The sequence below is a fragment of the Wolbachia endosymbiont (group A) of Cydia amplana genome, assembly GCF_964028495.1.
Lineage (GTDB): Bacteria > Pseudomonadota > Alphaproteobacteria > Rickettsiales > Anaplasmataceae > Wolbachia > Wolbachia pipientis.
Genome location: NZ_OZ034792.1, coordinates 978,221 through 1,035,891, shown reverse-complemented (window position 1 = coordinate 1,035,891; position 57,671 = coordinate 978,221). Strand labels below are relative to the sequence as shown.

Sequence of the window (57,671 nt, the reverse complement as noted above, 5' to 3'; positions counted from 1 at the left end):
TATAAGTTCTCGGTTACTATAACATCAAAATTCTCCGGTTCTGTTGCAACACGCGCCATTCCAATATCAACTATATAATGTTCTGCCTTTATATCTGGGTATTCCTTTGCAATGCGATCAAACGCGGCATGGAAAGTTCCGTCAGTCATTTTCATGATGTTATCTTTAGTCAGGCAAGTTACTTTTTTTCTGTTGTGTTTTTTTGCATATTCAAAAGCGTACCTGCATATCTTCTCTGAGCCAGATCTAGTAATAATTTTAGTGCATTGGTAAGAGTCACCAGTGAGCCTATGCTCTATTCCGGTGTAAACGTCCTCTTCATTTTCACGTATCACTACGATATCAAACTTATCGAATTTATTTTCTATAACAGGATGATATGAAATGCATGGTCTGATATTTGCATACAACCCTAGATTTTTTCTGAGTGCAACGTTTAAGCTTTTGTGCCCTTTACCTTGAGGAGTTGTTGTCGGAGATTTTAATAATATTTTTGTCCTTTCAATTGATTCCCAACCACTTGGAGAAATTCCGTGAGACCATTCTTTACTGTAAACACGCTCCCCTATTTCAATAATATCTATTGAGATTTCCGCTTCTGCTTCGCGCAATATCGACAGCACCGCTTCCATGATTTCTGGTCCGATACCGTCGCCATATGCAACTGTGATTAGTGTTGACATAACTTCCCTAGTTATAAATGATTTAATATTAATTTAAATAATAGAGTGGCACAAGTAGCTAATATTACCCAAGTTAGTATATTTACGGTTATTTAATAACGTATTTTTATATCATATGATGATATTATGAAATATAGGTGGGGTTATGAATACTGAAATAAATGTTAAAGTAAATTATGTAGGATTTACAAGGCGTATTGTAGCAGAAATACTTGACCTCATCATATTTTCCCCTCATTTTATCTTCGGTTTTATCTATGGTGTATTCATCGTATCATTACAAGATCAAGATAAAGATAAAGACTCTTTTCAGGAACTTGCACAACTAGCAACAGAAATACCATTTATAGTTTCTACAGTGGTCGCAACATTAGTACTAACAATATCCAAAATATTAATGGTAACAAAACTTGGTGGTACCCCAGGAAAACTATTGTGTGGTATGCATATTAAAGATGCTAATACATTTACAAATGTTACCCTTATGCAAGCAACAATAAGATGTATTTCTAAGGGAAGCATCTGGATTATTTTTCGCTTTTTGCTTCATCTGCATTATCATGGTTATACTTTTCTATATCTTTTAATTGTGCTAATTTTATTTTTGTTTGCAGTATTTGATCAACGCAAACAGACTTTTTACGATAAAATTGCAAAAACAGTAGTGATAGACTATAAATCTAGTTGATATTTTTCTTTATAGGTAGTACATGGATAAAAAAGTAAACTACTCAACGATGACAAGACGTACTCTAGCATTTATAGTTGATTGTATTTTATTTATCGCAATACCATTTGGTTTAATGGCGGTGGGTTTCTCACTTACACACGCAATACAAGGGATCATGGGTGCAATAATTGTAATCACCACGATTGTATTTTCTTTATTTTTAATGATACCATGTATATTTCATATATTCATGCTAGTAAAATTTGGCGGCACTCCAGGACACTTGTTATTTAGCATGCGTGTAAAAGACAAAGATACATTTGAGTCAATCACTACAATGCAAGCAATGAAAAGGACTATAGCTCTTTTTATAATTTATTGCATATCACTTTGTAATCCCATTTTATTCTTAGCTATACTAATCTTAGTTTTAGTATGTGCAGTAGGTGATGAACATAAACAAGCTTTTCACGACAAAATTGCAAACACGGTAGTGATAGATTATAAACCTAGTTGATATTTTCCTTTAGCTGTCTGCCACCAAGGGTGTCATTCCAGTGTCACGCGCTAACTTAAGGTAAATTGCCAACTTAACTATAAATATATTTTAGTAAATCCAAATTATTTTAGCTATAAGAGCGTTTTACTTTTTGCTCAGCATATCCATCATAACTGGCTTACTTTTAGTGATTCATGGAGTTAAAAAAGTCAGCATTGCTCTTTGTTAAAAGTAGTTTGTCACGTAAAAATTCCATTGCTTCAACGGGTCCCATAGGATTGAGTATCCTACGCACCACCCATATTTTATTTAGTATAGCCTTATCAACTAATAGCTCTTCCTTCCTTGTTCCGGATTTTGTAATATCAATAGCTGGAAATATACGTTTATCAGAAAGTTTTCTATCAAGTATGATCTCAGCATTTCCTGTACCTTTAAACTCTTCAAAAATAACTTCATCCATTTTTGAACCAGTCTCTATAAGAGCTGTGGCGATTATAGTTAAAGAACCCCCATTCTCAATATTACGAGCTGCTCCAAAAAAGCGTTTTGGTCTCTGCAGTGCGTTTGAATCTACACCACCAGTTAGAACTTTCCCAGACGAAGGAATAACCGCATTATAAGCACGTGCAAGTCTAGTAATATTGTCAAGTAGAATTACCACATCTTTTTTATGCTCAACCATTCTTTTAGCTTTTTCTATTACTATTTCAGCAAGCTGTACGTGACGGTAAGCAGGCTCATCGAACGTAGAACTTACTACCTCACCTTTTACAGAACGTATCATATCTGTTACTTCTTCAGGTCTTTCATCTATAAGTAACACTATTAATTCTACTTCAGGGTGATTTATAGCTATAGAGTTAGCCATTTGCTGAAGCAATACAGTTTTTCCTGTGCGAGGTGGAGCAACTACTAACGCTCTTTGCCCTTTTCCAAGAGGAGCTACTATATCTATAGCACGCATGCTTAAGCCTTTTTTATCATCACCATTATTACACTCAAGTACTATGCTTTCCTCAGGATAAAGAGGAAGCAAATTATCAAAATGGACGTACTTTCTTAATTCACTTACTTCAGTAGAGTTTATACTTTGAACCTTAGTTAAAGTAAAATATCTCTCTTTATCACCAGGTGGCCTTATTTCTCCATATGCCATATCTCCTGTACGTAAATTAAACTTCTTTATTTGCCCGTTAGAAATATAAACATCATCGGTACTTGGGGCATAATTTGCACTTGCTGAACGTAAGAAACCAAAACCATCAGGCAATATTTCCACTATTCCACTCCCTGTGGTTATGCCTCCTTCTTCACTCATTTTTTTCATTAAGCTGAATATTATTTCCTGCTTTAGCATTCTACCATTGCTTTTACCGTTAGTTGAAATTTTTCTTTCTTCAGCTAACTCTAACAATTCTTCTGCTGTTTTCTCTTTTAATTCGCTCAGATCTAATGTTTTTCTGTTTTTCTCAGTACCTTCATTGACCATCTGTTTTACTGTATCGTTATTGTAAATTTGCTCACTTTTTTCAGGTTGAGCTGTAACCTTTCCTTTTGCCAAAACATCTTCATTGATTGTTGTCATAATCCTCCAAAAATTTTAATTGATGCTTACTAACCTAAAATGTGACTATAAGATAATAAATTAGGCTGAGTTAGTTTCAGTGCGTATTAAGCTTAATTATCATTAAACCCCGTACTTTACTTACATTATACTAATAAACACTAGCAAGTCAAGTTAATTTAATGTTAACAAAGCACAAAAATTTGAGGATTTTCAATAGCTATTCTTTATATTTTTTTAACCTTTCTTGCTTCTCCTCTTCTACTTTTGCTTTTTCCACTTCTGCTTCTAAATTTTCTTGACTACATAAGCCGAGTAGTACAGGATCTTGGGGTTTTATATTTTGCATGTTATGATGAGATCCATCTCTTACCTGCTCAACTGTGTAATTTGTTGTACTAATTAATTTAGCTATAACGTTATTGTCCAAGATAGGAAATTTTTTTACTAAATAATAAATCGCATCAGGTTTATCTCTACGTCTTGCCGTAGAGGCAAAGCCAAGAATGCTACCAATCGCTTTACTCCTTTTTTTTATATTTTTTATAATCAAATTTGGTACACGATTTGGATTTTTTTTGCAATCATCGATTTCTTTTTCAGTAATTATTCCAGAAATAATAGGGTTATATTTTTCTACTCCTATTTCCTCATCAGCTATGTCTTGTACTTCTTCAAGGGCCAATCTGCAACATTGTGCTATTTGATTAAAAGTTAAACCAGTGTTGTCTACTAACCAAGCAGCTATTTGCACTAGAAACTGTTTATTTCTATCGTTATTGCCCTTAGAAGATTCCATTGACATCAAAAAAGCATCTCCCATTTAAAGTATCCCTTACTGTTATACAGAGCTAAAATATAAACTATTAAAACTAAAAAAGCATTAATTTTGTCATTCAATAACTTTTTGTTTGTCATTTCCCACCTCTTAAGTTAATTAAATGCGCTTACCTTTAAGCATATTTCAAACAAAATATTTCCCCTTCCTAAGGTATAGTATAACTCAGTTAAACATATGTTCCTATTTAAGATTAGAGAGTTAAATTTTAAGTTAATATATTGTAATATTATATATATTAGCTAATAAAGCAACAGGTTTACAAGCATTAAATTATCACTATTCTATAATTAATCATTAATTAACTGGGTTTAAAATGAATGTTAAAAATTTTTTCACTAAAGTAACCGTTGTCCTTTTAGCTTGCTTGTTAATCTTCATGGGAATTGGCAACCTTTTATCAGGTGATGATGAAAAAGAAGAGGTAGCTAGGGTTGGAAAAGAAGTTATAATGTCAGATGAGTATAAATCACTATATCAAAATTATGAAAAGCAAATTTCTGGATCTGATGCGAGTAGAGAACAAGTAAAAAAGCTGAAATATGATTTGCTTAACGCACTTATAGAGCAAAAACTATTGTTTAACCTAACTAGTGAGCTGGGGTTGACAGTTGGAGAAGAATCTATAAAAAACCATATTAAAAACACCAAATACTTTCAAAATGATAAAGGTGAATTTGACAAAAATAAATTCTATGAAACGCTAAATGACCTGCATATGACAGAGAAAGAGTATATAGCAAAGCTAGAGAAAGTCCTGCCTGCAATGATGTTCATGACTTCATTATTTAAAGATAATTATCCAGTAACTTTTGGCGAGAAAATTGATGAGCAGATATACAAAAGTCGCTACCAAACTAGAGTAGTTGATATTGTTAAAATAACTGAAGATGCAGTTACAAACATTCCTGAACCAGATGATCAAGCCTTACTTGATTTGTACGAAAGAAATAAATCCCATTTTTATTATCCTGAGTATCGAACTGCGCAATATATTTCCCTAGGCCAAAAGTATTTTGAAGATCAAATCAAGATCTCAGATGAAGAAGTTGATGGTATAATAGAACAACAAGAACTTAAAAATCAAAGAGATATATTCAATGCAATATTTTCTACCAAAGAAGAAGCTGAGACAGCAAGAAGAGCATTTGAGGAGGGTAAAATAAGCTTTGAACAGATAGTAGAAGAGTTTGGCAAAGCAAAACTTGAGGAAACTAGAGTAAATAATATAACTAAGGATTTTTTACCAGAAGACGTGAGAGAGAAGGTATTTGCTCTTAAAGTAGGTGAAGTAAGTGAAGTTTTAGCAAGCAGTTTTGGTTGGCACATAGTAAAAGTGGAAAGTGCGCATCAAATCTCTGATGAAGACTTAGTTGATTTAAAAAAAGACATAAAGTCAGTTCTAACTAACCAAAAGTCTTTTGAAAGAGTCAATGATTTCATAAACCAAGTGAACTATAAGATATACAATGGTTCAGAAATTGAAGAAATATTGAGTGAATATAATTTACCTATACAAACTATTGGTCCAGTAGATGCGAGTGGAAAAGATCAAAGCGGTAATAACGTAGGAGATTCTGGTGATTTGATTTCTTTCATTTTTTCGCGAGAAAAGGATCAGAAAGGTTATTTTAAGGGCGTTGGGGACGCCGTTGTTAGTGTAAAAATCGTCGATATCTTTCCACCCAAATTGCAAAGTTTTGAAGAAGGCAAGGCATTAGCGGTAGAGCTTTGGCGTAGTGAGTTTATAAAAGAAAGAATGTTTAAATTCGGGCAAGAGGTTGCAGTTCAACTAAGAGAAAAAACAGATTTGGAAGAAATTCAAGGTGTGGAATTAGTTAAAGGTCAGCAGATGCACCGCAATAAAGTGGATCAACAAAACTACCCCTTTTCTTTTGTAGAAGAGATTTTCAATATGAAAACAACTGGTTCAGTGACAGATCCTATTCAATACAATAATGAAATTATAATAGGTGTTCTAAAAGAAATGCATTCATCAAATGGCAAATTAAACACGCTTGACACCGGAAAACGTGTGATGATATCGCTAAAAGAGCAATTAATTAGCTATCTGGAATCAAAGTATAAAGTCGAAGTTAATCACGCTATACTTGATGATATATAATCAAAAATCTTATAAGCTGCTTCAAACGCATCCAGTGCCCAGACACACAACTGTACGAACATTGCGATTTGAGAGCAATCTTCACTAGAAAGGATGTCATCCCAGTGCCCAGACACTGGGATCCAGGAATTTTATTAAGTTGGTAAGCATAAAAGTAGCCGTTTTATGTTAAAATACAACGTTTTAATGATTAAAAAAAGGCTGGATTCCAGTGTCAAGCACTGGAATGACACCATTTGCTGTGCAATTTACCTTCAAAAATGAATGTTCGTATAGCTGTGCGCCCGGCACTGCCCTACATTATTGGTAATTATATTATAAGGTGCAAAAGTTGTATAATTCATTTGACTTAAAACGGCTCATTGTATAAAATTGTGGCTAATATATGAATAAAGGTTAACATGGCAGTTAAAATAAGGTTGGCGAGGTTTGGCGCAAAGAAACGCCCTTTTTATAGGATAGTTGTAGCTGATTCACGAGCACCAAGAGATGGGCGTTTTATTGAGAAAATAGGACAATATGATCCAATGTTACCAAAAGACAATAAAAATCGTGTTGTGGTGAAAGCTGATAGATTAAAACATTGGCTAAGTGTAGGCGCGCAGGCAACTGAAAGAGTACTGTGGTTTATCAAAAAAGGCATAGTAACTTTAGAAACAGAACCAAAGAAAACAGAAAAGAAGAAAGTAGAGAACGAGAAAGCACAAGGGCAAGAGGCATAAGTCTCTTAAAATGCTAAATACTGATTTAACAAACAGCGATAAATTAGACGATATTGTATCTTCTGATTTGTCAGCTATGAATGACTTTGTCTTCAAAAATGTCAATGATGAAGATGCTAAGCTTGCTACTGATATTATATCTCATCTTGTTAGGTCAGGTGGAAAAAAAATAAGGCCTAAACTAGTTTTTATTATATGTAAAATGCTAAACTATTCTGGGGAGAATAGGATCAACGTTGCTGCATCGGTAGAGTTTATACACAATGCTACTTTACTTCATGATGATGTGCTCGATGAAAGTGAGGCACGCCATGGAGTTAAAACAGCGAATAAGATTTGGGGAAATAAATCAAGCATTTTAGTTGGTGATCTATTGTTGACTCTAGCATTTAGATGGCTTATAGAGTGTGGAAATTTAAATATTCTCTCTATTTTATCTAAAGCATCGCATTTACTTGTGAAGGGTGAAATAAAGCAGATGACAGCACGTTTTGACCCCCACACAGTCAGGGAAAATTATTTTGATATCATTGGAGAAAAGACAGCATCTTTATTTTCTGCATGCTGTGAAGCTGCATCAACAGTATCTGGTGCAACAAATGACGAAACAGAGAGGCTAAAGAATTTTGGTTTTAATTTTGGTATGGCATTTCAAATAGTTGATGATATGCTCGATTATACTGCTAATCAAGGCACTTCTGGAAAGCAAGTCGGAAAAGACTTTTTCGAAGGTAAAGTCACCTTACCTGCTATTATAGCATACGAAAAGGGCAGTCCAGCAGAGCAAAAATTCTGGGAAAAATGCTTTTCTTCAGCTAGACACAATTTTGACCAAGCATTACACTATATTAATCACCATAATGCCATTCAGCTTTCTATGGAAAAAGCTAGACACTACATTAATATGGCACAAAATGATATTAGTACTTTTTCTGATTCTTTTTATAAAACTACTTTAATTGACTTTTTAAATGCGAGCATAGAAAGACGAATGTAGCTGGCGCTTGATATTTTCGAATTAATTGCTATATATTTATTAGATTCTTAAGGGTAATAATATGTCAGATAGCAGTAAAGAGAAAAAGAAGAAGTTTGCTGATATGGTAAGTAGGCAGAAAGGTGACGACCAACAAAGTGATAACCATAAGCAGACTGATGATTTAAATGAAGATCTCAATACATTAAAAGAACGTGCAGCTCAGCTTGAAGATCATTTACGCCGTGCTGTTGCAGATAATGAAAACGTCAAACGTATAATGCAAAAGCAAATTAGCGATGCAAGTGACTACGCAGTCACAAAACTTGCACGTGATATGATCGACTCGTGCGACAATTTAAAAAGAGTAATGGAAATTTTGAAAGACGGTGATCCTGTTCATGAGGGGATTAAAGTAGCTTATCAAAAAATTATAAATGATCTAAAAAAACATGGAATAGAGGAAGTAGATCCACTTGGTGAGCTTTTTGATAGTAATTTACACCAAGCTGTTGTGGAAAGAGAAGACAATGAAAAAAAGCCTGGCACCATTGTAGAAGTACTACAAACTGGTTATACTATCAAAAATAGGTTGCTCCGTCCTGCAATGGTTATTCTTTCTAAGAAATCTGCTGATTGTGGAAGCGATTAGCATGAGGTAAATGTATAATGACAAGTATTGTCTTTTCAGGTATCCAGCCAAGTGGCGCACTACATTTAGGTAATTATCTTGGTGCAATCAAACAGTGGATAGACTTACAGGATAAATACAAATCTCTTTTTTGTATTGTCGACCTACACGCAATCACAGCAAATAAGCTTCCCGCAAGTGAATTAAAAAGTAATATTTTCAAAACAGCAGCAGCTTATATTGCATGCGGAATAGATACAGAAAAGTCCATTATTTTTAGTCAGTCCACAGTTAGTGGTCATGCAGAACTGGGCTGGCTGCTTGGATGCTATACACCAATTGGTTGGCTTAATCGCATGACTCAATTTAAAGATAAAGCTGGCAGCGATAAACAAAAAGCCTCTCTTGGATTATATAGTTATCCAGTACTTATGGCTGCAGATATATTGTTGTATCAAACTAAATACGTTCCTGTTGGTGATGATCAAAAACAGCATTTGGAGCTTGCACGTGATATTGCATCAGCTTTTAACAATCATTATAAGCTGGATTATTTCATCGTACCTGAAATCTTAACTTTGGATTGCACATCAAGGATAATGAGCTTAAGGGATGGCACAAGCAAGATGAGTAAATCTGATCCTTCAGAACATTCGTGCATTAACCTTGATGATACGGATGACTTAATTGTCAAAAAAATAGAAAAAGCAAAAACAGATTCAATTCTAGGCTTTGCTACTTTAAAGTGCCGACCAGAAATAAGCAATTTGATAAACATTTATTCAGTGCTTAGTAATGTAAATGCAGAAAAAGTATGTGAAGAAGTGAACAAACATGACATGAAGCACTTCAAAAAAGAGTTAGCTGATTTAATTATCAGTGTTATATCACCCATACGTGAGAAAATGAATGATCTTTTAAAAGACCAATTCCATTTACATGAAATATTAAAAAAAGGCACAAAGAAAGCAGCAGAAATTGCAACCCATAATATAAAAGAAATCAAGGATATTATTGGATTTGCTCAATATCTGTAAGGTTCCAAAGTGTGATGGTGCGAACCGTCATACCGCCGCGGTATCTCAGCCGCTAACACGTAGCGGGATGACGGTTTTTCAAATTGTCGGTAAATCTAAGTCAGTTTAGCTATAGGCAGCAATTTTCTGTATTTATTTTAAGTTGAAGAAAGCTCAAATGAAAAATCGTGTTTTGCTAAAAATCACAGAATGCAGTCTGGTTACAAAATTCTCTAATGGTCTTAAATAAAACTTCCAGTGAATGATTGTCAGACATATTGTGCTCTGCTGATTTTATTAAGTGTACTTCAACATCGGTTGACTTAATTTTTTCAGCTAAATTCAATGAAGTTTGATAAGGAACATCTTTATCATTAATGCTATGCAGCAAGCGCACAGGACAGTTTATATCTATTGTCTTTTTGTTTAAAAGAAGGTTCTTTCTGCCATCTTCGATCAAATTTTTAGTTATTTTGTATGTACAATGCTCTGAAGTAAAATCTATTACACCTTTAGAATCTAGTTCTTCTTTTTGCTTGCCTGACAATTGCTTGAATATCAAATCTTCAGTAAAATCGGGAGCAGACGATATACCAATTAGTGCTGCAATTTTTTCTGGAAATTGAAGGGCAGTGAGCAACATCAGCCATCCTCCCATACTTGAACCTATAATTATTTGTTTATCGCTAGTTAATTCACTCATTACTTTAGCACAATTTTTTTGCCAATCACTTATCGTGTAATCAATAAAATTACCACTTGAATGACCGTGACCAAAATAATCAAATAGCACAAGTGCTACGTCATTTTCTTGGCAAAATTTGTAAATAGCAGTTGCTTTAGTTCCATCCATATTGGATGCAAATCCACCGAAAAAAACTACAGAAGCTTTCTTTCCTTGTAGCTTTCGATATGCTATGTGACCATTATTTCCATCAAACAATTTACAATAATCCATACTACTTTGGCAAAGCAACCGGGCTATCACTCAATTGATGCAAATAACTAACTAGATCTGCAATTTCTTGTGGATTGGAAATACCTGCAAATGCCATACGTGTACCTTTTATATAGGCTTTTGGGTTCTTTAAAAAGGCAAATAGCTCCTCATACCCCCATTTTCCACCTCTGTCAAGCACTGCTTTTGAGTAATTGAATGAGTTACCAAGATGGGCCTTTTTATTTCCAACTATGTTCCATAAGTTTGGTCCTACTTTATTCATTCCACCTTTCTCAAAACTATGGCAGGCTATACATTTTTTTGCTGCTGATTTACCTTTCTCAAAGCTAGCATTCTGCATGAGCGCTCCAATATCAAGCGCCACTTGCTCGATTTTTTGCTGGAACTCATTGCTGCCAGCAGCTACTATCGTTTGGTGTTCAATCTTATATTCTTCTGGACTGTAAAGCATATCAACTACATTACTAACTATCATAATGATTAGCCCAGAAAGTAAAATCGATGCTGCAATCTTATTAAGCTCCATAGTTAATTTTTATTAAGTAATGTTACTTAAATTATGCGGATATTTTCGCAAATAGCAACCAATTACCTTGAAGCTCGCTAAAGATGAGAGTCTCTATAGCTGACCCAAGAAAGGTTTTCTTACGTCCATACCGCCGCGAACCGTCATACCGCGATTCATTCGCGGTATCTCAGCCGCTAACAAGAGATCCCGCTAACACGTAGCGGGATAACGATTGTCAGGGTGTAATCCCAGTGTCCCTATGATGTCATCCCAGTGCCCAGACACTGGGATCCAGGAAAAAGAATGGTGTCATGAAAGTAGCCTCCTGTCATCCCAGTGCCTTGACTACTTGGATCCAGAAAACTTAACTTTAAATAAGTGGCTGCATAATAAAGACTAGATTCCAGTATCAGCTACTTGCATGACACTATTTGTTGTAAACTCACTTTTACTCTATGGTTATCTTTTTATACTACCTTGTCTACCTTATTTTACCGCTTTCCTAAACGGATACAACTTGGAGCTATTTTGCCTTTTTTCTATGCAAGAAGTCTATTGTATAGCTATTGCCGGTTGTATATTACTTATAGTTTATCTATTCAAATTTTGACTTTATTTTTCATAATTAATTATTGACACTGTTGATAATCTAGTTATTATTAATATTCTAGTGGTTAATGAGGTAAAAAATGTCTACATCTAACCTTAAAATTTCGATTGCTGCTTTATCATTATGTGTATCTGCCGTTGCAATTTATATACATCTCCCTTATGTTATTGCAGCAGTTTCTGGTTCTGGTGCCATTGCAGCAGTTCCTTTAGCAATCTTTGCTGTTTCTGTGGTTGTTGCATTGGCTTCAGTAGCATATCTTATTAAACTTGCCGTTTCTAGAGATGATAATAAGAAAGAAGCAGGTCTTAATGGACAGGAATTTGGCCATACTGCATCTCAAGAACCACAAAAATCTGCGTGTAAAAATTGTAATAATCTGGACAGTGAACTAATTAGAAAAGGATTGTCTGTTAAGCAAGATAGTGGATCACAGACGGAAGTGAGAAGTTCGGAACATGTTCCGAACCTTACTCCTCAACAACCTCCGCTAACACTTGGTACAGCAATTCCTCAAAATAATAATGCACCTCCGCCACCACCTCCACCTCCAAGTTCAAATGGAACTTCTTCATCAAAGAATGCTAGTAGTCCTAGTGATCCTGACGTTAAACCTGACATGAGCGCTGTATTTAATAAAATAACACAACAAAAACCAAATCTCATGAGCAAGGAAGAGCGTGATAAGAAGTTAAAGGAACAGGCAGCAAAGAAGTCAAGCAATAAAGGAGGTGGGCAACAAGAAAAAAATGAAGATCTTATGGCTGATTTGAGTAAAGCACTTCAGAAACGAAGGGCAGGCGTTAATGGAAAGCAAGGGAGCGACGTACAACAGCCAAGTCACCTGGGCAGGGCATTCAGTAAAGTGTTAGCTATGATCCCACCACCACGGAGTCGTAGTAGTAGTGTATCAAGTGATAGTAGTAATGTATCTGATGATGAAAATTGGGAGACAGACCCAGAACCTATTGAGCAGGCATCTTCAGGCTCCCAATCGCTCCATAGAGAAAGAAGCGGGAGTCTTGACAGTGGTATAGGATCTGGTTCTGAACCCACATCTCCGTCACATTCGGGAGTGTTAAATAAACCATACGCGTCAAGTTAAGGAAAAGTGTAAGTAAAGTTGATAGAGTGAAGGAAAATAATAAGGTATAAATTCTCTTGGATATATGAATGAGAGAACTTACAATGGACAGAATAGCTTGCTTATCAAAAGACCTCAATGAATTCTTTAATGAAAAAGCAGACGAAATATCAATTACAGTAGGTTTTATAAAAAGAAAGAGAAAACTTAATGGCTCATCATTCATAAAAGCTATGGTTTTTGGTAACATAGGAGTTGATGATTGCAGCATAGAAACAATGTGCCAATTGCTAAATGAAGACTCGATAGAAATTACAAAACAGGGTTTAGATTTTAGGTTTAGTGAAGAAGCAGTTGAGTTCATGAAAAAAATGTATAACGAAGCTTTGTGTTTATTTAAAAAAAGTCTACAGATTGATTGCAAAATTTTACAGCAATTTGGAAGCGTTAAATTATTGGATAGCAGCTACATTAGCCTGCCCAGTAGCATGGAAGATATGTACAAAGGATATGGCAGTAGCTATAGAGATTGTGAGAATAATACCAAATCAGGAATAAAGCTACAGTTAGTCTTTGATTACCTGAATCAAGCGCTAGATAAGTTAAATTTTATGGAAGGAATAAGGTCGGATCAAGGTTATAGGGATTATCTGAACGGTTTATCAGCCAATGATTTGCTAATATTTGACTTGGGCTACTTTGTGCCTAGTTCTTTTAAACAGATTGATGAAGCAGGTGCATATTTTGTTAGTCGTTATAAGTCTGATACCAATATATATGATATAGAAACAAATCAAAAAATAGAGCTATTGGAGTATTTGGAAGGTCAATTATCTTCAGAAAAAGAAGTATTATTAGGAAAGGAAGTAAAAATTAAGGTAAGAATTATATGTCAAAAGCTAACTGAAGAACAGTCTATGGCTAGAAGAAGAAAGGCTAATAAATTAGCAAAGTCACATGGATATACATCTTCTCAAAAGAATCAAAAGTTATTAGATTGGTCAATATTTATAACTAATGTTCCAGAGAGTAAAATTAATGCTGAACAAATATTGACGGTTTATAGAGTAAGATGGCAAATCGAATTACTATTTAAACTATATAAAAGTCATATCAATCTTGATAAACTAAAAGGAAAGACAAATCCATTTAGAGTATTGTGCGAGCTATACGCAAAATTATGTGCTATTCTCGTATTTCACGGAATGATTGGCTGTGTAAAACTAAAAAAGAACACGGAGCTCAGTTTAACAAAGGCATTTATTGAATTGAAAAGGCGGGTTAGAGAGCTCTTTTTGATATTAAACAATATTGTCAATAATTTAAAAATTTTTCTAAAAAAGCTTACTATAATCTGGTCAAAGTTTTCTTTGAAAGACAGATATAGGAAGACCAGGGTATCTACTTTAAGCTCTCTACATTCCTTAACTTGACGCGTATGGTTTATTTAACACTCCCTCACATTCTGCGCCAAAGGCAGATAAACCACTGATATCGCCTAAGCCTGTTAATTTAAAAACGAAACCTGAAGCTCTTCCTGCAACAACAGTGACTAATGAAGCAGGAAAGCTACCAGCTTCTTCTGTTAAGGACCGTTGTAAAATGTTTGGTGGAGCGGCTACTAAATTTGAGAGGGGATCGGTATTAGTACGTTAAGGAAAGCACCACACACTTCCCTTCTTTTTCAAAATAAGTTTACCTATAGATCTGATTGTATTAAGATTGTTTAATACAATCAGATCTATTATATGCGTTTATCCAAGTATTACTTACCAACTCTAAAGGAAAAGCCTGCTCATGCTAAAATTATCTCCCATCAATATTCTTTACGTGCAGGTTTAATAAAGCAGATAGCATCTGGCATTTATTCCTGGTTACCACTTGGTCTCTTAGTGCTTAAAAATATTGAAGACATTATCAGAGATGAAATGAACAAATCCGGTGCTATTGAAGTGTTGATGCCTTGTGTCCAACCAGCAAATCTTTGGCGAGAATCAGGGCGTTACGATGATTACGGTAAGGAAATGTTACGTATAAGGGATAGGCATGAGGAAGACATGCTTTTTGGTCCAACGCACGAGGAGGTGGCAACTGATCTAATTAGAGATATGGTAAAAAGTTACAAAGATTTGCCACTTTGTTTATACCAAATTCAATGGAAGTTTCGTGATGAGGTAAGACCACGTTATGGCGTTATGAGGGGCAGGGAATTTTTGATGAAGGATGCATATAGCTTCGATGTAGATTACGAAGGTGCACTGAATTCATATAATTTGATGTACAAAACTTACATAAAAATCTTCAAACGCATGGGACTTACCCCAATTGGAGTTCGAGCTGATACGGGGCCAATTGGAGGAAATTTGAGCCACGAGTTTCATATATTGGCAAACACTGGTGAAAGCACTTTATATTACGACAACAAATTTTCTGAGTTGCTAGAAAGCGAAGATGTTGAAAGTTTGAAGAGTATATACGCAGTTGCAGATGATATGCATGATCCTGAGACTTGCCCTATATCACAAGAGCAGTTAAATGTTAGTAAAGGTATTGAAATAGGGCATATTTTTTATTTTGGCGACAAATACTCAAAGCCTATGAAGGCAAGTGTTACTTCTCAAGATGGAAAAAATGTCAATATACATATGGGTTCGTATGGCATTGGAGTTTCAAGGCTTGTCGGTGCAATAATAGAAGCTTTTCATGATGATAAAGGAATTATCTGGCCAGAATCGGTGGCTCCTTTCAGAATTGGTTTAATCAATTTACAAACGAAAGTAACGGAGGCTGCAGATAAAATATACAAAGCTTTGAAGAGCGATGAAGTGCTTTACGATGACACGGAAGGAAGTGTAGGAGTAAAATTTTCTAGAATGGATCTGATAGGCTTGCCGTGGCAAATAATTGTCGGAAAAAAGGCAATAGATGAAAAGATAGTTGAAGTAAAAAATAGAGCAACTGGAGAGGTAAAGGAAATGCAGATTGAGGAAGCAATAAATCACTTTAGCACAAAATGATACACGGTATCGGCACTGACATAGTATATATACCAAGAGTATCGAGGATATTACAAAAATACGGGGAAAAATTTCTCAATAGAATCTACACTGAGAAAGAAATAGAGCTAAGTAGAAAGTATAATAGTCAAGAAATGCGAGCAAGGTATTTCGCTAAGCGTTTTGCGGCAAAGGAGGCTTTTGTTAAAGCACGAGGTAGTGGTCAGGGTATTATAATGAAAGATATAGAAATATACAATGATGTAAGAGGCAAGCCATATCTTACCGTTAGCAAGGATTTTATCTCCAAAATTCATCTTTCTCTGAGTGACGATGGAGATTACGCTACTGCATTTGTTGTAATTTGCGTCTAGCAGATATTGTTTCAATTTATGCAGTTGACTTTATGCTATCTATATAGCTAAACCGACTTACAACAATTTGAAAAACCGTCATTCCGCTACTAGTTAGCGGAATCTATGCTGAGATACCGCGGCGGTATGACGGTTCGCGGTGGCATGACGATAAGCTCGTCATCCCGCTACTAGTTAGCGGATGAGATACCGCGAATGAATCGCGGTATGACGTAACGACAAATTCGTCATCCCGCTACGTGTTAGCGGGATCTAGAGATACCGCGGCAGTATAGCTATAGCATATGCAACAACTAAAAAAACATAGCAGTTTTTCTATGATTTTAGTATAATTCTAGCTTTACCTAAACAAAAAATTTAATGGACTATATCTTAATGTATCTTTCCTTACCATTTTCAATTACTGAGAATTATTTATTAATTACTGCGTTGATTCCACTTTTAAGTGCGTTAGTTATTTTTTTTACTGGTAAATGGCCCGGAGTGAACAATAGTATTACTGTCACTTCTTCTGTACTTCTGTTTACGTATACGTGTCTGTGCACTTTATATTGGGTGTATGGTGATCATTCTCAATTTATCCTCATGGATTTTGGTAATAATTTGCACATTAGTTTAAAGCTAGAGTCTACCGGAGTAATATTCAGTTTATTAATATCGTTTTTATGGGTGCTGACCAGTATATATGCAATATGTTATATGCAGAATAACTATGCTGATAGCAATCACTCAAGTTTTCTATGCTTTTTTTCAATATCAATTAGCTGTGCAATGTTTATTGCTTTTTCTGGAGATTTGCTCACTACATTTGTCTTTTATGAGCTTCTAACTATTAGTACATACCCTCTGGTTACTTACAACTCAACAAATGAATCAATGATTGCAGGGCGCTATTACTTTGGCGTGCTATTTTTCTCTTCTTTGGTATTGTTTTTTCCTGCAATAGGCCTTTTATATAATGAATTTCATACTTTAGACTTTGTAAGTGGTGGAATATTCAAATTTGATACTTCACTCATCACTTTCATTGCAGTGTGTTTTGCTATGCTGATTTACGGAATAGGAAAAGCTGCATTAATGCCAATGCATTTTTGGTTACCAAAAGCAATGGTTGCACCAACTCCTGTAAGCGCACTACTGCATGCTGTTGCTGTTGTGAAATCCGGAGTTTTCATCATCATAAAAGTTATATTATACACTTTCGGTATCGGTAACATGCAACGTTTTGCGCAGCAAAGTTGGTTTGCTGGAGGGTGGCTTCCGTACGCTGCTGGATTTACTATTATTACTGCATCATTGATTGCATTAAAGCAAAAAGAATTAAAAAAATTGCTTGCTTACTCTACCATCTCTCAATTGTCGTATATTATATTATTCGCTTCAATTTTTAGTGAGCTCAGCATGAGGGTTGCAATTTTCCAATTAGTTTGCCACGCATTTGCAAAAATCACTTTGTTTTTCGTTGCAGGAGCAATAATAACAAGAGCAGGTGAGAAGTATATAGATAAGATTTACGGTATAGGACGCAGTATGCCAATTAGCATGACAGCATTTGCTATAGGTGCGTTGTCTATGATAGGGGTGCCGCCTGCTCCGACTTTTTGGGGTAAATTTCTCATTTTTCAAGCTGTTTTCAACTCTGGCAATGTAATACTTTCTGTGTTTGTAACTCTAGTGTTAATTGTTAGTACTATACTCAACGCTCTGTACTTTTTACCGATAATTTACAACGCCTTTTTCTTAAAACCTTCTCAGAATTACTTTATTAAAAAAACACCAATTCTTCTAGTTTTACCTCCAGTTATTACTGCTACATGCACTTTGGTTATTTTTTTTAGCTACCAAGTAATATTTTAAAATCTGTATTTATAACCATTAACAATAAATTTAAATGGTATTATACCAGCCAGAGTTGCTTTTATATTCGACAAAGTGAAGCTAATCTCCACAGTATCCTCCTTATTTTGCTCGGTTGTAAAAACTACAGTAGCATTTCCAGCAAATGTAACTAGGTCCTTGGTCGATCGGTCAATAGATAATGTTATTACGTTTATGTTGGTAATTTTTCTTTTGGATGAAACAGCTTCATTATTCGTTTTTTCCTGAAAGCCTTGATGGATTTTATGTATAGAATTGTTTCTTATAAAATTTTCTTGGTACTTCGGTTCAACGGTCTTAATGGACTCGTATACTTCAATGTATTTACTTATTAAGTACCTCGCTGTGGAAGTGTATTCATCTTCCTTTTTACTGAAACTAAGCTTATGCATTGCAGAGAACTCATCTTCTGTGTGGTTCATATACTTCACAAAATTTAAATCTTTTTTAACAGGAAATAACAGGTATATGTTTAATGTTAATAAACATAAGCATACTAGGAGAAGCGATACTATTAATGCCATCCAAGATCTTTCTACTACACAAAACAGATACCTATGGCAGTACCATTCGACTGCTTTACTGAAATAACTTTTGTTTTTTACTGATTCAAGCAATTTATCTTCCATAACACAATACTACCAGACCTAATCGGATCATTATAATAACAATAAGCTTAGATACTCTAAAAAAAACTTTAAAATATGTCTAAATTTTCCCAAATAGGATGAATGATTATATCACCTTGTTCTGCAATGAGGTAGAATTTATCGATTTTGCTCACATCTATATTTATCATTTTTACACTGAAATTTTCAGGATCATAAGTATTACTTTCTACACTTTTGTGATAATTATAATAATGTAATTTATTTTGATCATCAAAATAACCAAATTCATCAGCAAAGGTTCCCACTTTTCTACCTTTACCACTTTTGACTAGCTCAAATAGATCAATTACATGGTTTTGGGATCCAGGCTCAATAGGCCCTTCTGCAGCAAAAAATTTAGGTGCATGACCAACGTATTCCTTAAATTTTAGATTATGAGTCTTTTTTACACTACCAAAATCCACAAACTTATATTCATCTGAAACGCCAGAATATTGTGGATCATACTTTTTATATTCAAAAAACTCATTACCTAAAAAATTACAAAACGTTAATTTATAATTATCATGATCGGATTTTACGACTTTAAGGTAATGAAAATCTCTAGGAATCCTTACTTCCTCTTCCGTGATATGATTACGTACAACAAACTCACCATTTAGCATATGATAGCCAATTTTTGGCAAAGTGGCTATATTGATTGCCTTGTTTAGCTTAAAATTTGCCTCATAGATGCCACTTAATAACTCCTTTCCTTTTTCTAAGGTGACGTCCTGGTCTAAAGCTATATTCTTGATTGAACTCAATTCTTTCTGCATATTCAGTATAGCTTTCGTCAAAACTTCTATTGATTGCCATACAGTTAATTTATTATCAGTCAAATTATATACTTCAAGTATTAAATTAACAGGATTTTATCATGAATTTATGTTAAAAGTATTATACTTTGTAAACTTATGTCATGATATTAACTACATTAGCTAAAACATGCTTTTTATCTAAGTGGAGTTGCTTAGCAACAACAAAAAGTTCATCTATTTTTTTCCACTGACTTAGCAGAATTTCAACATCATTTACCTCTCTCTTTATGCTTTCTAAAATGAAGGCCTGAATTATATATGATGCTAGTTCTAGTTCGATTTCGCTATTAATTACTTTATTAATCATATTGGGATTCTTTAAATCATGAAGAAATTTATAAAAGCACTTGTATGCTTCATAAGCATCACTACTTATTGCATTTATTATCATTCCTGGCATTCCAGGAAATAAAGTAATGATTTCATCAAATATTTGATCATCAAATTTACATTGAGATGAAACAACTTGCTTTGTTTCATCATAAGTTAATGGGAGTAAATTCAGCTGAAAGCACCTACACAAGATAGTGGTTTGTATATCATATGGCTTATGGCTAATTATAAATATCTTAGAATTTTTTGGCGGCTCTTCTAATATTTTCAATATTGCGTTTTTAGCGTTATTAGTCATTGCCTCTAAGCTATCTATTATAGCTATTTTGTGTTCTGATTGAATGGGACTTAAGTGTAGAAAGTTTTTCATTTCTCTGACTTTTTCTATTCCGATAGTATCACCTTCAACAATGTGTAAGTCCAATGCTACTTCATTATAGCTTTTTATGAGTAACCAATTGGAGAAGGATTTTGCAAGTGTTGCTTTTCCTATACCTTTTTTACCACAGATCAGCCAAGACTGAACAGATAAGTTGTTCATTAATTTTTTTTTGGCCTGGTTGTGACCTATTACTTTTTTCATTCTTTCTCCTATAGATCTTAGTTTGAAAATGCATTGTTTACTGTTTGTAATAAAATTGCACCTTCCCTTAAAACCTTAATCTTATCTTCGGTTAAGTCAATAATAGTAGATTCTATACCAGAAACTAATTCGTCATCTTCAATCACTGCAGATAAATGTTGCTTAATGGATTGTGGTATATCGTCTGCCTTACATACACTTTTTTCTCCTGAAATATTTATACTAGTTGCAACTATTGGAACTTTCAGTTTGTTTAGTATTGAAATTGCAATAGGATGCTCAGGAATTCTGATACCTATACTATCTTTAAAGAATTCGTTTGGCAATATGTTGTTGTTTTTAAGTGGTAAAATATAGGTAATTGGTCCAGGAGAAAAGTGGTTTATTAAATCAATATATCTTTCCTTTACCTTTGCTATTTTTGTCAAATTGTAAATATCACTAACAAATATAGACAGTGGTTTATTTTGAGAGCGTTTCTTTATCTGATATATTTTTCCTATAGATTCATTATCTAGTGCATTACAAGCAAGAGCATACACTGTTTCTGTTGGAAAACACACTAATAAATTGTTCTGTATTGCATTTATTATTTTAGATACCATATAGCTAAAAACTTATTCATAACAACTAGATCAGTTTTGTTGCACTGTATCTTATATAGTAACTGCTAGTTTTTGTAAACGTAATGCAACGCAGCTTACCATTTGTTATGCAGATTTGCTACAACCCAAACTCTTCATTGACTTTATCAATTATTGCCTGTGGTGGATCCTCTCCCCATCCTGAATACAAAATCTCTCCATAGTCTGCAACATCTATAGAGCCAGTTCTGCTTTTTGCTAGAAACATTTCTCTTTTCTCTTTATCAACTAACACATAATGCCACGCTGATTTTCCACGATCTTTACCACGGACTAAGTATACAAGATCTGACCTACTTCTTTTTGTTGCATCAGCAAAAGATCTTTCATTGACAGTTCTGCTTTTACTTTTTATGCCGCCACTTTCAGAAAAAGCTTCCTTGGATTCGGTTTTTTTGCCTGCTAATTCAGAAATTTTTCCTTTTTCCCCTAATGCCCGTTCTTTGGTGTTTTGAGACGAATACTTACTGGAAAAACCTTCCCCTGTACCGCCAGGAGTCCTGTTTGTGAAACGCTTAGTAAATGAATTATTGTCGTTGTTTTCTGCCATAAAAATCTCCAAACTTTAGATTGTAGAATCCAAACTTTTACTACACTTTATCATATGTTAATTAAATTAATATAAATGAAAAATAATATAGTAATTATTACAGGAATTACGGCCTCAGGTAAATCAGAATTATGCGATAACCTGATAGAAAAATATGGAAATATTAGTATAATAAATTGTGATTCAAAGCAGGTATATGAAGAAATTCCCATAATTACTGCTCAACCACCAAAGCAAGAAGTATTTTATAAACTATATGGTTATGTTTCAGCAAAAGAAAATTATTCCGTGGGTCTATGGTTAGAAGATTTAGAAAAAGAAGTTAATCACGCATTAGAAAATGCTCAAATACCTATCATCACTGGAGGAAGCGGGCTTTACATCAGCAGTTTAATCAAAGGCTTATCATCAATGCCACAAATAAGTCAGAAAGTGAGAAAAAACGTAAGTGAGCTCAGGAAAAATTTAAGTAAAGAGGAGTTTTACAAATTAGCGCTAAGCAAAGATCCAAGGATTCAAGGTAAAGTGTTCATGAATGACTCGCACCGCCTTTCAAGGGCACTTGAAGTTATCACTGAAACTGGCAAGTCAATTTTTGTATGGCAAGAGAATAGACAGCCTCCTTTATTCAATAATTTTAAGATATATACAATTCTGCCTAAACGTGAAGATGTATACCGAAAAATAAATTCTCGTTTCATTACAATGATTGAAAATGGAGCAATTGATGAAGTAAAAAAGCTACTTAGCATGAACCTAGCCCCACATTTGCCAGCTATGAAAGCACACGGAGTGCCAGAAATTATAAAGTACTTGAAAGGTGAGATTACTTTAGACGAAGCGATACAAATTGCTCAAACAAACACAAGACACTACGCGAAACGTCAGTATACCTGGTTTAAAAAACAATTTCTAAATGCTGAAGTGATTGATTGTGCAAACAAGCTCAAGATATTTTAATTCAGGCCGTGCTCATTACTACGAATAGGGGGTTCCATATTTTCCAGATGGTCGCTTACTTCTAGTGGATCGCCTAAACCATGCTCTATTTTTATTTTAAAAAATCCAAGCCTCTCGCACAATTTCTGAAAGTATTCTTTTATAATGTCAAATAAGCTTTTATCACCTATATTATAGTCCTTCAGTCTCTCAGGAACAGTAAGTGACAAGTTACCATTTGTGTATGTTACATTTTTATCATCTTGAGACTTAAGCGTGAATTCTAGTGAGCTGGATAGATCACACACCTTGTCACCGAATGTACCGTCACTCCTTTGGAAAAATATTGGTAATGTCATATCAGATTTAACACTCACATTATTTTGGCTAACACAGTCAATACTTATCACTTTTTCAGGTCTTTCTATTATGAATGAATGCTGGCTAAGTGCACCTTGAAACTCTATATGTACACCAGCTTCATATCCTGCTTGATTACAATTGATAACTAATTCTTCCAAGATAGAGTCACTTGGAACTTCTGCCTTAGCGTATTTGAACATCTCCTTAAAAACTTTTCTTGCAAATGGGCGGTAGTCTTCATTTTTACCTTCACTTTTTGGCAGTAAACTATCATGTTCTTTGTATAGCTCGGCAATCAAATCTCTACTTATACTTTTGCCGTTAATAACAAAATCCTTTCTCTGAAAATCTAAGAACGCTGTATTACCAGAATTCGCTTCAGCATTGTCTTTACCAGCTCTTAACTTGCTAAAACCAAACTTTTCTGCTTGAGCTCTTAATGTAACTACTGGATTTTCCTTTTCTTCTGATATAGAGCTACTCATTATGAATACCTTGATATAGACTGCTGATAGTATAATAATACATAAAAATGATTAATAAGTTAATAAAATACCTACTATAAGCCCTATGATAGCAAATATAGTTAGGGGTAACTTAGGCTTACCGATGATTTTAAAAACAACAAATTCGTCATTCCGTTACGTGTTAGCGGCTGAGATACCGCGAATGAATCGCGGTATAACGTTAGAGAGCTGTGCTAGCTATAGTGCATACCTGACCATAAGGTGACAAGATTTTAAAAAGGCTCTATAACAGTTTTACACATGTATGAATCTCAATGAGCAATCAGATTTTTCTAAATAGCAGGCTGGAGAATATACCTAAGTTCCATTCCGCAATATTGCCTAAACTTTGTGGTGGGGACAAGGTGGTGGATCTGCTGTTTTATAAGCCACTTAGTTATGTGGATAGAAGCAAGTTACTATCTGATGCTCGAGTTGGAGAATTTACAACTTTCATTGCAAAAGTTTATGAGCATCAGTCGCCCACTTTTAGAGGTAGACCATATAAAATAGTCGTTGAAAGTGAGAGTCAGTATATATTCATAGTCTTTTTTAATTACTCAGTTAAGTATTTATATAAACTATTTCCAATTGGAGCGAATGTGATCATCAGTGGCAAACTCGAAAAATTTGCTGAACATTGGCAAATTACTCATCCAGATTACGTGTCGCTTGACATCAACCAATTTAAAAAAATAGCTTGCATAGAGCCAGTTTACCAATTATGCCGTGGCATTACCAATAAGCGCATTGGGAACATAATAAGCTCTAATCTAAAGGAATTGCCTGATTTACCAGAGTGGATAGATGATACATTAATCAAGCAAAAAAAATGGTTAAGTTGGAGGGAAAGCATCATAAAGTTGCACAGACCAAGCTCATTGGTGGAAGCTGAGGTTTGTAGAAAAAGGCTTGCTTATGATGAATTGTTTGCGTATCAGCTAGCGCTGAAACTTGCAAGAAAAAATCATGTGAAAGAAAGGGGAAGAGAATTTATAATATTGAGTAAATACAAAGAGCAAGTTTTAAATGAATTGTCGTTTCAATTAACAAATGATCAAACTCGTGCAATAGATGAGATCTCAGAGAGACAAAAATCCAAGTATCGCATGATAAGCTTGCTGCAAGGTGATGTTGGTAGTGGCAAAACCGTAGTTGCACTTTTTGCAATGATAAATGTGGTAGAAAACAACATGCAGGCAGCTCTAATGGCACCGACTACTATCTTGGCGGAGCAACATTATAATTGGATTGAGGAAGTTTTATCCTGTACCGATATAAAAGTTGCGCTGCTTACTGGTAAAACTTCGCGCAAGGAAAGAAAGATTATCATGAACGAACTTGCAAGTGGTGTTTTAAATATAGTGATTGGCACTCATGCACTATTTCAAGCTAACGTTACATTTAAAAATTTAGGGCTTGCAGTCATAGACGAGCAACAGCGATTTGGAGTGATGCAGAGAAATCGCTTGGTAGGAAAAGGAGAAAATGCCGATATACTTTTCGTTACTGCAACTCCCATTCCAAGAACTTTGCAGCAAGCTATGTATGGTGACGTTGAATGTTCAATTTTGAAAGAAAAACCAAAATCCAGATTGCCAATAAAAACTGTAACTATGAACATTAGTAGGGTGCCAGATGTTATTGAAAAGCTAAAAGGTGCTATAAACAGGGGCGAAAAAGCATATTGGATTTGTCCATATATAGAAGAAAACGAAGAGACCAATATTGCTGCAGCAGAGATGCGTTTTCAGGAATTACAAAAAACATTTCTTGATAAAGTCGGGATAATACACGGAAAATTGACTCAGGAGCAGAAAGATCAAGTTATGTTTTCCTTCAAAAGGAATGAATTTTCTCTGCTTGTTGCAACCACTGTGATAGAAGTTGGTATAGATGTGCCAGATGCAACCATCATGATTATAGAAAATGCAGAGCAATTTGGGTTATCACAATTGCATCAGTTAAGAGGCAGAGTAGGGCGAGGAAACAAGCCATCTTTTTGTGTATTATTATACGATAATTTAAGTAAAAGCTCATCTTCAAAGTTAAAGATCATGTGTGAGTCACAAGATGGATTTTACATTGCTGAAAGGGATATGATGCTAAGAGGCAGTGGAGATATTTTAGGCACAAAACAATCAGGATGTATGGAATTTAAATTTGCTGATTTATATCAGGACAAAGAGCTGCTCAATCTCGCGTATAATAACGCAAAAGGCGCAATGGCTGATTTTGAATTACTGCTTGATATATTTGAATATAGGAGTAGATTACATTTTTCAAAATTTCAGTAGAAAAACCAGGTAGCCCGCAGAAACAAAAAAACTTCCTTGACAAACCTCGCCAGCCCCCTTATCATGAAACTGAAGCTATTGTATTTGCTTTCGCCAATCTGCAGATTAAAAGGTAAGGATTACTTAATGTATCGGCGTCTTATGTTCAATTTTTTGCAGTATATAGATACTGTATGTCTTTACAAAACTTCATCTACATCTAGATTTTTATCTAAATAAGCTGAACGCGCTTATAAAGCGTTACAAGACATCAAAAAATGCCAATACTCGACAGAGATAGTAAAAGACTAGCTAACTTGGGGATTCTTTGTCTTTTTTTCTGCTTAGTAAATTTCTTAAACATTTGCAGCGTAAGTTAGTTGCAATTAAAAGCGGCTGAATCTCGCTTGTCAAGCGTTTAAAACATAAAAAACGCCAATATTTTAAAGCGGATAATAACCACGGGGCTTCTTTTGCCTTTTTTTTATTTGGTAAATTTCTTAATGTTTATGGCTAAACGACAACCGTCATCCCGCTGCTTGTTAGCTGATGAGATACCGCGGCGGTATGACGGTGTAATGATGGTTAAGTAATTCGTTATCCCGCTGCTTGTTAGCGGGATCTCTTGTTAGCGGCTGAGATACCGCGAATGAATCGCGGTATGACGGTGTAATGACGGTTAAGTAATTCGTTATCCCGCTGCTTGTTAGCGGAATCTGCTGTGGCGACATAAACTCAAATCATTTCAAATTTCAATCCAAAGAGGTATCATTATGTCAAACAACTTCAATTTTAAAGAATTTTTTAACCACTATGAAACAAATAGTACGTCAGATGATATACAAAGGTATTATTTGCTGTGGAAATCAGTAATAGCGCAGGCAATGATTGATGCAGCAAGTCACTGCAAAAAAACAGAAAGCTTGGTAGAAAAACGTAAGGCAATTTCTTGGTTATCAGACTTTAGTCAAGATTTTGTGCACACATGTATATTGGCTGATTGTGATCCGGTATACGTAAAAAATAAAATACAGCCAACCTTAAAAAGCCTTACTAGATAAAGCCTTTTTATATACTTAATGAGGTTTACTCCTTTTACCGAAAAAAATATAATTCAATCTCCTATCTATAGTTGCCTCTATATCTTTGATTAATAGCTGCTTTATCATGTTTACTTTTCGCTTTGCATCTTGAGCTTGACGCTCATTGTTACCACTGTTATTGCTGTAATTATTCTTATCACTATAACTACTGCCACTTGGTTTGCTACTGTTACTGAACTCACTACCCTTTTTTCTTCTTGTGTTGAGTATCTGTATTATCTTTTCCTTTAAAAAGGACTTCCAGCCTGTGCCAAGTAATAATTTATAGAGAAAATGCGGAGTAAGAAACGCCACTAATATTCGAATAGAAATTCCGTAACCGAGATCTTCCCTATTTTCATAATACCACTTGCAATATTGAAACAAACGGTAAAACGCATTTTTGAAAGAGCAAAATTCTACAGCATACCAAAAACCATTGCTGAGAAACATGAGCACAATGCTGAATGTGTAAAGATACATTGTGAAGAGAAACAGTTTCACAATTATATCTTTTAGACTACCTAATATATAATTCAATAATCTTAATTTATAGAAAAGTGATATCATTTCACACCCACTTCAACATGGCTGGGGTGGAAGGATTCGAACCTTCGCGTGGCGGTATCAAAAACCGCTGCCTTACCACTTGGCTACACCCCAATACTACTTACATCAATAACACTATTAGCCCAATTAGTAAAAGATTTATTTGCTTTTTCTATGGGCATCACAGCAATAGCTGGCTGATCATAAGAATGCATTGCTTCAATTTTTTCTACAATTTTATCAACTTGATCATTTTTGCTTTTCATAATTGCTACTACTTCACAACTATTACTAATTTTACCTTCCCATAAATACAGAGAATTCACTTCGGGAAATATATTTACACATACAATTAATTTCTCGTTTAACAATTCTTCAGAAATAGTTTTAGCTTCTTCAAAATTTGAAAAAGTTGTATAAATCAAAACTAAACTACTCATTAGAATCTATATAAACGCACTGCTACTATACTCTACCGAGGTTTATTCATCAAGAGAAAATAACGCCAGCGCGTACTGTATGAACATTTGTTTGCAAAGGTAGTATGTTAAGTGTTATAGCTAGTTTGCCTCAAACGTAAAGGTGTCATCCCAGTGCCCCTGTGATGTCATTCCAGTGCTTGACACTGGAATCCAGTTTTCCATATAATCTCATCGAAAACGTTGTAACCACTTTCTATGCTAGTTTGCTTGTAAACAAGCAAACTTTCCTGGATCCAAGTGGGCTTTGTTGCATCACACTTTATGAGATGGTGATTTATGGTAAATTCATGTAACTATCTCAAATTTAGCCATACCAATATCAGTGAATTTATTAAGCAAATAGCATTTGATTAGCAGTTCTTTTTCTCGATTTATCTCAGATTTATTCCTAAAACTAAATCCGAATATTTGCTTTAATCTTGAGAAAAACCCTTCAATATAAGATCTTTTCCCATAATTTACTTCTTTTTTCCATTCTTTCATGCCATCTTCACCGTATAATTTTATTAACCTAATAGCAGCATTCCTGTCAGACATATAATCTATTTCTGGATGTTCTGCCGCATTGTTTATTGGTGGAATTTTTGTCTTTATATCATATTCGTTACACAACTTATAAAACTTGTGCCTATCACATGCTCTATCTGCATATAGTGCTTTTATGGCATGCTGAAAATCAACTTCTTTTAGCAAATCACAAGCTCCATAGTGATCAGAGTAGACACCGTTACTGTATTTTACAGCTATGGCTTTTTTGTTGTTTATATTCAACATTACGTGCAATTTTCTCGTTTGCTCATAGCCACGATATTTTCTGTCAGTGCTATTTTCCTTGCTGTGACCAGGAGTGTTGTTGTATATACTAATTCCTGTACTGTCTATAGCAATTTCGATATCTTCCATATTATTTTCTGCAATCATTTATCTTAATATTAAGTTTCTTAAACCTTCTTGATGCTTGTGAATAGCTGATAACTGCCAAATCTCTTCCTATTTGTTGCAAATACCCTTTTATAAACCCGACTGTTTGTCTTAAACCAATTCTAAAGAAACTGACGATTATATGCACCAAAATCACAACTTTATCACTATAAATATAGTTGCCGCCCTGCATTTTTGGACAATTCTCGTACCAATTTTCTATGGCGTCATTGATATAACAAAAAATGCTTCCTCTTTCTTGGAGAAATTTGTTATATTCATGGCAGTTACTGACTCTCATTTTTTGTGGCATATTTTTTCTTCAACAGTTAAATGGCTATTTATAATGAATTTTGTCAGTAACTGCCAGTTCTTTTCACTTGAGCGATGCAACAAAGCCCACTGGAATCCAGTTTCACCTTGTGATGGTGTCATGAAAGTAGCTGACACTGGTTTCCATCCAAGACGGTGTCATTCCTTACTATTACCCACAAATATAAATGGACTAAAAAGTAAAATATTACAATATTAAAGTTTGCAAATATTGAGGGTGTAAAATGGCAAGTAAAAGTAGTGAATGGGCTAAAAATGAATTTGGAGATAAAAGATTAACTGACCGATTAGTAAAGATTGCTGATAGTTTGATAAGTTTACCTGAAAGCTCAATTAATGAGGCATGCGGAAGTTGGTCAGAAGCAAAAGCAGCATACCGTTTTTTTCAAAATGAGAATGTAAAAGAAAGTGATATTTTAGCTACACATATTAATAAGACGGTTGAGAGAACAAAAGCTCACAAGAGGGTTCTTGTCATTCAAGATACCAGTTACATTGTATATAATAACCATAAAAAAACAAGCGGATTAGCAAATTTGTCCAGTTATGATACTGCAAAAGGTATTATAATGCATACAGCTCTTGCCGTTAGTATAGAAGGTTTGGTACTAGGGATACTAGATCAAAAAGTTTATTCAAGACCTGAAGAAACTGAGAACCTTAAAAAAAAGAGCGATCGCATTGAAGATAAAGAAAGCGTAAAGTGGTTGGAAACTTTAAGAAAAACAAATAATATTATTGATCCAACTCAAACTGAGACTATAACTGTATGCGATAGAGAAGCAGATATATATGACTTTTTTGAGCTTGCACATAATCTTAATTCGGCAGTGCTAGTTAGAGCATGCAGAGATAGAGCAGTAAATAGAAAATCTCGATATCCTGAAAAAGGTGAGCAGAAGTTATGGGCATTTATTAAATCCTCTCATTGTGCAGGTACGGTAGAAGTTGAAGTTCCTGTAAAAGATAATAAGCCAAAAAGAACAGCACGTTTGGAAGTTAGATTTGGAAAGTTTATGATGAATCCATCTAAGAATAATATTAGGCATAAGACGGAAGAACTACCTAAATTACCACTTTATGCAGTTTATGTTGTTGAGAAAACTCCCCTTCCCTTAAAAAAACCGCTAGAATGGATGCTATTAACGAATCTTTCAGTTAATACTTTCGATGAAGCTGTTGAAAAAATTAGTTGGTATTGCCTTAGATGGAAAATAGAGATATTACATAAAATTTTAAATTCGGTCTCAAAGTTGAAGAATGTAGGCTTGGAATAGCAGAAAGACTAATGAGATATCTAACAGTTATGAGTATTATTGCTTGGAGGATCTTCTTTATTACATCAATTGCAAGAGCTAACCCAACATTACCATGTACTACCTTATTAGCTGAAGAAGAATGGAAAGTTTTATACGTTAAAATACACAGAAAACCATGTCCAAGTGTAGTTCCCAACATAAAAGAAGCTGTTTCATGAACTTGGAGGCCATTTAGCAAGAAAAAATGACCCAAAACCAGGACCAATTACTCTTTGGAAAGGATATAAACGTCTCTTTGATTTAGCAGAAGGATGGCGACTTGCTCACGAACCTCATATTTGTGGGTAATAGTAAGTTGTTAGGGGGATCTGGAGATACCGCGGCGGTATGACGTAGGGAAATCTTACTTATTATAGCTATAGTTCTACATGAATTACAAAAGTAATATTTACTAGATCTTAATATTTTAGATCTATATTTTAATAAATAATGAGCTGTAATTAGTATGAATAATCCATTTAAAAGTGAGAACTATAAAAAAAATCTCGATTCTCTGATCAAAGCTGTAAAGCTAGGAAATGCAGAGAAACAATATAACAAAACGTTAAGGGATTTATCTCATGCATTAGAAGGTTTTACAGGTGAGGCAAAAGGTATAGCTGAGTTTGTTATATATACTGACTTGAACAATTATGTAGAACAGCCATTAGGTCTTTTTAAAACATTAATGAATAGAATTTTGGGAAAAAATTTTCCAACCAAGAACAGTAGTATAAGTAATTTTGTAAATGATGAGTTGTCAAGTTTCACTTTAGAAACAGCAGCTAAGTATACAAGAATTTTAAAAAAAATTGATCTCTTGGAACAATTAGAAAAAGATTTCAGAAAAAATAATATTTTAAAAGATTCTTTAAATTTAGAACAAAGTGAAAAGAGTCAAGGAAAAGATAGATCACACGAAGTGAGTTTGGAAGGTAGAAAGCAAAAGGAAGGTACTTTTGAGCTGCGAAAAGAAGAACAGCCGAAAGAAAAATTAGGTGGTAATCGCATGAGGCAAATAAAGCGACCAACAACAGCACCTCCGGCTGCTCCAGATTCGAGGAAGGTACGCTTTAAATCAGAAATATCCTCAGATGGAGAAAGCAAGGCAAAGTCTACATCTTCTTTACTAAAAGGAGCTAATAGTTTTAGTATGCCTGATGCTAAGGAAAATCCTTCTGAGGATTCAGGCTATGAAAGTTCATTAGATCAGGGGTCTGAATATGAAGACATATCAAATTATCAAGAGAAAAAGCAAAAGGAAAATCCTTTATATGAGCAGAGAGAAGATTCAGGCTATGGAAGTTCATTAAATGAAGAGTCTGTATACAAAGAGATATCAAATTATCAAGAGAAGAAGAGTAAAATTTTAATAGAAAATTCGCAGAGTTCAAAATCGCCCAAAGAAGAGCCAATTTATGCAACAGTTCCTAAAGAACATATAGAAGCAAAAAGAGAACGTAAGCAGAAACAACAACCTCAATCCCTCGTACCACCAAAACCACCGCAAGTGCCAAAAAAAATGTTTACTACTGGTCAAGAAGTTAGACAAGAATCGAAAGTGGTAATCAAAGATAAACCTGCAGTACCGCCAAAGCCTAAAAATCTAAGCCGTGCTAATCAAAAAGTAAGCACAGAGCCAAAAGTAGTAGGAGTAATTCTTAAAAAATCAGCTGAAAGAGTACCACTAGAATCTGAAAATCAAGACAATAGGAAATCAGCACAAAAAGCTGCTGGTAAGGCGATACCAAAAGTAGCAGCAGCTACTATGAAAGGAGGAGCTAATCGCGAGATGGGCAGTAAAGTAAAGGCATTAAAAGAAAAATTTGAGCAAAATCAAGCAAAAGGAAATGCTAATGTACAGCTTGCTGAAAGCAAAACCACTCCAGCAGCACAAGCGGATATCGGTGTGAAGAAAAAACAATCTCATTCATTTCTAACAGAGAATAAAAGATCTGCAACGAAACACGTAACAGCAAAATCTGATCCAAAATCTCATATCAGCAAAAATTCCCTTCTCACGCATGCAAATGTAAAGGAAATGGTTGCACAAATTGAGAAAGGAAAAGGAGGAAGATAGTAACATTTGGGAAAAAAACATATGTGTCAAGTCAAGAGATTGTGAGCAAATTTAGGAAATTATAGCTAAACTGACTTAGATTTACCGACAATTTGAAAAACCGTCATTCCGCTAACTATAGTATTTTCAAAAGCGAATGATAAAGGTATAATATGTTTTTTTAAAGTAGGGAAAGCGATGGTATATAGTGTAGATTTAAGGGAAAAAGCAGTGTCTTTGGTAGAAAAAGGAAAGTCAAAGGTTGAAGTTGCAGAGGTTTTTGAGATAGGGATAGCAACACTATATAGATGGCTAAAAAAGAAAGCTACTGGCCAAGGTCTCAAAGCGGTAAAAAGTACTGGTTTTATTCGAAAAATAGATCCAGAAATACTCAAAGAATATGTCAAAAAACACCCAGATCACACACTAGCAGAAATGAAACAAAACCTTGGCTTTGGGATAAGTGCAATTTGGTATAGATTAAGACAGCTAAAAATAACCTTTAAAAAAAGTCACATTCTATCAAGAGCGCAATCAAGAAGATAGGCAGCAATTTATCGATAAAGTCTCAAAAATAGACCACTGTAGCATTTTATATATAGATGAAGCAGGAGTTGATAATAGACTATACCGAGAATATGCACGAGCTCCAAGAGGAGAAAAAATATATGCTGATGTTCCAGGAAAAAAGCGGGAAAGAGTGAGTATAATAGGTGGATGAGAAGTTTATTGCACCAATGACCTTCACAGGAGGGTGTAATAAAGATATATTTAATGTATGGTTAGAGCGAAGATTACTTCCACAATTACAGCGTGATACAACCATAGTTATGGATAATGCTACATTCCATAAAACTCCCAAAACAAAGTCATTAATAGAGTCTTTTGGCTGTCATTTGCTTTATCTTCCAACATATTCACCTGATCTAAATCCGATAGAGCATTGTTGGCACACCATCAAAAGTTGCCTCAGACCTCTAATGCATCAATGTACAGACTTACACCTTTTAGTTGGTAATACCATTTTAGACGTTTATCATTCGTTTTAGAAAATACTATAGTTGAAATAGCGCAGTTACTCACCCCATAAATTTGGTGCTCTCTTTCAATCAAAGGTGTCTTGCTGCTTGAAATGTTTTCTTTGTAAAAATTTGGCTTATCTTTATATCATCTCATTCAAACAGCATTAACATAACTTATGCCTTTTTTGGATGTAGAAATTTTCTAGGAATTGTCTTTTTGAATTCTATGGTATTTTGTTTAACATTGAAACAGGAGGCCAGTGTCACGCACTGGCATGACACCCATTTGTTCCTATAGTTGTCTTTTCTCGTCTACCTTATTTTGCCACTCTGCTGAACAGATACATAAAGAAAGTGGAAAATTGGACATTCTCAACTCGGCTCCTGCAGATTAAAAATTAAGTTGAATAAAAATTGGATTTGACGCAGTTTTTTCCCATAGTTTAAGAAATTAAAAGTTTAACGATTAGAATTATAATTACAAACCACAATAAAAAATAGACTTTTCCATTTGATTTATTTTTAATTTGGATGTTTTCTAATTTTTTATCAGCTATTAGGTTCAATTTTTCTATAAGGCTAAATATCCCTTGGATTGTTTTTACAGGATAAGAACTTCTAATTTTTTCCCTATACCCTATTTTACTTTCATGTTGACTGCTTATCCACGCTTCAACTACTTTCCACATATTGATTTCTGGGTAGATCTTTCTACATGTCCCTTCCAGTAAAATCATAGTTTTCTGCAGCAATAACAATTGTGTTTGAACTTTCATATCAAAATCACCAGTTATTTTTAATAGCTGAGCAAGTAAACTAGCAAATGAAATCTTCTGTATAGGCTGCCCAATAATGGGTTCACCTATTGCCCTGCAAGCTGTGACAAAATTTCTATGCTGTGATGAAACGTAACCAGCTTTAAAGTGCATTTTTGCAACGTGATCATAATCCCGATTTAAAAAGCCTTTGAGTATCTCTATAACGTAATAGCATGTCTCACGATCTATTCTACCCATGATTCCACAATCCAGAGCAATAATATTGTTATTACTATCAACCATTAGATTTCCAGGATGCATATCAGCATGAAAAAAACAATCCCTGTATACCTGATTACAAAACGATTCTATAAGATTGATAGCTATTTGCTTATGATTATTCAGTTTTTCAACTTCGTATATTGGCGTTGCTTCTATCCATTCTAATGTTAAAACCTTTTTTGCAGTTCTATTCCAATCTATTTCAGGTACATAAAAACCTCTGTCATTTTTTGTGTTTTCCTTTAGTTCCGAAGAGTGAGCAGCTTCAAAACGTAGATCTAACTCTAATCGGCAAATTTCAGCAAAAGTTTTAACTAATTCAATTGGCCTCAGCCTTTTTGATTGTTCGCTAAATTTTTCTGCAATTTCTGCAAGCCAAGAAAGCATTTTTATATCTCTTGAGAATGTTTTCTCAATATTTGGCCTTAAAACCTTCACAGCAACTTCCTTACCCTCAGTTGTAACCGCTCTATGCACCTGAGAAATCGATGCTGCTGCAATTGGCTTTTCAGAAAAGCTTGAAAAAATGTCGCTCAATTTACAATTAAACTCACTTTCTATAGTTTTAACTGCTATTTTATGTGAAAATGATGGCAATCTATCACATATCAATAACAAGTTATTTGTTATATCTTCATTTAAAACATCAGTACGTGATGAGATAGACTGCCCAAACTTAATGAACACCGGACCTAATTTTTCAAGAGCACACTTTAGCTTGTGGCCTTGTATTTTATTTATTGATTTTTTTGATGGTGGAAGTAAATAAGGTAATATATTGTAACGCGTCAGCACCGTAGTTATGTGCAGAAGACGCAAAATATTTTGAATCATTTCGCTGCGTAACTGCTAAATATTTCATTTAGGGTTCTATTTTTCATAATCTCATCAGGCTTGCCTTGGCAATAGATAGTATTATTTATACAAATTATGTAATCTGAGGATGGTAGAGCAGAGTTAAGATCATGAGAAGTCATAAGAATCGATACCAATCGTTTTTTTGCTATTTTATTTATAATATCATAAAATTTAGCCCGCGCGTTAATATCCATTGCACTAACTGGTTCATCTAGAATGATCAAGTCAGGCTCTGCAATTAAACAACGTGCAAGTAGCAATAATTGTGTTTGCCCTGCAGAAATTTCTAACACTTGATTCTTCAAAATGTTACCGATACTAACCAACTCTATCGTTTCTGTAATAATGGATTGATTTTTCTTTAGTCTTTTCAAGGAGCTATTTAAAAGGAAATATTCAACTGTTATTGGCATCAAATTACTAATACTAAAATTTTGCGGCATATAGCCAATTTTTATGTTGTCAGCAAATACGATATTACCGGTACAGCTTTTATTTATGCCAGCAATTGCTTTCACTAAAGAGGTTTTACCTCCACCATTTGGACCAAGTATTGTAATTATGTCTCCTCTTTCCATGAACATATTGATATTGTCAAGGATTCTTTTACCATCATATGTGAGAGCAAGATTTTCTATTTTTAGAACACGATTATTGACATTATTCAATTTATTGACAAAATTTAACTTCTTCTCAACGTTTATATGAGACATTTACTGACTTTTTTTCTATTACTTTCATTTACACTATACTATAATATCGCCTTTTCATCCAATTTAAAAGTTGTAGCTACAATCAAACCTATCCACTCACTTGTAGCTTCTATTACAGAAGGGATTTTAGAACCGGAATTGCTTGGCTATGCAACATCTGCGCATAATTATATATTAAAGCCATCTGATGCGAGTAATTTAGAATCAAGTGACGTTATATTTTATGTTGACGATAACTTAGAGACGTTTGTTCAAACTTTCGCCAAAAATAATAAAGAACTAGTGCAATTGTCAAAGGCAATCAACCTACTTCCTACTCGGCCACATTCATTTTCTAGAAAAATTACTCACATTAAAGATGAAAAAGATTTACACATTTGGCTGAGTCCCGAAAATGCAAAGAGCATGATACTTTCTGTAAGTGCAACATTGTCTAACATAGATAAAGAAAATTCCCATCGATACAACTCTAATGCAACAAAAGCTATAAAAAAAATAGACCAAGAAGTAAAAGAAATTATGAAAGAACTGAATGATTTTAAAAATCAAAAATATATCGTCACTCACGATGCTTATCAATATTTTGAAAAATATTTTGGTTTAAATCACCCAAGTGCCATTCTTTCCATAGAAGAGGATTCTTACATAGGTATGAGGAGTTTAATGAAGCTAAAAAAGATAATGAAGGAAGAAAACGTTAAATGTATATTTGCTCATTCACAGGAAGACAGCATAAAGCCTAATGCTCTTTCTAATGACGCAAAAATGGTAGTTCTTGATCCTATTGGATCAGACATAGAGCCTGGAAAAGATGCATATCTAGCTATAATCAATAACATTGCACAAAATTTTAAGTCTTGTTTTGTTGAGTAATAAGTTCCCTTTTAGCTTACTGTTTTATTGTTCTGCATTTATTTGTCCTTTACATATTATGCAGGTTTAGAATTATGCTTTATTCTTACGTTTATGTCTTGGCCCAATACAATCAATAAGTTAAGCAAGTATTCTAAGGAGAACCCTTCGATTTTTGACCTATTGATTTGAGATACTTTAGGTTGATCAATCTTTAGAGCGTTTGCTGCTTTTTTCTGTGTTGTGTACTTCTTACTTATTAATTGTGCAATGACCTTTATTAATTTCAGTTTTGTATCTTTCACATCCCCCAACTCTACTATTATAGGATAACTTAATTGTAAATTTTGCATAATAATAAAATCCCTTATAAAAAAATTACTTTAGTTTTTCTTCTTTAAATAACACATGCCTTCTGACTACTGGGTCATACTTCCTAAACTCCAGTTTTTTGGTAAGCTTTTTTGGATTACGCTTTTTTACATAAAAATAACCTGTTGATTTTTCTTCACCAGTTTTTGTTGTCTTGATTGCAGTGCTAACTAACTTAACGAGCAAAGAAGCATTTTTTTTCGCCATACTTATAATGATATAATAAATTCTATGCGAGTTTATTACGCAAAACACTAAAAGTCAACCGAATAATGCAGATCGTAAAATTCTTGACAATCAACAGTGCATTAAGTAGCATGAAGTTAACTTCAGAATGAAAAGCAAACGGTAAATAAGTGGTAAATAGTGGTAAAAGGTTATTATTGATAGAAAATTCCACCTGTTCTAATGAGGTAAGAGTTGCCTTGTCAGTTAATAATAAGGTTGTAGAATTTGAACAAGAATTCAAGGAAAAAAAACAATTAAGAGGTAATATATACGTTGCTTATATAAAGCGTATAGAGCCTTCTTTGCAAGCCGTATTTATCGAATATGGAAAAAATAAGCAAGGTTTTTTGTCTTTTTCCGAGATATCTCTAGATTACTTCAATATTCCAGAAAAAGAAAAGGAAACTATCTTTGAGAGCTACTCAAATGACGATTATACAGAAAAAGGGAACGATACCATAGCAAATGTCTCTTCAGATTCTGCAGCTAGTAAGAATGTCAACGAGTCAGGTAGTGGTTTTGTAAGAGAGGTACCTTTATATAAAAAATACAAATTACAAGATGTTATTTCAGTAAATCAAAAAGTATTGGTTCAGCTAACTAAAGAGGAACGAGGCAATAAAGGAGCTTCATTTACAACATACATAACTTTAGTGGGTAGATACTGTGTTTTCATGCCAAATTCCATGAGTAAAGGTGGAGTGTCTCGCAGAATTGAAGATGCTAATGTCAGAAAGCAGTTAAAGGAGATACTGAGTTCAATAAACTTGCCAAAAAGGTCAGGTTTAATAGTAAGAACTGTTGGTTCAGGAAAAAATAAGAAAGAAATTGAGCAGGATTACAATTACTTATCCTCATTATGGCAGAGCATTCAAAAAAATGCCTTCTCTGTAAACGTTCCATCATTAATTTACAATGAAGCAGATGTAATTATGAGATCTGTTCGTGATTTTTGTAGCGATGGTATAGAAGTTATAGTGTCTGGAAAGGAAGCTTTTGAGGCAGTTAGGCAATATGCTAACAATGCACTAAAAGGTAGTAAGTTGCGCTATAGATTGTATAGAGGTTATGCTCCGATCTTTACTTACTACGGAATCGAAGATCAAATTTCTGAGTTATATAGCAATAGAGTAGAATTGCCATCTGGTGGGTCTTTGATAATAACTTTAACTGAGGCGTTTGTTTCAATAGACGTAAATTCAGGAAAGATGACAGGAGAAGATAGCATAGAAGAAACAGCTTATAGAACCAACATGGAAGCAGTACCTGAAATATCAAGACAGGTGAATCTTAGGGGCCTATCAGGATTAATAGTAGTCGATTTTATTGATATGTTGAAATATCAGTATTGCAGAGCTGTTGAGTCTGCTATAAAGCAAGCGTTTAAAGATGATAAAGCTAAAGTTCAATTTAGCTACATAAATGACTTTGGTTTAATGGTATTTTCAAGACAAAGAATTAAACCAAACATACAAGAAATTAATACTACAGAGTGTTTACACTGCAAAGGTACTGGAAGAGTAAAATCAAACGAAGTAATTGTTTCATCAATACTAAGGGATTTACAACATATTGCTAACAAGAATCGAAATAAGTCTTTTGATTTAGTAGCACACAGTGCAGTTATAGCGCACATTTTTAATAACAAACGCAATACAGTTTCTACAATCGAAAAAGAGTTTAATATTACATTGAACGTTAGTATTGATAACAGTTTAGATGTAAATACATTTGTTTTAAAACAAGGAGATGATGTTAATTTAAACGGTTATAAGCCATTACAGAACTCTGGATACCAAATTGGGGATAGCAGCAATGAAGAAGCTGATAATTCAAATAAACTACGAGGCAATTTTTGGCTGACTAAGTGGCTTTCGCGCCTTTTAAGTTCTAATAACTAATTAGAAACCTAAATTGGGCTTGTAATTAATGAGCCCTATACTTATATATTCTTATATCAGATAATATTTACAATGGGGTACTCATTATGGGAAGAGCAATAGGCATAGATCTCGGAACAACAAATTCTTGTGTTGCAATAATGCAGGGCAAGGATACAAAGGTAATAGAAAATAAAGAAGGGGCAAGAACTACTCCATCTATAGTTGCATTGACTTCTTCAGGAGAAAGGTTGATTGGTGCTCCAGCAAAAAGGCAAGCAACCACCAATGCAAGTAATACCTTTTTTGCTACTAAGAGATTAATAGGCCGTCAATATAGTGATCCTGAGATGAAAAATCTAAGTGTACCATACAAAGTATTTGCAGCAAAAAGTGGTGATGCATGGGTTAAAACAACTGATAATAAAGAATATTCTCCTAGTCAAATTGGTGCATTTATACTACAAAACATGAAAGAGGCAGCAGAAGCTTATCTTGGAGAGGAAGTAAAAGATGCTGTGATAACAGTGCCAGCATACTTCAACGACTCTCAACGTCAAGCAACAAAAGATGCAGGAAAAATTGCCGGATTAAATGTACTCAGAATAGTAAATGAACCGACTGCTGCAGCACTTGCTTATGGTCTTGATAAGAAACATGGGCACACAATAGTAGTATATGACCTTGGTGGTGGTACATTTGACGTTTCAATACTTGAAATAGGTGATGGAGTTTTCGAAGTGAAAGCAACGAACGGTGATACCCATCTTGGAGGTGAAGACTTTGATAATGGAGTAGTGAGTTATTTACTAGATGAATTCAAGAAAAGTAATGGCATTGATTTGAAAAATGATCCAATGGCTATGCAAAGAATCAAAGAAGCTGCTGAAAAAGCGAAAATTGAATTATCAAGTGCAATGGAAACGGAAATAAATCTACCGTTTATTACAGCTGATGCAAGTGGTCCAAAACACTTAAATATGAAATTAACGAGAGCAAAACTTGAAAGCTTAGTGAATGATTTAATCGAAAGGACTATGGCTCCTTGTAAAAAAGCTCTTGAGGATGCTGGTTTATCTGCTAGTCAAATTGGCGAAGTGGTTCTTGTTGGTGGCATGACTCGTATGCCAAAAGTCATAGAGAAAGTTAAAGAATTCTTTGGCAAAGATCCACATAGAGGAGTTAACCCTGATGAAGTTGTAGCAATTGGAGCTGCAATACAGGCGGGGATCATTCAAGGTGATGTAAGAAATGTGTTACTACTTGATGTGACCCCACTTTCTCTTGGTATTGAAACTCTAGGAGGAGTATTCACTCCACTTATTGAGCGTAATACTACAATTCCTACTAAAAAATCTCAGGTGTTTTCAACTGCAGAAGATAACCAAACAGCTGTTACAATTAAGGTGCATCAGGGTGAAAGAAAACTGGCAGTTGATAATAAGCTACTCGGTCAGTTTAGTTTGGAAGGGATACCTCCTGCTCCGCGCGGAAGGCCACAAATTGAAGTGACATTTGATATAGATGCAAATGGAATAGCACACGTTTCTGCAAAAGATAAAGCTACTGGAAAAGAGCAAAAAATACGCATTCAATCTTCAGGCGGTTTATCTGATGATGAAATAAATCGCATGGTAAAAGAAGCTGAAGAAAAAGCGCAAGAAGATGAAAAGCGCAAAAAGTTTATTGAAGTGAAGAATCAAGCGGATAGCTTAGTCCATTCTACAGAAAAGTCTCTGACAGAGTATGGTGATAAAGTTTCACCAGAAGATAGATCTGCTATTGAAAATGCAGTTAACGAATTAAAAGAAGTTAGTAAATCTGATAACATTGATGACGCTGATTCAATACAGCAGAAAGTCACTAATCTTTCTCAATTATCTATGAAACTTGGAGAAGCTATGTATCAAGCATCTCAACAAAATAGTGCTGAAAATGGCTTTTCATCAGAAGGAAATCCAAATGATAAAGAGGAAAAAGTAGTAGATTCTGATTATCAAGACATAGATAATAAAGAAGAGAATAAGTAATTGCGATTGTCATCCAAGTAGCTGATACTGGGATGACAAGAGGAGCATATTGTTGCTTAAAGAAACCATTATGGATATTATTAAAACGATAGAAGAAAAGATACACGATTCGATAGATGTAATTGATATCAACATTATCGATGAATCAGCAAAGCATGCTGATCATTATTTTGCTTCATCTTCAACACTACCTTCACATATCAAGCTAATATTGATATCTGACAGCTTTATCGGAATGAACACTCTCAAAAGGCATAAATTGATCTATGAATTATTAAAGAGTGAGATAGAGCTAATACATGCAATTTCTCTTCACTTGTATACGCAAAACGAGTACAATTTAAAAAATAAATAATAAAAATGTGAAGGAAGAGTCTTTATTAGTTAAAGCAGGAAGAAAATTTAAGGACTATAAAGGTTCTATGAACCCGCCAGTTTATCATTCTTCTACCATATTATTCCCTACTTACAAGGACTACTTAAATGCAGCAAATGGAGAAAGTATATACGATGTAATCAACGATGATGTTGCAAGAGATTACAGCTATAGTAATGTTGGTACTCCCACTGTTCATTATTTTTCAAATGCACTGGCTGAAATTGAAGGGAGTGGACAAGCGCTTATTTTTCCTTCCGGACTATTTGCACTTACTTTTGCTATTTTGACTTTCACTAAAGCAGGTTCTCATGTTTTAATTCAGGATAACAGTTATTACCGACTCAAGAGATTTGCCGAAAATGAGTTACCAAACAGGGGAATAGAAGTAACTTTTTATGATCCAACACAGGATATAACTGATTTAATTCAGAGTAATACTTCATTGATAATGATCGAGACTCCTGGTTCTGTAACGTTTGAGATTTCGAATATAGAGCATATAGTAAAAGTTGCTAAAGAACGTGGAATCGTAACCGTTTGCGACAATTCATGGGCCACTCCTTTGTTATTTAAGCCGCTTGATTATGGAATTGATGTTGCACTATATGCGGTAACAAAGTATCTAGCCGGTCACTCAGATTTATTGATGGGGACTATGATTGCTGAAGGTGAAATTTTTAAATTGCTTTATGAGAGCTATAAAAATTATGGAGTAACCATTCAATCGCACGACTGTTATCTTGCACATAGGGGACTAAGAACACTGCACACACGTATGAAAAAGTACCAAAATACAGCAATGGAAGTGGCAAAGTGGCTAGAAGCACAGCAAAAAGTTAGAAAGGTTTTATATCCAGCACTTCCCTCCCATCCTCAACACGAATTATGGAAAAGTTACTTTAAAGGAGCAAGCGGCGTATTCAGTATAGTATTGGGTAGAGAATATTCATGTGAAGAACTAAGCTGCATGGTTGATCACATGAAAATTTTTGGTATCGGTGCTTCTTGGGGAGGGTGCGACAGTTTGATATTACCAATAGATCGTAGATCTATGTCAAGATCTGTAATGAATTCAGATTATGGTGGAAGTTTTATACGGATATTTTGTGGACTGGAAGATCCTGAAGATTTAATCTTTGACCTTAATGACGCACTAAAAAGGTTACCATGTTTAGACTTTCAAAACGATGAAGTAGGACATGAAACTGAGAGAATTACTGCATAACATTATTGATGTTAACTTTGATATTGAAATCAAAGGCGTCACATGTAATCCCAAGAAAATCAAGGAAGGTTATCTTTTTGTTTGTGTGTCAGAAAGGGATAGGATTTACATAGATCAGATATTATCTTGTGGAGCTAAAGCGATAATTGCAAGTGATTGCATAACAGAAGCTTCAAGCCTTGGTATCATTCCAACGCGTGATGCTGGAATCTGTATCTTCCACCCAAACCCTCAAGAAATATACAGCGAAATAGTCAGCAGGTTTTATCAATTCAAACAGCCAAAATATGTTGCTGCTGTAACAGGCACAAATGGCAAGACTTCAGTAGTAGAATTTTGCCGCCAGATCTGGCAAAACTCTGGCTATAATGCTGCGTCTATTGGAACACTTGGAACATGCATCAATAATGGCAGAAAAGGTAATAGCAACAGCCTTACCACTCCAGGTGCAGAAGACCTTTACGCAACATTGCGTGGTATAAGTGTAGAACACTTAGTGTTGGAATCATCAAGTCATGGGATTGATCAATACAGAATCCATGGATTAAAGTTGAGTGCTGCAGCTTTTACTAATTTCTCGCAAGATCATTTAGATTACCATAAAAGTCTTGGTGGATATTTAGAAACTAAAAAAAGGTTATTTTACGAAGTATTACCAGAAGGAAAAACAGCGATTTTAAATGCGGATATAGATGAATACGGCGCATTGCTTAAAATAGCTGAAAAACGCAGTAATAAAGTTGTGACTTATGGAAAAAAAGGCTCTGATATTACTTTATTAGAGCAAATACCAACTCCAAGTGGTCAATACCTTACAGTAAAAGTTGATAACCAAATTTACAATACATTTTTCCCAGTTTTAGGAAAATTTCAAGCATATAATCTGCTATGTGCAATTGGTATATCTGGATTAAATTACAGAGAAATATGTGTGGATAAACTCATTTTCCCGTCAGGAAGAATGGAGAAAGTGAAACCTTTTGCATTCGTGGATTACGCTCATACTCCAAGTGCGCTTAAACAAGCCCTATTGTCTTTAAAATGGCACTTCAATAAAAAAATAGTTCTAGTTTTTGGATGCGGTGGCAATCGTGATCAAACAAAACGCGCAGAAATGGGTAAAGTAGCACAAATATATGCAGACAAAGTGATAATCACGGATGACAATCCGCGTGATGAGAATCCTGCAGAAATTCGTCGTGGTATTTTACTACATTGCCCTGATGCGCTAGAGATAGAAGATAGAAGAGAAGCTATAGAGAAAGGAGTAGATATTGCCTATAATGAGGGTATGATTCTGCTAGTTGCAGGAAAGGGGCATGAAGGATACCAAATCGTGAGCGGCCAAACTTTTGAATTCAGTGATGTTGAGGTTATTAAAAATCACGTTTTAACATGCTACCGTTCTTGCAAGCGATAGCACTCTCACTTCTCTTGCACCAGAATTTAAAATTTCTTGAGAGCAGGACCTTACAGTTGCTCCAGTTGTTACTACGTCGTCAACTAATATCACGATTTTATTTTCGATAATTTTCTTGTTGCTTATGCTAAAAGCCTTCTTTAAATTTTTTTCACGCTGCTTAAGTGAAAGACCAGCCTGAGGGATAGTATGGCGAGGACGTTTTATTGCAAATGGCGTATAGGATAAATTGGATAACTTAGTCAACTCTTTTGCAAGCAGTGCTGCTTGATTATATTTACGTTTAAACAAACGCATTTTATGTAACGGTATAGGAATTACGACCTCTGCGTTCTGAAACGTATCCTGATTAGCTTGGTGTATCCACTTTGCATAGATTTTTACGTAATTCAAATTATCAAAAAATTTGAAATTTATAATCATGTTTTTACTATGTTGATCATAAGCAAAAACTGATCTTAATACTTTAAACGGTGGAGGATTGATGATGCACTTACCACACGTATAAATATTGTCTGAGATTACTACGCCACAAACATTGCAGTAATGCTTAGTTAGAAAATTGATTTTTTTGTTGCATTCACTACACAGATTAAGATTTTCATCAATGATACATTCGCAACTTACGCATACGCTTGGAAATATGAGATTTGTAGCTTTTTTTAGTAAGAGAAGGTTCACAACTCATTAAATATATTATAAAATAATTTATATAGTATAGCTAAAGTAACTTAAGCTTACACTCTTTCACTTTTTATTCCATTTCAATATAGTTCATGCTGCTGAAAAGCAGAACTTATAACTCAGTTTGTGGTATACCATTGACTGAAGTAGTCTTTGAATTATCCTTAGATAAAAATTGATGTTTTTCTGGCTTCTGTACTTCACTCAACTTACTTTGCACTTTGTCACAAGCCCACACAAGTGGCGTTATGATTGACGCGGCAGCCCAAATGATAGCAGCGCAAGCATAACTTACAATCTTGTTAAATACTCTAGCTACTGCATTAGCACAATCTTGCCCCATTTCTAAAAATATGTTTGAATAATTAACGAATGATTTTGTATCCGTTTTAAAACAATAGTCCCCTGTTATTTTTGACAATAACTTGACTGGAAAGTATGACAAACATGCCACTATCAAAAATAAAGGTTGCAATATTATGTTGGCTGCTAAAATAGCACTCAGTGCACACAATGAATACACTTTCTCTGCTCTGTAACCCACGTATTCACAATTATCATTGTTTTTATAATACTTGTTATAATCATCTTTACTCTCAACTCCACAAATTACATCTTTCACAGGTCCTAGCACATTATCAACGTAATGTACGGACTTATAGAAACTACTTTCTGGAACTAGTGTGCAATCTTCTGCTCTCTTAGCAGGTACAACTCCATATTCAACGTACCTTTTAAAGTATCGATATACTGACATTACCCTCTCCAAATCATAAATATGCAACATAGTCAATAATGATTAAGAAATAGTTTATAATAAATATGTTTTAAGATACCTGCCTGTAACACTTTCTGGAATTTTTACCACTTCTTCTGGAGTTCCAGTAGCAATCACTTCTCCGCCTTTTATTCCGCCCTCTGGTCCGATGTCTATTATATAATCTGCAGTTTTTATAACGTGCAAATTGTGCTCGATAACTATAACAGTGTTTCCCAGATCGACTAATCTATGGAGTATTTTTAGTAAGTTATTTATATCTTCAAAGTGTAATCCAGTTGTTGGTTCATCAAGAATATACAATGTTCTTCCGGTAAATCGTTTTGATAGCTCTTTAGATAGCTTTATTCGTTGTGCTTCCCCCCCAGACAACGTTGTTGACGACTGTCCGAGTTTTATATAGCCAAGTCCCACTTCCTGCAAAGAAACCAACTTTTCTTTTACCATTGGAAGGTTTTCAAAAAAAACACAAGCTTGATCTATCGTCATATCAAGCACATCAGAGATTGATTTTTCTTTATAAGTAACTTCCAATGTTTCCCGATTATACCTTCGCCCTTTACATTGCTCACACTTCACATAAACGTCCGGTAGAAAATGCATCTCTATCTTTAAGTGCCCATCACCTTTACAAGCCTCACACCTTCCCCCTCTGGTATTAAATGAAAACCGGCCTATATTATATCCCCTTGCTTTTGACTCCGAAAGACCTGCAAACCAATTTCTTATATGAGTGAACATACCAACATATGTTGCTGGATTTGACGCAGGAGTTCTACCAATTGGCGACTGATCAACTTCTATAACTTTATCTATATATTCAAGGCCTTCTATTCTATCACACTGACCATACCTTGCAGACGAATGATGTATCTTATGTGCTGAATATTTATATAACGTTTCTATGACTAAACTTGATTTTCCCCCTCCTGATATTCCAGTAACACAAATAAGATTCCCTATAGGAAATTTAACGTTCACATTTTTTAAGTTATTTTCACATGCATTTATTACTTTTATGAACTGAGTTGCTTGCTTTCTTCTCCTTGGAATTAAAATTTTTTTCTCTCCACTCAAATATTGCCCTGTTATGCTCCCCGAATTTCTTTGCACCTGGTCTGGTGTTCCTTCTGCAACAACTTTTCCACCATTTACGCCAGCTCCAGGACCAATATCAATCGCATAATCAGCAGCCATTATTGTATCTTCATCATGCTCAACAACGATTACAGTGTTACCCATGTCTCTTAAGTTTTTTAGTGTGGCAATTAACCGATCATTATCACATTGATGAAGGCCAATCGAGGGTTCATCAAGAACATATAAAACCCCCGTTAATCCTGAGCCAATTTGCGAAGCAAGTCTGATCCTCTGACTCTCGCCGCCAGAGAGAGTGCTAGATTCTCGATCAAGCGTTAGGTAATTCAACCCTACATTCTTTAAAAATGTTAGCCTCTTGATTATTTCACTTAGTATTTTATTTGAGATTTGCTTCTGTTGTTCTGTGAGCTTGTCTGGCAAATTTTCAAACCACTTAAGGGATTCATCGATACTAAGCCCTGATATTTCACCTATATGTTTGCTATCAATTTTTACTGTAAGCGCTTCTTTTCTCAATCTATAGCCAGTGCATTCTCTGCAGTGAGTAACAGAGCAATATCGCTCAACAAGCGTTTCATCATAATCCATCTGGTTTTCTAAGATACTGACCAAACCTTGAAATTTACCGAAGCCAAAGAGTATCATATCTTTTACTTCTTGATCTATGTTCTTCCACGGAACATCAAGGCTAAATTTACAATTTTCAGCCAGTGATAGAATTGCACTTTTTAAAAATCCATAACCTGTGTGCACTTGACGGAACATTGATCCCACTGGCTTTAAAGCGCCTTCAGATATTGAAAGAGTTTCATCTGGCACTATCAGCTTCACATCAATAGCCAGCTTTTTACCAAGCCCATTACACGAACCACATGCACCGTAAGGGCTGTTAAAAGAAAATAATCTTGGTTCTATTTCCTCAAGAGTGAAACCAGACTCGGGGCATGCAAAATTCTCTGAAAAAGTCAGAATTTGACCATTTTTATACTCGGAATGATGGTTGTCAGGTAGGTTTACTATTTCTACATACATTAGACCATTACCAAGTTTTAGTGCGGATTCTATACTACTTGGCAGTCGATTTCCTATATCGCCCAATATTGATATTCTATCTGCAACCACAAAAATGTCGTGTTTCTTGTTCTTATCGAGTTTAGGCAAGTCATCTACATTGTACACTTCACCATCTATTTTGAACCTTACGTAACCTTGTCTTTTAATTTCCAATATCTCTTTAAGATGTTCTCCCTTTCTACCACGCACAACAGGGGCAAGTATATATATCTTAGTTTCTAAAGGTAACGCAATTATAGTATCTACAATTTGAGACACCGTTTGTTTTGTTATTGGTAATCCAGTTGCAGGTGAATAAGGAACTCCTATTCGTGCATATACTAAGCGCAAGTAATCGTAAATTTCGGTAACAGTTCCAACTGTTGACCTTGGATTTTTTGAGATCGATTTCTGGTTGATAGATATTGCAGGAGAGAGACCTGTAATCGACTCAACATCTGGTTTATCCTGAATGTTGAGAAATTGACGCGCGTAAGCTGACAGGCTTTCAACGTACCGGCGTTGGCCTTCTGCATAAATCGTATCAAATGCAAGGCTAGACTTGCCAGAACCACTTAGCCCAGTTATAACAACTAGCTTATTTTTCGGTATATTGACGTCTACACCTTGCAGATTATGTTCCCTTGCGCCCTTAACTCTGATAAAATCGTCCATATTATACCATATAGCGTATTAACCATTATAGCCTCAAAATACGTGAATTTATAGTGATATATTGATTTTCTATTGATTTTTTCAACTGTTACGGAAAATTAAGCAGCGTTTGATAAATCGTCATTCCGCTACTTGTTAGCGGCTGAGATACCGCGACGGTATGACGGTTAAGTAGGCCAGTGTCCCTATGATGTCATCCCAGTGTCAAGCACATAGCTGTACGAACGTTGTAGTTTAGGAGCAATTCCCACCAGTGGGCCAGTGCCCAGACACTGGTTCTATGCAACTTAATTAAAAACGTTTGTTTTAGCGTAAGACAACTACCTTTAGCTCATCAGCTCAGTTATAAGCAAAATTTCTGGATTCCAGACTGGAATGACACCATTTGCTGTGCAATTTACCTTCAAAAATGAATGTTCGTACAGCTATGTGTCAAGCACTGGGATGACACCATTCTTTTTTCTGGATTCCAGTGTCTGGGCACTGGAATGACACCCCCCTGATAGGCTCAAATCATAGTGTTTGTACAGTTGTGGGTTTAGGCTACCTATAAATTCTAAACTGTTGTTACGTATTAGGACCACCAAATACACCCCCAGGACCCAAAGTCAGTTTAGCTATATCAGAAAACAGGTTATGTGGAAATCTTAAAATACTTCTTGTTCGCCAAGCAAAATAAATACATTCCTACAAACAAGCAGATGCTCAATACTGACACATAAGAAAACTTAAAAATTAAATCTCTAATGTATATTGATAAGCATTTACCTGCAGAAAATTTGTATAGTAATCCAACACATACAACGGCACTATCAACCACTGATGCTATAATTAAAGTAATGAAATTTGCCATATGAAAATTCAACTTGGACTTCAATTTTTCAAAAATAATTATGCTTGAGAGAAGAGATACTAAAATCGCAGTATATGAAATCAATATCATCAAATTAAAACTTTGCCATTTAAAAACACAACATAGCGCTATACACACTATTAAGTTGTACGTAGCTTTGCTTCTGCCATAAAATTCAACCATTGAATTTACAACTAAAGCAGCTCCCACAAATAAGGCAGCACATATCATCAATTTATTTGAAGTGTTGAGTAAAGAAAGACTGATAAACAGGAGTATCGATAAAATAGACATAATTACCTACCCAAAATTAATAACATACATTCATTCTAAATAAACATTACATATAGTAAAAGAGTTATTTAGCATAATAAGAAAAATATTTTATATTAGCATGCCACATCTTTCAGATCTACTTTTAAAACATCCTTTATGTTTAGCACCTTTTTCTCTGTTACTTTGCCAATACATGAATAAACTGCACCTTCAAACAATTCTTCAAACCTCTTCTGATTTTGTGGTGCAATAGTAACCAAAATTCTACTTTGCGATTCAGAAAACATTATTATCTTGTTTATTATGTCTGTATTTTGTATTTTTCCTATTGGCACTAGTGAAAGATCGATTTCAGCACCAAGGTCTCCTGCAATTAGCGATTTTGCCAGAGCAATAACTAATCCGCCTAAGTTTGGTGCAATTGCAGAGGCAATTATGCCATCTTTTATTGCTTGGTTGTAACGCTCATACAACTTCCTAGCGCTCTTTGCATCAACTTTTGGTACGTTGTTATTACCTATTCCACTATATAACTGATATTCAGATCTACCAAGTTCATCAAGTGTTTCTCCAAGCACGTATATTAAGTCTCCCGGCATTTTCACATCAAGCGATACCGCATTTTCAATATTTTCTATAATTCCAATTGCTGAAATGAGTAATGAAGGTGGTGCAGATATCATCACTTTCTCGCCATTTTCATCATATCCCTTAAAGTCGTTAAACATACTATCTTTTCCGGATATGAATGGTGCTTTAAATGCGGTTGCGTAATCATAACAAGCCTCTGCAGCTCTCTTTAGCTGCCATAGCCTTTCTGGATTATAAGCGTCACACCAGCAAAAGTTATCGAGCAACGCTAGATGGTCTATATTTCCTCCTGCGGCTACATAGTTACGTATGGCAGTGTCGATCGCACATGCTGCCATATGGTAAGTGTCAATTTCCCCATAACTCGAGCCAAACCCTTGCGATTTTACAACACCTTTATTTGAAGAAAGGATTGGCCTTGAAACAATAGCTTCACTGCACACTCTTCCCTTGCCCTGCAGTGGTTTCAGCACTGACGACCCTTGAACCTCATGGTCATATTGCACCACTATGAACTCTTTACTGCATATGTTTGGTCTGCTCAGCATTTCTTTTAGTTCAACATCTATTGAACTAAGTGGGAGCTCAGAAGCTCGGTCTGGTGTCATGCAAGTAGCTATCCACTCTCCAGTCCACGGCTTTGTCTGTAAATGCATTTTAGGATTACCGTCATGCAGAAATTCAGTTTCGATGTCCATTATTACTTTCCCTTCAGGACATTTAACAACAGCTTTACCACTCTCATTGAACTCTCCAATCACACAAACCTCCACATCATGTTTTTTCATAATTTGCTTAAACATAGGAAGATTTTCTTCTGGCACTGCTAAGGTCATTCTCTCTTGTGATTCTGATATCCATATTTCCCACGAAGCCATACCATCGTTTTTAAGGAGAACCTTGCTCAAATCAACTTCAAATCCGTCTTTTCCCATTTCACCAATAGACGATGATAGACCACCTGCTCCGTTATCCGTTATTGCATTATAAAGACCAAGATCTCTTGCTTTTATGACGGCATTGGATAGTTTTTTTTGTGTTATGGGGTCACCAATTTGCACAATTGTTGAAGGGCTGTTTCCCGACAAAGCCTCTGAGGAAAACGTTGCGCCGTGAATTCCGTCCCTTCCAACTCTTCCACCAATAATTACGATTTTATCGCCATTTTTTGGTCCTTTAATGTGTGAAGGTGCGTTATTTATGTTGCGCGGAATAATTCCGACACTGCCAACAAAAACCAGCGGCTTGCCACAAAATCTATCGTCAAAATATACCGATCCAAGTTGTGTTGGAATACCAGAGCAATTACCAGCAACATTAACACCATGGATCACTTTTTTCATTATATATTTTGGCGGTAAGATCTCATCAGTGCGCTCTTTATCCCTATAAAATTTGCCTTTTGCTTCTTTGGCAAAGCAAAAGTAATAGGTATTCATTATAGGCTCCGCGCCTTTCCCGAAACCAACTACATCACGATTAACTCCAAGCACTCCGGTCATTGCTCCACCAAATGGATCAAGAGCTGAAGGGCTATTGTGGGTTTCAACTTTATCTACAATCAAGTAATCGTCATCAAAAATTATTCCTCCTGCGTTGTCAGAGAAAACTGACACACATATGTCAGAATTTATCTCACGCGTTGCACGCTTGATATAATGTGCGTATAGGCCATCTTTTATTTCATCAATGGGAGAGCAAAAGATATTGTGCTTACAATGTTCAGACCAAGTCTGTGCCAGAGACTCAAGTTCAATATCATATGGATTTCTATTAAGTTTTTTAAAGTAATCCTTTATAGCTTTCATTGCTGCCAGAGAGAGCCCTAAAGTGCCATTACCATCGATTCCATCTCTGCTGATTTTCTCAAGTTCTTGGTCACTTACATTTAGGTTAACAGACTTAGCCCCATTACTACTTGATATCACTCCAGTGCTCTCTTTTGTCATTCCTGTTTCCCCCTCTGTCATTCCAGTGCTTGACACTGGAATCCAGTTTTCATTATACAATTGCTTGAAATTTTCTGGATCCAAGTAGTCAAGCACTGGGATGACGCCTTTTAACTTACCGTAATGCCTCCAATAGTAATTGCCGTTTTCTTTATAAACAAGCGTGCAATACTCAGTGATAGGGTTGAATTCTTGCTTTATATCATCTTCAGTTGCTTGACTTAGAATCAATTTTGAACTTCTTGCTTTTATACAAACATTTTCATCAATGTAGTCCTTGTTTATTAAATATTCTCTAACAATTTGTTTCGCTGTGTTGCCTACATTATCGGTCATGCCAGGTAAGAAGCTTATTTCCAAGCCCCACTTTGCTTGTGGTTCTATGAAATCATACGGAACTTCTTCAAGGTTTTCATTGTAGGAATAATAACGGCAGTCTTGTATGACTTTATTATAAAATAGCCCGCAAATTTCTTCATATAATTTGGATGGTAATCCTTTGCGTATGTAAATCGAGTAAACGTTGACTAACCATCTGCATCCAATTTGCTCGCATTTATTTAAAACTTCTATTCTAATGTTTGCCATGTAATGTTATAAAAAATTTTAATATATAATAGCATACAAGCACGTTTATATTTTGAATAATTTCTATACAATAAAATATTGTATTAATTGTTACTGTTAGTGGGAAGAGTTTTTACCGTTAATGTGGATGAATCCCTTTTTGATGTGCTGGTTCAGCACATATTTTCTGAATATGAAAGAGAAAAAATTCCCGAGATAAAGGTCATACTTCCTTGCAAGAGGGATGTGATAGCGTTACTCAATGCATTCAAGAATTATAACGCTGAAAAATGCATAATTTTGCCAGAGATAGTTTCGCTAGAGAACATTGATGAGGAAGATTTAATATTAAATCTTGATAGAGTTAAAGTTATAAGTCCAATAAAAAGGACGCTGCTACTCATTCAATTCATATTGGAATGGAATAGAAAAAATAACGACAATTTCCCAGTTGATTTAGCTTATAGCCTGCCATCACTGCTTGATAAAATTCAATCTACCCAAACAACGGATTATGATCAATTTAATGAGCATTCAAAAAAAATAGAGAATTTCATAAGCTTACTCACTGAGACTTGGAGTAAAACTTTAAAAGGTTTAGAAGTAGTAGATATATTAAAACATAAGAGTGATTACATAAACAATATGATAATCTCTTTACAAAAAGACCAATATATAATCTTTGTTGGAATTGGAAAGGATAAGTCGTTAATTAAGGCTATATATGACCTGCCATTTGGAAAAATAATTTTGCCTAACCTGAATTTGAAAATTAAAGAGAAAGACTGGAAATTGCTTGATAAAAAACACTATCAATATTGTCTGAAAGATCTGCTCGATTATTTAAATGTAGATAGAAGGGATGTTAGCTGCTTGAACACTATAGAGAATGAAATAACTGACTATGTCTTTGATACAACTGCCGATCTAAGCAAAGTTAGTAGTGGACATGTTGGCAATATTGAAGTCATCACTTGTGATTCCAGAGAGGAAGAAGCACAAGTGACATCATTAATTATAGAAAATGAAGGTTATGAAAACATTTCTTTGGTCGTCTTTGATAAATTACTTGCAGCTCGTATAGCATGTTTATCAAGGCAACACAGTGCCATACCGGAAAATTACCCTTATATAACGCTTCTGCTTTATAGTATCGAAGTTTTGACCTCAAATTGGAGCAGTGTGTCATTACTTTCGCTCCTTAAACATAGGCTAGTGACTTTTGGTTACACTCAAGAAGAGTACACTCGGATTTTATCTGAATTTGAAATAGAGGTATTACGCAACTTTAGTACAAATGGCCTGAGCGATATTATAAATGCTATCAATGCCCATAAAAAGCTAAAACATAAAGAAGATATATTAGTTATTATCAGTAAGTTAGAGGTTGTATTTAATCCTTTGCTTAACATTATAAATTGCCCTATTTCTGATGTGGTGGCAACTCATTTGCAGTGTGTTAATATGCTATCTGGTATAAATTTTTCAGAGCTAAATGGTGAAATAGGTAATTTCACCTGTAATTTCTTGAATGCATGTGAGGGTGTAGAAATTAAGTGCTCCTTAGAGTTATATAACCAAATTCTGACCTTATTTTTAGAGAAAGAGTTTTTCTCTGTAGCAAATGACTTAAATAAATTCAGCTTATATCACAACAAGGTTGTAATACTCGCTGGGTTTAATGAAGCGCCAAGCTTTCAAAGTCCGCTTTTGAATGCACTTACGAGAGAAAAATTTAGTCTTCCTTCTGCGCAAGAAGAGCAGGGGTATTTTTTTTATACTTTACACAATTTGTTTTGTGCAAGTAAGGTTTATATTACAAGATCGCTAAGCCATAGAAAACCAATTCTATTGCAGCGTTTGGAAATTATGTTACAGGGGTCAAAATATCCTTATCGTGATTGGCTAAGGATATTAAATACGCCTGAATGTACTGTTCCATGTACTCAGCCTATGCCAAAACCTCAAACCGAAGTTAGAAAAGAAAAAATGCAGGTGATGTCTTGCAGTGCAATAGAAAAGCTAATTCGTAATCCTTATTCATTTTACGTTGAATATATACTGGGCCTTAAACAATTAAGAGACTTGAATTTTAAGCCATCGATGTTGGAATTTGGCACTATGGTGCACAACATTCTTGCAAGATATTTACGCAACAAAAAGTCGCCAATGAGCATTGCACGAGAAACATTCTCGACTAGTCAGTTTAATTTTTCAAATATGTGGTGGATAAGACTACAGAGGGTAATTCAATCTTTTGTCGAACTTGATGAAACTCGAAGCAACTATGTTGAGTTGGAAAAGAGCTTTTCCTGTCCGATATTTCATATTCCAGTGCGTGATGCTGGTTCTTGTGATCAGTATGAAACTGCTGGGATGACAAATAGGCCACAAGAAATTTCACTGACAGCAAGATGTGATAGAGTTGAGTATCTACCAAGTGGGCAAGTGGCAATTATAGACTATAAGCTTGGTACACCACCTTCCAATGAAGAAGTAATGTCGGGATTTTTTCCGCAATTAATTTTACAAGCCTTAGCGGTAGAACATATAACAAAAAGAGAAGTCTCAGAACTTGCTTATTGGAAACTTGATTATGATAAAATAAAAGTTATTTCTATACAAAATTATAGATACAAAATGCAAGAATTAAAAAATGATCTGCCTGGTTTTTTATCTAATTATTTAAGTAATTCCACACCCTTTATTGCCTCTCCATATTTTGATAAATTCCTGAGATTTAACAGCTATAAACAGCTAGAAAGGGTAGGAGAGTGGTTGTAAATGGTGTCATCCGAGTAGCTGACACTGGGATCACCGCGAACCGTCATACCGCCACGAACCGTCATATCAACTATGTTTTTTTTAAATTTTTTGAATTTAGTTTTATTACAACTCTTGTTTATAATTTTGTATTTTTATTCAATTAGAAAATGCATTTTTGACAATAAACACCCTAATTTATCATAGAAAAATTTTATATCAAACAACAGTTACTGCTTAGATTTTATGGTTTGTGCTTTAAGTGTGTGTGGACGCACATATTCGTTAACTTATTTCCTATGCAGATTTTTTTAATTCATATTAACTGCTTCTTTAAGCCTGGCATTAGCAATAACCATAATTTTACGCATTAGAGCTTACCATCTTCTTCTTACCACTTTCAATGAGCTTGGAATAAAATGCACCAAGTGCAGATTTGAGCAGCCATTGCAGCCGTTAGTACGAACATTGCTTCTACCGCCTGTTATTCTTCGATAACCAATAGCTTTTCCACTTTCTTTTGGATGCGCCAGCAAGACTTGCTACTTCTTTTCTGTTTAAGTAGCCAAGCTCTGGCATTAAACACAGAAAGTCTTGAGATAACTTTTCCAGGAACTGTTTTAAGGATTTTTTGACGTTGTTGTAACTCACGGCTTTCATCAATAATTTTTTGTATAGTATTATTGAGTTCATCTATTTGACTATTAAAGAATCCGATAGTTTTTTGACAACTTTCTTTTATATGGTCGTTTTCAGGTGCTTCCAGTCTACATTTTTCCTGAGTTCTCATTTGCGTAATGTCATCACGACGTTGACAAAGTGCAACCAAGGTTGATTGTTTTTCAGAAGTGGGGAGAGAGAGTTCCATGACGCATATTGAGCAAGAGCCCTTGCATCTGATTTATCGGACTTTGCTAAAGTTCCGTGTGACAAGATGAAGCTTTTTACTTTACGGGTATTAGCTCGATGTACAGCGATATTCTTGTCAATAAGAAAATGCGATAAACCAATTTCCTGTATTTTCTAAAGTTACTAAAGAATTAGGTAAGATATCTGAAAACTTTTTAAACAATTGTTGCCAACCAGAAGCATTATTATCAAATTCGACAACACTCTTCTGTGTGTGAACCGCAATAACATTTTTAAATTTTCCGATGTCAATACCAATAAAATTTTGATAAGATGTAACCATATTAATAACCTCGATAGTTTATTGATTTAAGATTGTAAACGGGTGCATACATATGTCCCATGCAACTATTCAAACGTATCGAGGGATAGCCTTGATATAAACGGTTGTCAACGCCGCGTCGGTCGCACACGCCCGCTATTCCTATAGTGAGTAGTTCCCTCTTGTTTCTTTTATAACATATTTTTAACTTACAGCCGCCGCGGTATCTCTTAGCCGCTAACAAGCAGCGGGATGACGAGGTCATGCCACCGCGCGAACCGTCATACCGCCGCGGTATCTCTAGATCCCGCTAACACGTAGGGGAATGACGAGGTCATGCCGCCGCAAACCGTCATACCGCCGCGGTATCTCTTAGCCGCTAACACGTAGCGGGATGACGGTTGTCGTTTAGCCATAAACATTAAGAAATTTACCAAATGAAAAAAAAGGCAAAAGAAACCCTGGGGTTATTATCCGCTTTAAAATATTGGCGTTTTTTATGTTTTAAACGCTTGACAAGCGAGATTCAGCCGCTTTTAATTGCAACTAACTTACGCTGCAAATGTTTAAGAAATTTACTAAGCAGAAAAAAAGACAAAGAATCCCCGAGTTAGCTAGTCTTTTACTATCTCTGTCGAGTATTGGCATTTTTTGATGTCTTGTA

The 57,671-nt window shown here is 34.9% G+C and carries 52 protein-coding genes, 1 tRNA gene and 2 pseudogenes (1 of these 55 cut by a window edge); 28 read left to right on the top strand and 27 right to left on the bottom strand.

From position 1 onward, the window contains the following. On the bottom strand, positions 1 to 683 hold the start of the coding sequence (gene icd, locus ABWU40_RS05145) for an isocitrate dehydrogenase (RefSeq protein ID WP_141456998.1). It extends 754 nt beyond the left edge of the window; only the first 683 of its 1,437 coding nucleotides appear in the window; it begins with the start codon at positions 681 to 683; the stop codon falls past the left edge of the window. Between the two features lie 145 nt (positions 684 to 828). On the opposite strand from icd, the gene ABWU40_RS05140 reads away from it, so the two are divergent. Further along, a complete protein-coding gene (locus ABWU40_RS05140; protein WP_155969099.1) occupies positions 829 to 1,371 on the top strand; it encodes an RDD family protein in 543 nt (180 codons plus the stop codon). Between the two features lie 22 nt (positions 1,372 to 1,393). Next, complete coding sequence (locus tag ABWU40_RS05135; protein ID WP_006279800.1) at positions 1,394 to 1,870, top strand: RDD family protein; 477 nt, start codon at positions 1,394 to 1,396, stop codon at positions 1,868 to 1,870. Between the two features lie 166 nt (positions 1,871 to 2,036). On the opposite strand, the gene rho is transcribed toward ABWU40_RS05135, so the two are convergent. Both rho and ABWU40_RS05125 read right to left on the bottom strand, forming a co-directional pair. Further along, the gene (gene rho, locus ABWU40_RS05130) at positions 2,037 to 3,440 is read right to left on the bottom strand and encodes a transcription termination factor Rho (RefSeq protein ID WP_007549497.1); all 1,404 of its coding nucleotides are present in this window, start codon (positions 3,438 to 3,440) and stop codon (positions 2,037 to 2,039) included. A gap of 199 nt (positions 3,441 to 3,639) precedes the next feature. After that, entirely contained in the window at positions 3,640 to 4,242 is a 603-nt protein-coding gene (locus tag ABWU40_RS05125; protein WP_015589206.1) for a cell cycle transcriptional regulator TrcR, read from the bottom strand. A 331-nt stretch (positions 4,243 to 4,573) separates the two neighbouring features. Between ABWU40_RS05125 and ABWU40_RS05120 the strand changes: the two genes are divergently transcribed. The 5 genes from ABWU40_RS05120 (at position 4,574) to trpS (ending at position 9,748) form a co-directional block, all read left to right on the top strand. Further along, positions 4,574 to 6,382: a peptidylprolyl isomerase gene (locus ABWU40_RS05120; protein WP_353279154.1), complete on the top strand. Its 1,809-nt coding sequence runs from the start codon at positions 4,574 to 4,576 to the stop codon at positions 6,380 to 6,382. 401 nt (positions 6,383 to 6,783) lie between these two features. Next, complete coding sequence (rpsP, locus tag ABWU40_RS05115) at positions 6,784 to 7,104, top strand: 30S ribosomal protein S16 (protein ID WP_006279266.1); 321 nt, start codon at positions 6,784 to 6,786, stop codon at positions 7,102 to 7,104. Between the two features lie 10 nt (positions 7,105 to 7,114). Beyond that, positions 7,115 to 8,101, top strand: coding sequence for a polyprenyl synthetase family protein (locus ABWU40_RS05110; protein ID WP_015589208.1), 987 nt, complete (start codon positions 7,115 to 7,117; stop codon positions 8,099 to 8,101). Between the two features lie 61 nt (positions 8,102 to 8,162). Continuing rightward, the gene (locus ABWU40_RS05105) at positions 8,163 to 8,732 is read left to right on the top strand and encodes a nucleotide exchange factor GrpE (protein WP_141456996.1); all 570 of its coding nucleotides are present in this window, start codon (positions 8,163 to 8,165) and stop codon (positions 8,730 to 8,732) included. Positions 8,733 to 8,749: 17 nt separating this feature from the next. Continuing rightward, the gene (gene trpS, locus ABWU40_RS05100) at positions 8,750 to 9,748 is read left to right on the top strand and encodes a tryptophan--tRNA ligase (protein WP_141456994.1); all 999 of its coding nucleotides are present in this window, start codon (positions 8,750 to 8,752) and stop codon (positions 9,746 to 9,748) included. Between the two features lie 175 nt (positions 9,749 to 9,923). Here trpS and ABWU40_RS05095 read toward each other — a convergent pair whose 3' ends face one another. Both ABWU40_RS05095 and ABWU40_RS05090 read right to left on the bottom strand, forming a co-directional pair. Then, positions 9,924 to 10,685, bottom strand: coding sequence for an alpha/beta hydrolase (locus tag ABWU40_RS05095; RefSeq protein ID WP_012673268.1), 762 nt, complete (start codon positions 10,683 to 10,685; stop codon positions 9,924 to 9,926). A gap of 1 nt (position 10,686) precedes the next feature. Next, positions 10,687 to 11,214 carry a c-type cytochrome gene (locus ABWU40_RS05090; protein ID WP_015589210.1) on the bottom strand — a complete coding sequence of 176 codons (528 nt, stop codon included), beginning with the start codon at positions 11,212 to 11,214 and terminating at the stop codon, positions 10,687 to 10,689. Positions 11,215 to 11,428: 214 nt separating this feature from the next. On the opposite strand from ABWU40_RS05090, the gene ABWU40_RS06350 reads away from it, so the two are divergent. The 6 genes from ABWU40_RS06350 (at position 11,429) to ABWU40_RS05060 (ending at position 18,117) form a co-directional block, all read left to right on the top strand. Continuing rightward, on the top strand, positions 11,429 to 11,596 hold the full coding sequence (locus ABWU40_RS06350) for a hypothetical protein (protein ID WP_242049607.1): 168 nt from the start codon (positions 11,429 to 11,431) through the stop codon (positions 11,594 to 11,596). Between the two features lie 289 nt (positions 11,597 to 11,885). Then, positions 11,886 to 12,911, top strand: coding sequence for a hypothetical protein (locus tag ABWU40_RS05080; RefSeq protein WP_265027879.1), 1,026 nt, complete (start codon positions 11,886 to 11,888; stop codon positions 12,909 to 12,911). Positions 12,912 to 12,994: 83 nt separating this feature from the next. Next, entirely contained in the window at positions 12,995 to 14,323 is a 1,329-nt protein-coding gene (locus ABWU40_RS05075; protein WP_141457339.1) for an IS4-like element ISWosp9 family transposase, read from the top strand. A gap of 315 nt (positions 14,324 to 14,638) precedes the next feature. Then, a complete protein-coding gene (proS, locus tag ABWU40_RS05070) occupies positions 14,639 to 15,907 on the top strand; it encodes a proline--tRNA ligase (protein WP_015589211.1) in 1,269 nt (422 codons plus the stop codon). Continuing rightward, positions 15,904 to 16,260, top strand: coding sequence for a holo-[acyl-carrier-protein] synthase (locus ABWU40_RS05065; RefSeq protein ID WP_007549151.1), 357 nt, complete (start codon positions 15,904 to 15,906; stop codon positions 16,258 to 16,260). The genes proS and ABWU40_RS05065 overlap by 4 nt, the downstream gene beginning before the upstream one ends. 360 nt (positions 16,261 to 16,620) lie before the next feature. Next, a complete protein-coding gene (locus ABWU40_RS05060; protein WP_041573531.1) occupies positions 16,621 to 18,117 on the top strand; it encodes a proton-conducting transporter membrane subunit in 1,497 nt (498 codons plus the stop codon). On the opposite strand, the gene ABWU40_RS05055 is transcribed toward ABWU40_RS05060, so the two are convergent. The 5 genes from ABWU40_RS05055 to ABWU40_RS05035 form a co-directional block, all read right to left on the bottom strand. After that, the gene (locus ABWU40_RS05055) at positions 18,114 to 18,767 is read right to left on the bottom strand and encodes a conjugal transfer protein TraJ (protein ID WP_353279153.1); all 654 of its coding nucleotides are present in this window, start codon (positions 18,765 to 18,767) and stop codon (positions 18,114 to 18,116) included. The genes ABWU40_RS05060 and ABWU40_RS05055 overlap by 4 nt on opposite strands. Positions 18,768 to 18,835: 68 nt before the next feature. Further along, positions 18,836 to 19,630, bottom strand: a complete 795-nt coding sequence (locus tag ABWU40_RS05050) for a hypothetical protein (protein WP_015589214.1) — start codon at positions 19,628 to 19,630, stop codon at positions 18,836 to 18,838. Positions 19,631 to 19,703: 73 nt separating this feature from the next. Continuing rightward, entirely contained in the window at positions 19,704 to 20,525 is an 822-nt protein-coding gene (locus ABWU40_RS05045; protein WP_141457205.1) for an AAA family ATPase, read from the bottom strand. Between the two features lie 17 nt (positions 20,526 to 20,542). Further along, complete coding sequence (locus ABWU40_RS05040; protein ID WP_141457207.1) at positions 20,543 to 21,130, bottom strand: L-threonylcarbamoyladenylate synthase; 588 nt, start codon at positions 21,128 to 21,130, stop codon at positions 20,543 to 20,545. A 118-nt stretch (positions 21,131 to 21,248) separates the two neighbouring features. Next, positions 21,249 to 21,719, bottom strand: coding sequence for a hypothetical protein (locus tag ABWU40_RS05035; RefSeq protein WP_015589217.1), 471 nt, complete (start codon positions 21,717 to 21,719; stop codon positions 21,249 to 21,251). Between the two features lie 75 nt (positions 21,720 to 21,794). On the opposite strand from ABWU40_RS05035, the gene miaA reads away from it, so the two are divergent. Next, positions 21,795 to 22,679: a tRNA (adenosine(37)-N6)-dimethylallyltransferase MiaA gene (miaA, locus tag ABWU40_RS05030; RefSeq protein WP_006280293.1), complete on the top strand. Its 885-nt coding sequence runs from the start codon at positions 21,795 to 21,797 to the stop codon at positions 22,677 to 22,679. On the opposite strand, the gene ABWU40_RS05025 is transcribed toward miaA, so the two are convergent. Next, positions 22,676 to 23,506 carry a hypothetical protein gene (locus tag ABWU40_RS05025; RefSeq protein WP_141457209.1) on the bottom strand — a complete coding sequence of 277 codons (831 nt, stop codon included), beginning with the start codon at positions 23,504 to 23,506 and terminating at the stop codon, positions 22,676 to 22,678. The genes miaA and ABWU40_RS05025 overlap by 4 nt on opposite strands. A 296-nt stretch (positions 23,507 to 23,802) precedes the next feature. Here ABWU40_RS05025 and recG point away from each other — a divergent pair, with 296 nt between their 5' ends. Continuing rightward, positions 23,803 to 25,824: an ATP-dependent DNA helicase RecG gene (gene recG, locus ABWU40_RS05020; protein WP_015589220.1), complete on the top strand. Its 2,022-nt coding sequence runs from the start codon at positions 23,803 to 23,805 to the stop codon at positions 25,822 to 25,824. Positions 25,825 to 26,576: 752 nt separating this feature from the next. Then, positions 26,577 to 26,864, top strand: coding sequence for a hypothetical protein (locus tag ABWU40_RS05015; protein ID WP_007549783.1), 288 nt, complete (start codon positions 26,577 to 26,579; stop codon positions 26,862 to 26,864). 15 nt (positions 26,865 to 26,879) lie between these two features. Here the strand turns inward: ABWU40_RS05015 and ABWU40_RS05010 are convergent, their stop codons facing one another. The 6 genes from ABWU40_RS05010 to ABWU40_RS04985 all read right to left on the bottom strand — a co-directional run bounded on the left by ABWU40_RS05010 (position 26,880) and on the right by ABWU40_RS04985 (position 29,272). Next, complete coding sequence (locus ABWU40_RS05010; RefSeq protein WP_022626355.1) at positions 26,880 to 27,338, bottom strand: hypothetical protein; 459 nt, start codon at positions 27,336 to 27,338, stop codon at positions 26,880 to 26,882. A gap of 135 nt (positions 27,339 to 27,473) precedes the next feature. Then, positions 27,474 to 27,548 (bottom strand) — tRNA-Gln (locus ABWU40_RS05005). Continuing rightward, complete coding sequence (cutA, locus tag ABWU40_RS05000) at positions 27,539 to 27,874, bottom strand: divalent-cation tolerance protein CutA (protein ID WP_015589221.1); 336 nt, start codon at positions 27,872 to 27,874, stop codon at positions 27,539 to 27,541. The genes ABWU40_RS05005 and cutA overlap by 10 nt, the downstream gene beginning before the upstream one ends. Before the next feature lie 327 nt (positions 27,875 to 28,201). Then, positions 28,202 to 28,837, bottom strand: a complete 636-nt coding sequence (locus tag ABWU40_RS04995) for a transposase (RefSeq protein ID WP_081600764.1) — start codon at positions 28,835 to 28,837, stop codon at positions 28,202 to 28,204. Further along, positions 28,821 to 29,150, bottom strand: a complete 330-nt coding sequence (locus tag ABWU40_RS04990) for a transposase (RefSeq protein WP_141456678.1) — start codon at positions 29,148 to 29,150, stop codon at positions 28,821 to 28,823. Before ABWU40_RS04990 ends, ABWU40_RS04995 begins: the two co-directional genes overlap by 17 nt. Further along, entirely contained in the window at positions 29,135 to 29,272 is a 138-nt protein-coding gene (locus tag ABWU40_RS04985) for a hypothetical protein (protein ID WP_179943636.1), read from the bottom strand. Before ABWU40_RS04985 ends, ABWU40_RS04990 begins: the two co-directional genes overlap by 16 nt. 122 nt (positions 29,273 to 29,394) lie before the next feature. Between ABWU40_RS04985 and ABWU40_RS04980 the strand changes: the two are divergent. From ABWU40_RS04980 to ABWU40_RS04965, 4 genes and pseudogenes are all read left to right on the top strand, one after another. Beyond that, positions 29,395 to 30,777: pseudogene (locus ABWU40_RS04980) on the top strand (IS4 family transposase). 157 nt (positions 30,778 to 30,934) lie between these two features. After that, positions 30,935 to 32,548, top strand: a complete 1,614-nt coding sequence (locus ABWU40_RS04975; protein ID WP_141457261.1) for a hypothetical protein — start codon at positions 30,935 to 30,937, stop codon at positions 32,546 to 32,548. Positions 32,549 to 32,725: 177 nt separating this feature from the next. Next, the gene (locus ABWU40_RS04970) at positions 32,726 to 33,073 is read left to right on the top strand and encodes an IS630 transposase-related protein (protein ID WP_022626382.1); all 348 of its coding nucleotides are present in this window, start codon (positions 32,726 to 32,728) and stop codon (positions 33,071 to 33,073) included. A 167-nt stretch (positions 33,074 to 33,240) separates the two neighbouring features. After that, a complete protein-coding gene (locus ABWU40_RS04965; protein WP_049973597.1) occupies positions 33,241 to 33,576 on the top strand; it encodes a transposase in 336 nt (111 codons plus the stop codon). A gap of 416 nt (positions 33,577 to 33,992) precedes the next feature. Here the strand turns inward: ABWU40_RS04965 and ubiB are convergent, their stop codons facing one another. Then, positions 33,993 to 35,423, bottom strand: a complete 1,431-nt coding sequence (gene ubiB, locus ABWU40_RS04960; RefSeq protein WP_012673305.1) for a 2-polyprenylphenol 6-hydroxylase — start codon at positions 35,421 to 35,423, stop codon at positions 33,993 to 33,995. Then, positions 35,420 to 36,160 carry a metal ABC transporter ATP-binding protein gene (locus ABWU40_RS04955; protein WP_015589282.1) on the bottom strand — a complete coding sequence of 247 codons (741 nt, stop codon included), beginning with the start codon at positions 36,158 to 36,160 and terminating at the stop codon, positions 35,420 to 35,422. The genes ubiB and ABWU40_RS04955 overlap by 4 nt, the downstream gene beginning before the upstream one ends. Here ABWU40_RS04955 and ABWU40_RS04950 point away from each other — a divergent pair. Continuing rightward, positions 36,152 to 37,033: a zinc ABC transporter substrate-binding protein gene (locus ABWU40_RS04950; protein WP_012673303.1), complete on the top strand. Its 882-nt coding sequence runs from the start codon at positions 36,152 to 36,154 to the stop codon at positions 37,031 to 37,033. The two genes, ABWU40_RS04955 and ABWU40_RS04950, sit on opposite strands and share 9 nt — an antisense overlap. A gap of 56 nt (positions 37,034 to 37,089) precedes the next feature. Here the strand turns inward: ABWU40_RS04950 and ABWU40_RS04945 are convergent, their stop codons facing one another. Next, the gene (locus ABWU40_RS04945; RefSeq protein ID WP_010082632.1) at positions 37,090 to 37,365 is read right to left on the bottom strand and encodes a helix-turn-helix domain-containing protein; all 276 of its coding nucleotides are present in this window, start codon (positions 37,363 to 37,365) and stop codon (positions 37,090 to 37,092) included. 25 nt (positions 37,366 to 37,390) lie between these two features. Further along, positions 37,391 to 37,591: a 50S ribosomal protein L33 gene (gene rpmG / locus ABWU40_RS04940; protein ID WP_015589280.1), complete on the bottom strand. Its 201-nt coding sequence runs from the start codon at positions 37,589 to 37,591 to the stop codon at positions 37,391 to 37,393. A 149-nt stretch (positions 37,592 to 37,740) separates the two neighbouring features. On the opposite strand from rpmG, the gene ABWU40_RS04935 reads away from it, so the two are divergent. The 5 genes from ABWU40_RS04935 to ABWU40_RS04915 all read left to right on the top strand — a co-directional run bounded on the left by ABWU40_RS04935 (position 37,741) and on the right by ABWU40_RS04915 (position 44,546). Beyond that, positions 37,741 to 39,513 carry a ribonuclease E/G gene (locus tag ABWU40_RS04935; protein WP_007549119.1) on the top strand — a complete coding sequence of 591 codons (1,773 nt, stop codon included), beginning with the start codon at positions 37,741 to 37,743 and terminating at the stop codon, positions 39,511 to 39,513. 86 nt (positions 39,514 to 39,599) lie between these two features. Next, on the top strand, positions 39,600 to 41,522 hold the full coding sequence (dnaK, locus tag ABWU40_RS04930; RefSeq protein WP_353279152.1) for a molecular chaperone DnaK: 1,923 nt from the start codon (positions 39,600 to 39,602) through the stop codon (positions 41,520 to 41,522). 70 nt (positions 41,523 to 41,592) lie between these two features. Continuing rightward, positions 41,593 to 41,877 carry a BolA family protein gene (locus ABWU40_RS04925; RefSeq protein WP_007549117.1) on the top strand — a complete coding sequence of 95 codons (285 nt, stop codon included), beginning with the start codon at positions 41,593 to 41,595 and terminating at the stop codon, positions 41,875 to 41,877. A gap of 7 nt (positions 41,878 to 41,884) precedes the next feature. Then, positions 41,885 to 43,126 (top strand): cystathionine beta-lyase, encoded by a 1,242-nt coding sequence (metC, locus tag ABWU40_RS04920; RefSeq protein ID WP_012673299.1) that lies wholly within the window; start codon positions 41,885 to 41,887, stop codon positions 43,124 to 43,126. Further along, a complete protein-coding gene (locus ABWU40_RS04915) occupies positions 43,101 to 44,546 on the top strand; it encodes a Mur ligase family protein (protein WP_015589277.1) in 1,446 nt (481 codons plus the stop codon). The genes metC and ABWU40_RS04915 overlap by 26 nt, the downstream gene beginning before the upstream one ends. Here ABWU40_RS04915 and ABWU40_RS04910 read toward each other — a convergent pair. From ABWU40_RS04910 to ABWU40_RS04890, 5 genes are all read right to left on the bottom strand, one after another. After that, positions 44,517 to 45,227 carry a ComF family protein gene (locus ABWU40_RS04910; protein ID WP_015589276.1) on the bottom strand — a complete coding sequence of 237 codons (711 nt, stop codon included), beginning with the start codon at positions 45,225 to 45,227 and terminating at the stop codon, positions 44,517 to 44,519. The genes ABWU40_RS04915 and ABWU40_RS04910 overlap by 30 nt on opposite strands. A 115-nt stretch (positions 45,228 to 45,342) precedes the next feature. Beyond that, positions 45,343 to 45,987, bottom strand: a complete 645-nt coding sequence (locus ABWU40_RS04905; protein ID WP_141457257.1) for a hypothetical protein — start codon at positions 45,985 to 45,987, stop codon at positions 45,343 to 45,345. Positions 45,988 to 46,041: 54 nt separating this feature from the next. Next, entirely contained in the window at positions 46,042 to 48,837 is a 2,796-nt protein-coding gene (uvrA, locus tag ABWU40_RS04900; RefSeq protein WP_141457255.1) for an excinuclease ABC subunit UvrA, read from the bottom strand. A 634-nt stretch (positions 48,838 to 49,471) separates the two neighbouring features. Then, the gene (locus ABWU40_RS04895) at positions 49,472 to 49,984 is read right to left on the bottom strand and encodes a hypothetical protein (protein ID WP_015589273.1); all 513 of its coding nucleotides are present in this window, start codon (positions 49,982 to 49,984) and stop codon (positions 49,472 to 49,474) included. A 95-nt stretch (positions 49,985 to 50,079) separates the two neighbouring features. Beyond that, the gene (locus ABWU40_RS04890) at positions 50,080 to 53,094 is read right to left on the bottom strand and encodes an AIR synthase-related protein (protein ID WP_141457253.1); all 3,015 of its coding nucleotides are present in this window, start codon (positions 53,092 to 53,094) and stop codon (positions 50,080 to 50,082) included. A 99-nt stretch (positions 53,095 to 53,193) separates the two neighbouring features. Here ABWU40_RS04890 and ABWU40_RS04885 point away from each other — a divergent pair, with 99 nt between their 5' ends. Then, complete coding sequence (locus ABWU40_RS04885) at positions 53,194 to 55,857, top strand: PD-(D/E)XK nuclease family protein (RefSeq protein WP_353279151.1); 2,664 nt, start codon at positions 53,194 to 53,196, stop codon at positions 55,855 to 55,857. 290 nt (positions 55,858 to 56,147) lie between these two features. On the opposite strand, the pseudogene ABWU40_RS04880 reads toward ABWU40_RS04885, so the two are convergent. Beyond that, positions 56,148 to 57,028, bottom strand: a pseudogene (locus tag ABWU40_RS04880) (IS110 family transposase). Between the two features lie 416 nt (positions 57,029 to 57,444). Here ABWU40_RS04880 and ABWU40_RS04875 point away from each other — a divergent pair. Beyond that, positions 57,445 to 57,621 carry a hypothetical protein gene (locus tag ABWU40_RS04875; protein WP_182309489.1) on the top strand — a complete coding sequence of 59 codons (177 nt, stop codon included), beginning with the start codon at positions 57,445 to 57,447 and terminating at the stop codon, positions 57,619 to 57,621. Positions 57,622 to 57,671 lie beyond the last annotated feature (50 nt).

Excerpts from the sequence above, each read along its gene's own strand:
- ABWU40_RS05140 (WP_155969099.1), top strand. The coding sequence starts at position 829 with ATGAATACTGAAATAAATGTTAAAGTAAATTATGTAGGATTTACAAGG.
- ABWU40_RS05135 (WP_006279800.1), top strand. The coding sequence starts at position 1,394 with ATGGATAAAAAAGTAAACTACTCAACGATGACAAGACGTACTCTAGCA.
- rho (WP_007549497.1), bottom strand. The coding sequence starts at position 3,440 with ATGACAACAATCAATGAAGATGTTTTGGCAAAAGGAAAGGTTACAGCT.
- ABWU40_RS05125 (WP_015589206.1), bottom strand. The coding sequence starts at position 4,242 with ATGGGAGATGCTTTTTTGATGTCAATGGAATCTTCTAAGGGCAATAAC.
- ABWU40_RS05120 (WP_353279154.1), top strand. The coding sequence starts at position 4,574 with ATGAATGTTAAAAATTTTTTCACTAAAGTAACCGTTGTCCTTTTAGCT.
- rpsP (WP_006279266.1), top strand. The coding sequence starts at position 6,784 with ATGGCAGTTAAAATAAGGTTGGCGAGGTTTGGCGCAAAGAAACGCCCT.
- ABWU40_RS05110 (WP_015589208.1), top strand. The coding sequence starts at position 7,115 with ATGCTAAATACTGATTTAACAAACAGCGATAAATTAGACGATATTGTA.
- ABWU40_RS05105 (WP_141456996.1), top strand. The coding sequence starts at position 8,163 with ATGTCAGATAGCAGTAAAGAGAAAAAGAAGAAGTTTGCTGATATGGTA.
- trpS (WP_141456994.1), top strand. The coding sequence starts at position 8,750 with ATGACAAGTATTGTCTTTTCAGGTATCCAGCCAAGTGGCGCACTACAT.
- ABWU40_RS05095 (WP_012673268.1), bottom strand. The coding sequence starts at position 10,685 with ATGGATTATTGTAAATTGTTTGATGGAAATAATGGTCACATAGCATAT.
- ABWU40_RS05090 (WP_015589210.1), bottom strand. The coding sequence starts at position 11,214 with ATGGAGCTTAATAAGATTGCAGCATCGATTTTACTTTCTGGGCTAATC.
- ABWU40_RS05080 (WP_265027879.1), top strand. The coding sequence starts at position 11,886 with ATGTCTACATCTAACCTTAAAATTTCGATTGCTGCTTTATCATTATGT.
- ABWU40_RS05075 (WP_141457339.1), top strand. The coding sequence starts at position 12,995 with ATGGACAGAATAGCTTGCTTATCAAAAGACCTCAATGAATTCTTTAAT.
- proS (WP_015589211.1), top strand. The coding sequence starts at position 14,639 with ATGCGTTTATCCAAGTATTACTTACCAACTCTAAAGGAAAAGCCTGCT.
- ABWU40_RS05065 (WP_007549151.1), top strand. The coding sequence starts at position 15,904 with ATGATACACGGTATCGGCACTGACATAGTATATATACCAAGAGTATCG.
- ABWU40_RS05060 (WP_041573531.1), top strand. The coding sequence starts at position 16,621 with ATGGACTATATCTTAATGTATCTTTCCTTACCATTTTCAATTACTGAG.
- ABWU40_RS05055 (WP_353279153.1), bottom strand. The coding sequence starts at position 18,767 with ATGGAAGATAAATTGCTTGAATCAGTAAAAAACAAAAGTTATTTCAGT.
- ABWU40_RS05045 (WP_141457205.1), bottom strand. The coding sequence starts at position 20,525 with ATGAAAAAAGTAATAGGTCACAACCAGGCCAAAAAAAAATTAATGAAC.
- ABWU40_RS05040 (WP_141457207.1), bottom strand. The coding sequence starts at position 21,130 with ATGGTATCTAAAATAATAAATGCAATACAGAACAATTTATTAGTGTGT.
- ABWU40_RS05035 (WP_015589217.1), bottom strand. The coding sequence starts at position 21,719 with ATGGCAGAAAACAACGACAATAATTCATTTACTAAGCGTTTCACAAAC.
- miaA (WP_006280293.1), top strand. The coding sequence starts at position 21,795 with ATGAAAAATAATATAGTAATTATTACAGGAATTACGGCCTCAGGTAAA.
- ABWU40_RS05025 (WP_141457209.1), bottom strand. The coding sequence starts at position 23,506 with ATGAGTAGCTCTATATCAGAAGAAAAGGAAAATCCAGTAGTTACATTA.
- recG (WP_015589220.1), top strand. The coding sequence starts at position 23,803 with ATGAGCAATCAGATTTTTCTAAATAGCAGGCTGGAGAATATACCTAAG.
- ABWU40_RS05015 (WP_007549783.1), top strand. The coding sequence starts at position 26,577 with ATGTCAAACAACTTCAATTTTAAAGAATTTTTTAACCACTATGAAACA.
- ABWU40_RS05010 (WP_022626355.1), bottom strand. The coding sequence starts at position 27,338 with ATGTTTCTCAGCAATGGTTTTTGGTATGCTGTAGAATTTTGCTCTTTC.
- cutA (WP_015589221.1), bottom strand. The coding sequence starts at position 27,874 with ATGAGTAGTTTAGTTTTGATTTATACAACTTTTTCAAATTTTGAAGAA.
- ABWU40_RS04995 (WP_081600764.1), bottom strand. The coding sequence starts at position 28,837 with ATGATTGCAGAAAATAATATGGAAGATATCGAAATTGCTATAGACAGT.
- ABWU40_RS04990 (WP_141456678.1), bottom strand. The coding sequence starts at position 29,150 with ATGCCACAAAAAATGAGAGTCAGTAACTGCCATGAATATAACAAATTT.
- ABWU40_RS04985 (WP_179943636.1), bottom strand. The coding sequence starts at position 29,272 with ATGACACCATCACAAGGTGAAACTGGATTCCAGTGGGCTTTGTTGCAT.
- ABWU40_RS04975 (WP_141457261.1), top strand. The coding sequence starts at position 30,935 with ATGAATAATCCATTTAAAAGTGAGAACTATAAAAAAAATCTCGATTCT.
- ABWU40_RS04970 (WP_022626382.1), top strand. The coding sequence starts at position 32,726 with ATGGTATATAGTGTAGATTTAAGGGAAAAAGCAGTGTCTTTGGTAGAA.
- ubiB (WP_012673305.1), bottom strand. The coding sequence starts at position 35,423 with ATGATTCAAAATATTTTGCGTCTTCTGCACATAACTACGGTGCTGACG.
- ABWU40_RS04950 (WP_012673303.1), top strand. The coding sequence starts at position 36,152 with ATGAGACATTTACTGACTTTTTTTCTATTACTTTCATTTACACTATAC.
- ABWU40_RS04955 (WP_015589282.1), bottom strand. The coding sequence starts at position 36,160 with ATGTCTCATATAAACGTTGAGAAGAAGTTAAATTTTGTCAATAAATTG.
- ABWU40_RS04945 (WP_010082632.1), bottom strand. The coding sequence starts at position 37,365 with ATGCAAAATTTACAATTAAGTTATCCTATAATAGTAGAGTTGGGGGAT.
- rpmG (WP_015589280.1), bottom strand. The coding sequence starts at position 37,591 with ATGGCGAAAAAAAATGCTTCTTTGCTCGTTAAGTTAGTTAGCACTGCA.
- dnaK (WP_353279152.1), top strand. The coding sequence starts at position 39,600 with ATGGGAAGAGCAATAGGCATAGATCTCGGAACAACAAATTCTTGTGTT.
- ABWU40_RS04925 (WP_007549117.1), top strand. The coding sequence starts at position 41,593 with ATGGATATTATTAAAACGATAGAAGAAAAGATACACGATTCGATAGAT.
- ABWU40_RS04915 (WP_015589277.1), top strand. The coding sequence starts at position 43,101 with ATGAAACTGAGAGAATTACTGCATAACATTATTGATGTTAACTTTGAT.
- ABWU40_RS04905 (WP_141457257.1), bottom strand. The coding sequence starts at position 45,987 with ATGTCAGTATATCGATACTTTAAAAGGTACGTTGAATATGGAGTTGTA.
- uvrA (WP_141457255.1), bottom strand. The coding sequence starts at position 48,837 with ATGGACGATTTTATCAGAGTTAAGGGCGCAAGGGAACATAATCTGCAA.
- ABWU40_RS04895 (WP_015589273.1), bottom strand. The coding sequence starts at position 49,984 with ATGTCTATTTTATCGATACTCCTGTTTATCAGTCTTTCTTTACTCAAC.
- ABWU40_RS04890 (WP_141457253.1), bottom strand. The coding sequence starts at position 53,094 with ATGGCAAACATTAGAATAGAAGTTTTAAATAAATGCGAGCAAATTGGA.
- ABWU40_RS04875 (WP_182309489.1), top strand. The coding sequence starts at position 57,445 with ATGAAAAAAAAGGCAAAAGAAACCCTGGGGTTATTATCCGCTTTAAAA.